This window comes from Paenibacillus sp. CFBP13512 (genome assembly GCF_005233705.1).
Classification (GTDB): Bacteria; Bacillota; Bacilli; order Paenibacillales; family Paenibacillaceae; genus Saccharibacillus; species Saccharibacillus nuruki.
In genome coordinates this window covers 288,357-346,027 of record NZ_QGAD01000003.1, presented here as the reverse complement: position 1 = coordinate 346,027, position 57,671 = coordinate 288,357, and the positions used below count along the sequence as shown (strand labels likewise).

At 39.5% G+C, this 57,671-nt stretch carries 48 protein-coding genes (1 of these 48 only partly in view); 14 read left to right on the top strand and 34 right to left on the bottom strand.

The features are described from left to right. From PaeCFBP13512_RS05970 to PaeCFBP13512_RS05920, 11 genes are all read right to left on the bottom strand, one after another. A protein-coding gene (locus PaeCFBP13512_RS05970; protein WP_137221862.1) for a hypothetical protein crosses the window boundary here: on the bottom strand, positions 1–430 show its beginning. The gene continues 536 nt to the left of window position 1, outside the view; only the first 430 of its 966 coding nucleotides appear in the window; its start codon is at positions 428–430; the stop codon falls past the left edge of the window. A gap of 363 nt (positions 431–793) precedes the next feature. Then, the gene (locus tag PaeCFBP13512_RS05965; RefSeq protein ID WP_137221860.1) at positions 794–2,824 is read right to left on the bottom strand and encodes a Na+/H+ antiporter; all 2,031 of its coding nucleotides are present in this window, start codon (positions 2,822–2,824) and stop codon (positions 794–796) included. Between the two features lie 192 nt (positions 2,825–3,016). Continuing rightward, positions 3,017–3,916 carry an ABC transporter permease gene (locus PaeCFBP13512_RS05960; protein ID WP_137221857.1) on the bottom strand — a complete coding sequence of 300 codons (900 nt, stop codon included), beginning with the start codon at positions 3,914–3,916 and terminating at the stop codon, positions 3,017–3,019. A 14-nt stretch (positions 3,917–3,930) separates the two neighbouring features. Next, complete coding sequence (locus tag PaeCFBP13512_RS05955; RefSeq protein ID WP_069328283.1) at positions 3,931–4,866, bottom strand: ABC transporter permease; 936 nt, start codon at positions 4,864–4,866, stop codon at positions 3,931–3,933. Between the two features lie 10 nt (positions 4,867–4,876). Next, positions 4,877–6,523, bottom strand: coding sequence for an ABC transporter substrate-binding protein (locus tag PaeCFBP13512_RS05950; protein WP_137221855.1), 1,647 nt, complete (start codon positions 6,521–6,523; stop codon positions 4,877–4,879). 12 nt (positions 6,524–6,535) lie between these two features. Further along, positions 6,536–7,867: an LLM class flavin-dependent oxidoreductase gene (locus tag PaeCFBP13512_RS05945; protein ID WP_441343320.1), complete on the bottom strand. Its 1,332-nt coding sequence runs from the start codon at positions 7,865–7,867 to the stop codon at positions 6,536–6,538. A 59-nt stretch (positions 7,868–7,926) separates the two neighbouring features. Continuing rightward, positions 7,927–9,141: a M20 metallopeptidase family protein gene (locus PaeCFBP13512_RS05940; RefSeq protein WP_069328280.1), complete on the bottom strand. Its 1,215-nt coding sequence runs from the start codon at positions 9,139–9,141 to the stop codon at positions 7,927–7,929. Between the two features lie 253 nt (positions 9,142–9,394). After that, positions 9,395–10,942 (bottom strand): sensor domain-containing diguanylate cyclase, encoded by a 1,548-nt coding sequence (locus PaeCFBP13512_RS05935; protein WP_137221853.1) that lies wholly within the window; start codon positions 10,940–10,942, stop codon positions 9,395–9,397. A 205-nt stretch (positions 10,943–11,147) separates the two neighbouring features. Next, positions 11,148–12,095 carry an NAD(P)/FAD-dependent oxidoreductase gene (locus PaeCFBP13512_RS05930; protein ID WP_137221851.1) on the bottom strand — a complete coding sequence of 316 codons (948 nt, stop codon included), beginning with the start codon at positions 12,093–12,095 and terminating at the stop codon, positions 11,148–11,150. Between the two features lie 247 nt (positions 12,096–12,342). After that, positions 12,343–14,409 carry an ArnT family glycosyltransferase gene (locus PaeCFBP13512_RS05925; RefSeq protein ID WP_137221849.1) on the bottom strand — a complete coding sequence of 689 codons (2,067 nt, stop codon included), beginning with the start codon at positions 14,407–14,409 and terminating at the stop codon, positions 12,343–12,345. Positions 14,410–14,700: 291 nt separating this feature from the next. After that, a complete protein-coding gene (locus PaeCFBP13512_RS05920; protein ID WP_069328277.1) occupies positions 14,701–15,381 on the bottom strand; it encodes a pectate lyase in 681 nt (226 codons plus the stop codon). A gap of 420 nt (positions 15,382–15,801) precedes the next feature. Here PaeCFBP13512_RS05920 and PaeCFBP13512_RS05915 point away from each other — a divergent pair, with 420 nt between their 5' ends. Then, complete coding sequence (locus PaeCFBP13512_RS05915) at positions 15,802–16,275, top strand: hypothetical protein (RefSeq protein ID WP_137221847.1); 474 nt, start codon at positions 15,802–15,804, stop codon at positions 16,273–16,275. 105 nt (positions 16,276–16,380) lie between these two features. Here PaeCFBP13512_RS05915 and PaeCFBP13512_RS05910 read toward each other — a convergent pair whose 3' ends face one another. The 5 genes from PaeCFBP13512_RS05910 to PaeCFBP13512_RS05890 form a co-directional block, all read right to left on the bottom strand. After that, positions 16,381–16,878 carry a metallophosphoesterase family protein gene (locus tag PaeCFBP13512_RS05910; RefSeq protein WP_069328716.1) on the bottom strand — a complete coding sequence of 166 codons (498 nt, stop codon included), beginning with the start codon at positions 16,876–16,878 and terminating at the stop codon, positions 16,381–16,383. Next, on the bottom strand, positions 16,879–17,688 hold the full coding sequence (locus PaeCFBP13512_RS05905; RefSeq protein ID WP_083243579.1) for a (2Fe-2S)-binding protein: 810 nt from the start codon (positions 17,686–17,688) through the stop codon (positions 16,879–16,881). 145 nt (positions 17,689–17,833) lie between these two features. After that, the gene (gene glpX, locus PaeCFBP13512_RS05900; protein WP_137221845.1) at positions 17,834–18,904 is read right to left on the bottom strand and encodes a class II fructose-bisphosphatase; all 1,071 of its coding nucleotides are present in this window, start codon (positions 18,902–18,904) and stop codon (positions 17,834–17,836) included. 320 nt (positions 18,905–19,224) lie between these two features. Further along, complete coding sequence (locus PaeCFBP13512_RS05895; RefSeq protein ID WP_069329789.1) at positions 19,225–20,823, bottom strand: M4 family metallopeptidase; 1,599 nt, start codon at positions 20,821–20,823, stop codon at positions 19,225–19,227. A gap of 523 nt (positions 20,824–21,346) precedes the next feature. After that, positions 21,347–22,768, bottom strand: a complete 1,422-nt coding sequence (locus tag PaeCFBP13512_RS05890; RefSeq protein ID WP_137221842.1) for an aldehyde dehydrogenase family protein — start codon at positions 22,766–22,768, stop codon at positions 21,347–21,349. 443 nt (positions 22,769–23,211) lie between these two features. On the opposite strand from PaeCFBP13512_RS05890, the gene PaeCFBP13512_RS05885 reads away from it, so the two are divergent. Both PaeCFBP13512_RS05885 and PaeCFBP13512_RS05880 read left to right on the top strand, forming a co-directional pair. Continuing rightward, positions 23,212–24,915 (top strand): methyl-accepting chemotaxis protein, encoded by a 1,704-nt coding sequence (locus PaeCFBP13512_RS05885; RefSeq protein ID WP_161594222.1) that lies wholly within the window; start codon positions 23,212–23,214, stop codon positions 24,913–24,915. Between the two features lie 38 nt (positions 24,916–24,953). Continuing rightward, positions 24,954–26,654, top strand: coding sequence for a methyl-accepting chemotaxis protein (locus PaeCFBP13512_RS05880; RefSeq protein ID WP_137221839.1), 1,701 nt, complete (start codon positions 24,954–24,956; stop codon positions 26,652–26,654). Between the two features lie 114 nt (positions 26,655–26,768). Here PaeCFBP13512_RS05880 and PaeCFBP13512_RS05875 read toward each other — a convergent pair whose 3' ends face one another. Next, positions 26,769–27,449, bottom strand: a complete 681-nt coding sequence (locus tag PaeCFBP13512_RS05875) for a serine/threonine protein kinase (protein WP_069328818.1) — start codon at positions 27,447–27,449, stop codon at positions 26,769–26,771. Positions 27,450–27,685: 236 nt separating this feature from the next. Here PaeCFBP13512_RS05875 and PaeCFBP13512_RS05870 point away from each other — a divergent pair, with 236 nt between their 5' ends. Then, entirely contained in the window at positions 27,686–28,918 is a 1,233-nt protein-coding gene (locus PaeCFBP13512_RS05870; protein WP_137221837.1) for an aminopeptidase, read from the top strand. Positions 28,919–29,080: 162 nt separating this feature from the next. After that, positions 29,081–29,668, top strand: a complete 588-nt coding sequence (locus tag PaeCFBP13512_RS05865) for an imm11 family protein (protein ID WP_137221835.1) — start codon at positions 29,081–29,083, stop codon at positions 29,666–29,668. Positions 29,669–29,853: 185 nt separating this feature from the next. Here PaeCFBP13512_RS05865 and PaeCFBP13512_RS05860 read toward each other — a convergent pair whose 3' ends face one another. Beyond that, on the bottom strand, positions 29,854–30,996 hold the full coding sequence (locus PaeCFBP13512_RS05860; protein ID WP_069328815.1) for a zinc-dependent alcohol dehydrogenase: 1,143 nt from the start codon (positions 30,994–30,996) through the stop codon (positions 29,854–29,856). 179 nt (positions 30,997–31,175) lie between these two features. On the opposite strand from PaeCFBP13512_RS05860, the gene PaeCFBP13512_RS05855 reads away from it, so the two are divergent. Then, complete coding sequence (locus tag PaeCFBP13512_RS05855) at positions 31,176–31,955, top strand: conjugal transfer protein TraR (protein ID WP_137221833.1); 780 nt, start codon at positions 31,176–31,178, stop codon at positions 31,953–31,955. A gap of 148 nt (positions 31,956–32,103) precedes the next feature. Here the strand turns inward: PaeCFBP13512_RS05855 and PaeCFBP13512_RS05850 are convergent, their stop codons facing one another. After that, entirely contained in the window at positions 32,104–33,456 is a 1,353-nt protein-coding gene (locus tag PaeCFBP13512_RS05850) for an MATE family efflux transporter (RefSeq protein ID WP_137221831.1), read from the bottom strand. A 293-nt stretch (positions 33,457–33,749) separates the two neighbouring features. Continuing rightward, on the bottom strand, positions 33,750–35,075 hold the full coding sequence (locus PaeCFBP13512_RS05845; RefSeq protein WP_069328823.1) for a hemolysin family protein: 1,326 nt from the start codon (positions 35,073–35,075) through the stop codon (positions 33,750–33,752). Positions 35,076–35,416: 341 nt separating this feature from the next. On the opposite strand from PaeCFBP13512_RS05845, the gene PaeCFBP13512_RS05840 reads away from it, so the two are divergent. The 3 genes from PaeCFBP13512_RS05840 to PaeCFBP13512_RS05830 are packed head-to-tail and all read left to right on the top strand — an operon-like array spanning position 35,417 to position 38,607. Then, positions 35,417–36,343 (top strand): carbohydrate ABC transporter permease, encoded by a 927-nt coding sequence (locus tag PaeCFBP13512_RS05840; protein WP_137221829.1) that lies wholly within the window; start codon positions 35,417–35,419, stop codon positions 36,341–36,343. Further along, positions 36,340–37,164: a carbohydrate ABC transporter permease gene (locus PaeCFBP13512_RS05835; RefSeq protein WP_069328813.1), complete on the top strand. Its 825-nt coding sequence runs from the start codon at positions 36,340–36,342 to the stop codon at positions 37,162–37,164. The genes PaeCFBP13512_RS05840 and PaeCFBP13512_RS05835 overlap by 4 nt, the downstream gene beginning before the upstream one ends. A gap of 54 nt (positions 37,165–37,218) precedes the next feature. Further along, on the top strand, positions 37,219–38,607 hold the full coding sequence (locus PaeCFBP13512_RS05830) for an ABC transporter substrate-binding protein (protein ID WP_137221827.1): 1,389 nt from the start codon (positions 37,219–37,221) through the stop codon (positions 38,605–38,607). 109 nt (positions 38,608–38,716) lie between these two features. Here the strand turns inward: PaeCFBP13512_RS05830 and PaeCFBP13512_RS05825 are convergent, their stop codons facing one another. From PaeCFBP13512_RS05825 to PaeCFBP13512_RS05815, 3 genes are all read right to left on the bottom strand, one after another. Beyond that, complete coding sequence (locus tag PaeCFBP13512_RS05825) at positions 38,717–39,127, bottom strand: spore coat protein GerQ (protein ID WP_137221825.1); 411 nt, start codon at positions 39,125–39,127, stop codon at positions 38,717–38,719. A gap of 180 nt (positions 39,128–39,307) precedes the next feature. After that, positions 39,308–40,279: an SDR family NAD(P)-dependent oxidoreductase gene (locus PaeCFBP13512_RS05820; RefSeq protein WP_206665601.1), complete on the bottom strand. Its 972-nt coding sequence runs from the start codon at positions 40,277–40,279 to the stop codon at positions 39,308–39,310. Positions 40,280–40,346: 67 nt separating this feature from the next. Further along, a complete protein-coding gene (locus tag PaeCFBP13512_RS05815; protein ID WP_083243590.1) occupies positions 40,347–40,847 on the bottom strand; it encodes a MerR family transcriptional regulator in 501 nt (166 codons plus the stop codon). Between the two features lie 261 nt (positions 40,848–41,108). On the opposite strand from PaeCFBP13512_RS05815, the gene PaeCFBP13512_RS05810 reads away from it, so the two are divergent. Continuing rightward, complete coding sequence (locus PaeCFBP13512_RS05810; RefSeq protein WP_137221823.1) at positions 41,109–42,302, top strand: LLM class flavin-dependent oxidoreductase; 1,194 nt, start codon at positions 41,109–41,111, stop codon at positions 42,300–42,302. A gap of 118 nt (positions 42,303–42,420) precedes the next feature. Here the strand turns inward: PaeCFBP13512_RS05810 and PaeCFBP13512_RS05805 are convergent, their stop codons facing one another. The 3 genes from PaeCFBP13512_RS05805 to PaeCFBP13512_RS05800 all read right to left on the bottom strand — a co-directional run bounded on the left by PaeCFBP13512_RS05805 (position 42,421) and on the right by PaeCFBP13512_RS05800 (position 45,132). Beyond that, positions 42,421–43,167 (bottom strand): SDR family NAD(P)-dependent oxidoreductase, encoded by a 747-nt coding sequence (locus tag PaeCFBP13512_RS05805; RefSeq protein WP_137221821.1) that lies wholly within the window; start codon positions 43,165–43,167, stop codon positions 42,421–42,423. Positions 43,168–43,428: 261 nt separating this feature from the next. Then, positions 43,429–43,605: a hypothetical protein gene (locus PaeCFBP13512_RS23360; RefSeq protein ID WP_175425211.1), complete on the bottom strand. Its 177-nt coding sequence runs from the start codon at positions 43,603–43,605 to the stop codon at positions 43,429–43,431. A gap of 213 nt (positions 43,606–43,818) precedes the next feature. Next, positions 43,819–45,132, bottom strand: coding sequence for a WD40/YVTN/BNR-like repeat-containing protein (locus PaeCFBP13512_RS05800; RefSeq protein WP_137221819.1), 1,314 nt, complete (start codon positions 45,130–45,132; stop codon positions 43,819–43,821). A 250-nt stretch (positions 45,133–45,382) separates the two neighbouring features. Here PaeCFBP13512_RS05800 and PaeCFBP13512_RS05795 point away from each other — a divergent pair, with 250 nt between their 5' ends. Further along, positions 45,383–46,318 carry an L-lactate dehydrogenase gene (locus tag PaeCFBP13512_RS05795; protein WP_069328807.1) on the top strand — a complete coding sequence of 312 codons (936 nt, stop codon included), beginning with the start codon at positions 45,383–45,385 and terminating at the stop codon, positions 46,316–46,318. 197 nt (positions 46,319–46,515) lie between these two features. On the opposite strand, the gene PaeCFBP13512_RS05790 is transcribed toward PaeCFBP13512_RS05795, so the two are convergent. From PaeCFBP13512_RS05790 to PaeCFBP13512_RS05775, 4 genes are all read right to left on the bottom strand, one after another. Next, entirely contained in the window at positions 46,516–47,616 is a 1,101-nt protein-coding gene (locus tag PaeCFBP13512_RS05790) for a DUF3900 domain-containing protein (protein WP_137221817.1), read from the bottom strand. A gap of 85 nt (positions 47,617–47,701) precedes the next feature. Then, entirely contained in the window at positions 47,702–48,682 is a 981-nt protein-coding gene (locus tag PaeCFBP13512_RS05785) for a DMT family transporter (protein WP_137221815.1), read from the bottom strand. Next, on the bottom strand, positions 48,679–49,368 hold the full coding sequence (locus PaeCFBP13512_RS05780) for a GntR family transcriptional regulator (RefSeq protein WP_137221813.1): 690 nt from the start codon (positions 49,366–49,368) through the stop codon (positions 48,679–48,681). The genes PaeCFBP13512_RS05785 and PaeCFBP13512_RS05780 overlap by 4 nt, the downstream gene beginning before the upstream one ends. 136 nt (positions 49,369–49,504) lie before the next feature. Beyond that, the gene (locus PaeCFBP13512_RS05775; RefSeq protein ID WP_137221811.1) at positions 49,505–50,923 is read right to left on the bottom strand and encodes an amino acid permease; all 1,419 of its coding nucleotides are present in this window, start codon (positions 50,921–50,923) and stop codon (positions 49,505–49,507) included. A gap of 285 nt (positions 50,924–51,208) precedes the next feature. On the opposite strand from PaeCFBP13512_RS05775, the gene PaeCFBP13512_RS05770 reads away from it, so the two are divergent. Beyond that, positions 51,209–52,183, top strand: coding sequence for an arsenic resistance protein (locus tag PaeCFBP13512_RS05770; protein WP_137221809.1), 975 nt, complete (start codon positions 51,209–51,211; stop codon positions 52,181–52,183). 86 nt (positions 52,184–52,269) lie between these two features. Here PaeCFBP13512_RS05770 and PaeCFBP13512_RS05765 read toward each other — a convergent pair whose 3' ends face one another. Further along, on the bottom strand, positions 52,270–53,214 hold the full coding sequence (locus PaeCFBP13512_RS05765) for a tyrosine-type recombinase/integrase (RefSeq protein WP_137221807.1): 945 nt from the start codon (positions 53,212–53,214) through the stop codon (positions 52,270–52,272). Between the two features lie 247 nt (positions 53,215–53,461). Here PaeCFBP13512_RS05765 and PaeCFBP13512_RS05760 point away from each other — a divergent pair, with 247 nt between their 5' ends. Next, positions 53,462–54,415, top strand: a complete 954-nt coding sequence (locus tag PaeCFBP13512_RS05760; RefSeq protein WP_069328801.1) for an alpha/beta hydrolase — start codon at positions 53,462–53,464, stop codon at positions 54,413–54,415. Positions 54,416–54,840: 425 nt separating this feature from the next. Here the strand turns inward: PaeCFBP13512_RS05760 and PaeCFBP13512_RS05755 are convergent, their stop codons facing one another. Beyond that, the gene (locus tag PaeCFBP13512_RS05755) at positions 54,841–55,446 is read right to left on the bottom strand and encodes a TetR/AcrR family transcriptional regulator (RefSeq protein ID WP_137221805.1); all 606 of its coding nucleotides are present in this window, start codon (positions 55,444–55,446) and stop codon (positions 54,841–54,843) included. A 236-nt stretch (positions 55,447–55,682) separates the two neighbouring features. On the opposite strand from PaeCFBP13512_RS05755, the gene aiiA reads away from it, so the two are divergent. Next, on the top strand, positions 55,683–56,438 hold the full coding sequence (aiiA, locus tag PaeCFBP13512_RS05750) for a quorum-quenching N-acyl homoserine lactonase AiiA (protein WP_137221803.1): 756 nt from the start codon (positions 55,683–55,685) through the stop codon (positions 56,436–56,438). A gap of 110 nt (positions 56,439–56,548) precedes the next feature. On the opposite strand, the gene PaeCFBP13512_RS05745 is transcribed toward aiiA, so the two are convergent. Beyond that, entirely contained in the window at positions 56,549–56,908 is a 360-nt protein-coding gene (locus PaeCFBP13512_RS05745; RefSeq protein ID WP_137221801.1) for a hypothetical protein, read from the bottom strand. Between the two features lie 295 nt (positions 56,909–57,203). Continuing rightward, positions 57,204–57,422: a hypothetical protein gene (locus tag PaeCFBP13512_RS05740; RefSeq protein ID WP_137221799.1), complete on the bottom strand. Its 219-nt coding sequence runs from the start codon at positions 57,420–57,422 to the stop codon at positions 57,204–57,206. Positions 57,423–57,671: the final 249 nt, after the last annotated feature.

Below are 57,671 nucleotides of genomic sequence, written 5' to 3'. Positions count from 1 at the left end.
GGCTTTGACGAGAGCTAGAGCTACTACTATTACTGCGTCTGTTCTCGTTGTCTTTATAGATTTGGACAGGGAAGTTACCTGCATTCTCATAACCTGGTGTCCAGTTCCAACCGTAAGAGATTGCTGGAGAAGATTGTGTACCTGTCATGTCTGCTGCATATGCCCAGTTATAACCGAAAGATGAATTGGTATCATAAAAGATCGACTGCGCAGAATCTTGATTTTCACCAGTCATTGTACTATTTGAATTATTCATGCCCGACCAACCTGTATTCGCTAGATAACCATTCGTACCGAGACTATAACTGCCATTTACATTATTTGAAGTCTCAGCTGCTGCTGAAGCTGCACCGGGTAGAAGTAAAGAAGCACTGATTGCAAACGTAGCTAATGCAAAAATAGGTTTTTTGAATGTCGTTGATTTTTTCATGATGTTACCTCCAGTAGAATTATAGTTAGTGAGTATCAGGAAAAAATGCTATCGATATAGATCAAGAAAGAACGATCTATTTTTAACTGTGCACAAAAAAAGCACAGTATAGACCACAGAAGAATATGTATCATTCTTGTTCTCTCTATTTCAAATGAAGAGATCGTTTATCCCAAGCATAATACGATATGTACTACCATCATGCTTCGAGATAAACGCTTCATTTGGATAAATCTTCTTTAACGTAGAAGATAATATATCGACTACTTCCTATTTATAACTTACCCAACACCGGTTCAACATAACCGAATTTGATAACCATTTTTTGTAAAAATATCATTTCGTCTTAAATTTGACATACTTTTAATTTTCCATCAGTATCCACTTTTCTAAATCTTGAACAAAATGTCTCATTTTACGAGCGTGTTGACGGTCAATTTCTCCACTTTCATACAGTTCTTGTACTTTATCACGTTGATTTTGGATCGCTGTCGTAATTAGATCTAGTTTTCCTTTATCTAGTGTAATATCAGGTAGTGATTGCCCTGTCTGGTACTGAATGGCATGAATCACTTTTTCATAACGAGCTATAATTTTGGTCGAAGCTGTTCTGTTATCTGGAGTCATCTGCTGCTGAATCGCTTCAATAGCCGCAATCGATGTATGCAGTTTTAACTTTTTCAGCATATGTGTTCGTGCTGCTTCATCATTCGGCTCTAACGTTTCATGCTGTTCTGCATTGTTCAGTGGAATCATCCCTTTCCACTTGTCCAGACATTCGGCTATACCCGTATCTGATCGATCTCGAAGAACTGTTTCCAGACGATCTAGTCGATATTCGAAAGTCATCGCAATCTCTGCGGTGATCTCCCCGCGATTACGTAACCGTCTGACTTCTGTACGTTCAGCTTGAATACCGTGCAGGTAAATCTCCATTTCCTGTGATCCCATACCGTTAATCTCCATGATCCGCTTTTGGAACACATCGCTTTTGGACATATAGCCTTTCACTTCAGCGATAAGATTACGAGCGGCATCACGATTGGAATCGTTCATATTAGAATGAACCGATTGTACAGCCGCTTCTAGAATTTTAAGTCGAATATCTTTTTCTGATTTTTTCTTTTTATCAGCAAGCGTCACTACAGGTTCTGGATCAGAAGATAATAATGGCAAGAAAATACTCGCTAAGATCAGACTCAGTAGAATAACTCCCGCTGCAATAAATAAGATCAATTCCCGTTCTGGAAATGCACTTCCATCATTTAATACATATGGAATAGAAAACGCAGCTGCTAAGGTTAAGGCACCACGAACTCCAGATAAAGAAGTTAATAATATCCCTCTAAGGCTAGGTCGATTGGATTCGGAAGGCGCTTGTAACAAATAGCGTACACTCCAAAATGCATAAATCCAGATAAAACGTAGCACATACAGAAGTAATGTAATAAGTACGACATAACCCAGTACTCTTCCGTTGTCGAAATTGACATTTTGGAATATAGTTCCCATGACTTCTGGAATCTGTACACCAAGAATCATAAATACCAGACCATTTAGTACAAATACAAGCACAGACCATGTACTGGTAGACACTAATTGCATTTTAAGTTGTACGGATTCAGCACGATCACGCTCCATCGCATGAACAATACCCCCGGCAACAACAGCTAAAATACCGGATACGCCAATTTCTTCGGCGAGTAAGTAGATTACAAATGGAGTGAGAATTTGCCACAATACATGCACCGTAATATCTTCCATTCCCCAACGTCGTAACCACACCTGACAACGAATAAGGATAAAAGACATCAATGCGCCAAGAGCCAATCCGCCCAAAGCCACAAGCACAAAGCTAAAAGAAGCTTCCCACCATGAAAAAGCACCGGTGACTGTAGCTGCTACAGCAAATTTAAAAGCTACCAGACCGGAAGCATCATTGAGCAAAGATTCTCCTTCGAGTAACCGATGAATAGATTGTGGTAAATGGACACGCTTTGCGAGCGAACCTACAGCGACTGCATCGGTAGGCGATAGTATAGCCGCTAGAGCAAACGCTGCGGGTAACGGAATACTTGGAATTAGACTATGAATGGCATAACCTGCAATCAATACCGTAGCAAATACAAGCCCAAAGGCTAGCGCTATAATAGGGACTCGCAGATTCCATAACTCATCTCTAGGTGTACGCCGTCCATCGTTATACAATAATGGCGCAATAAATAGCACAAGGAATAATTCAGGATCAAGGGGTAACTCTACGCCTACGATCGAGACAATGATCCCGAGTGCAATTTGGAATAAAGGTACTGGCACCAAAGGAACCAGTCGATTCAAAATATTAGAAATACCAATCATTAAAAGTAAGACAAGTACAGCGATAAAGTACTCCATAGCCTTCCCCCTCTTTATATTCTAGTCGATATGGAATAAATCTTGTCATTATTCCCCTATACAGTCAAGAAAGAAACAATCTTTTTTCACGCCAAAGAACGTATACATCACAACCTCATCCTATGACGGACTTTGTTGTAGCGTATACGCTCTACTTTTTTTCACATGGTATAGACTCAAAATTATCCATGATTATAGATAAGAACTTTGGGGATCTAACCGATCTCTGAGATCATCTCCTATAATATTGATCGCAAGTACAAATACAGTAATAGCTAGTCCGGGGAAAGTACAAATCCACCATGCTACAGTTAGATAGCCTCTACCTTGAGATAACAGTGCTCCCCAATCGGGAATCTCATGGATCACACCCAAGCCTAGAAAGCTAAGCCCTGCGCCTGCGAGAATCGCTGTACCTAGACCTAGCGTTCCCATCACTAGAATCGGTGAGACTGCATTAGGAAGAATATGCTTCCAGACGATACGCAGTCCAGAAGCTCCTAGAGAGCGAGAAGCTTCTACATACCCTCGACTACGCAAACTCACCATCTGACCACGCATCACACGCGCATAACCGGGAATCGCCGAGACAGAGATCGCAATAATAATATTCAGCAATCCCGGACCCAGTGCAGCCGCAATCGCTAAGGCTAACAAAACACCAGGAATAGTCATTAAAATATCTATAAAGCGCATTACGATCGTATCCAGTATGCCCCCAATATAGCCTGCCACTGTGCCTAACAATACGCCTACAAGTATACCTATAACGACCGAGCTAAATCCGATTAACAACGAATCCCGAGCGCCATAGACTACCAGACTGAATATATCTCTTCCAAAATAATCGGTACCTAGCCAATTGATAGCATTAGGTGCTTGTAAAATGCGATCGGCTACCATGTCTACAGGTGAATATGGAGCAATCCACTGGGGCACAAGCGCACAGAGTACAATAAATGCAATAAGAGCTAATGCGATATACCACATATAACGGGTCGTTGTTGCTTGCCATGATAACTTTTTCGATCGTACCGTGGAAGACGATTCATTTTGCCAGTCTGTTGTTAATGTTGGTGTTGCCTGCTTCATAGATACCCTCCCTTTTATCTCGAAGTACTCGAACGACGGATACGAGGATCAATATACGTATATGAGATATCTACCAGTAGATTAATAACTACGTATAGAATAGCTGTAAAAAAGACAACTCCTTGTACCACTGGAATATCACGTGCCATAATCGCATCTGCTAGAATCCGTCCAATACCTTGTCTGGAAAAGACCGTCTCGATCACTACCGTTCCGGCTAGCATTTCTCCAATCTGCATACCGACGACTGTTACCACAGGAATCAGTGCATTACGCAAAGCATGCTTATACATAATCACATGACGTGATATTCCTTTTGCCCGTAAAGTCGTGATAAAAGGTTCACTCAGCACTTCCAACATACTATTACGCACCATTCGAATCACAAAGCCTGCTCCAACAATCCCGAGCGTAATCGCAGGCAGTACCAGTGTCGATATCCCTTCCGAACCCATTGCCGGGAACCAGCCCAATTGAATAGAAAAGATCAAAATCAGCAAAATGCCTGACCAGAATGTAGGCATCGAAATTCCGAATAAGCCGACGGTTCGTGCTACAATATCAATCCAACCGTTACGATGAACAGCCGATAATATACCAAGCACTACACCAATGATGACAGCTATACATGTACTGGATAAAGTCAAAATCAATGTAGACGGAAAATTCGCTAAGATTTTGGGTAATACAGGATCAGAATTCACCATCGATACGCCAAAATCACCACGTAACATATCTGCGAGATAATGACCAAATTGAATATAAAATGGCTGATCTAATCCTAACTGTACCCGTAGGTTTTCGATCATTTCAGGTGTAGCATATGTGGGATCAATCATTGATAGTACAGGATCACCGGGTAGCAAGTAAAAGATCGCAAATACCAATGTTAATGATCCTACAATAACCAGTAACGATGAGATCGTGCGTGTTATGATCGTCTGTACCATAGATCCCTCCTTATCCTCCGATACGTACATCGTTAAATATCGGATAACCTAGATAATCAAATGTAATGCCTTGTACAGTCTTCGATGCTGCTATCGTATACGGGAAAATGTAAACAGGAATAATCACAGACAGTTCGCTAATACGTTGTTGTACCTTGCGATAGATTTCAGCACGTTTGTCTTTATCTTTTTCAATAGCTCCTTGTTCTAGCCATTGATCGACTTGCGGATCAGATAACCCGGGTAATGTCGGACGGGCTGACGGATCAGCAGTATGATAGAACGCCGACAATGCATTAGGATCAGAATTCACCTGACTATTACCGTACAGATCGTACTCTCCATTTTGATAGACTACTGTCGCAATATCTTTAGTAATATTGACTTGCACATCGATACCGACAGGCTTTAATTGCTGTTGGATCATCGCCGCAATATCATTGCGCTTTTCTCGGTTAGGAGAACCGTCTACATATTTGAGCGTGAGACGCTTGCCGTCTTTGACACGGATACCATCTTGCCCTTTCACCCATCCCAGTTCATCTAGCAGAAGGTTAGCACGAGCTAGATCAGGTTGGATTTTATTTTCCAATGACTCATCGTAACCTAGAATGCCTGGAGTCAATGAAGACCATGCGCGTTCATACGTACCTAGATATAACGTTTTGACGATCGCATTCACATCAATCGCAGATTGTAGAGCTTGTCTTGCTTTGACATCATCCCACGGAGCATGACGTTCATTGATAAATAAGGTATATGGTAAGCCGAGTGTGTTGGCTTGCAATAACTGAAGATCCGGGCTGTTTTTGAGTGCCAATATATTTTGTGGAGGTACTGTCTCAGCAGCAAGTACCTGCTTACTTTGTACACTACCGATCCGTGTCGCTTCTTCAGGAATAATTGAGAATGTAATGCCATTGATATAAGGTGTGCCTGTATTTTTCACGGTTTCAGGAGCCCATTTGTAATCCGGATTTTGGTTTACTTGAATGAAAGTATTGTCTTTCCAATCAACATATTGATAAGGACCTGAACCGACAGGATGCTTACCAAATTGTTCGCCTTCTTTTTTCGCTGCTGTTGGAGACATGATCCCTAGCATGGCTTGACTAATATTACCTAGAAAAGCTTCGGAAGGTGTCGATAGATTCACTTGCACGGTATATTCATTGATCACTTTAGACGATTCATAAGGACGAATAAGTGCTAGTGCATTGGCTGCTTTGGTCGCTGGATCGATCACACGATCAAAGTTGAATTTGACTGCTTCTGCATTAAAAGGAGTGCCGTCGTGAAACTTCACATCTTTGCGTAATTTGAATGTATAGCTTTTGCCATCTTTGGAAGTTGTCCAAGACTCTGCAAGCCAAGGCTTAATCGAACCATCGGCGGTCTGCAACACAAGACTATCGTACAATGCACGCATCACCCTCACCGATACCGCTAGACCACTACGATGAGGATCAAGTGTATCGGGTGAAGTGGCTAGCGCATATGTTAAATTTCCTCCATTAGCTGTAGCATGGCCTTGAGCACTACTTTTCTCTGCTGCTACGCCTCCGCAACCGGATAATACCAATGATAGAGCTATCAATAGAATACTTGCAGTCCATCCTAACGATGCAGGTAAATACTGTTTTTTAGTATGTGCCATAAGTGATTCCTTTCACCGTGTAACCGGAGAGGTATGTGGAGTATAACGATTAGCTGGAATATTCAGCCCTAGATTACCTCGCAGCGTATCTGCTTCATATTCGGTACGATAAAGACCTCGGGCTTGCAAAATAGGAACAACTTGATCAATAAATTCAGCTAATCCTTGCGGGGTACCTCCGCCGACAATAAATCCGTCTGCCGCTCCTGCTTCAAACCACTGTTGCAACTGATCTGCCACATGCTCTGGAGTTCCGATAAAGGTAGGTCTAGGTGTTGCCGCTTGTAATGCAACTTCTCGTAGTGTTAGCTGATGTTGACGAGCATTATGCTTGATGCTGTCTGTTGTACTACGGAAACTATTTTCACCCAATTCACCTAACTCGGGAAAAAGTTCATCTAAAGCATATTGACTGAAATCATGATGTTCAAAATAACGACCCAGATAATCTATCGCATTTTCAATCGTGACTAATTTCGCCACCTGCCAGTATTTGCGTTCTGCTTCTTCATCTGACTGACCCAGAATGACACTAATTCCCGGTAAAATGAGTAATTCATCTGCTGTACGCCCATATTGTGCGAGCCGCCCTTTGAGATCACGATAGAAACCAACTGTTTTTTCCAGACTATCATGACGAGTAAATACCGCATCAGCTTCTTTAGCCGCCAAATTTTTACCATCTTCAGAAGAACCTGCTTGGAAAATAACAGGCTGTCCTTGACGGGATCGTCCAATATTGAGTGGCCCTTGTACTGAGAAATGTTCACCCTGATGATGAAGGGTATGCAGTTTATCAGGATCAAAAAATACTCCTGATTCTTTATCCCGTACAAAAGCATCCTCTTCCCATGAATCCCATAACCCTTTGGTTACTTGTAAATACTCATCGGCGATCTTATACCGTTCAGGATGAGAAGGATGTTCAGGCTTACTATAATTGCGCGCTGAACCTTCAAGTGGCGAAGTAACTACATTCCAGCCTGCTCGCCCACCACTGATATGATCGATGCTTGAGAACTGTCTAGCTACTGTAAAAGGTTCACTATATGATGTGGATAGTGTACCGACTAAACCAATACGTGAAGTAATCGCTGCTAGAGCAGATAATAAGGTGATCGGTTCAAAGCGATTCAGAAAATGAGGGATTGATTTTTCATTGATATACAGACCGTCTGCGATAAATAAAAAGTCAAACTTGCCCGATTCTGCTTTTAACGCTTGTTGACGATAATAATCGAAGTTAATACTCGCATCAGCAATCGCTTCTGGATGTCTCCAAGCTGACATGTTACCGCCTACACCTTGAATAATAGCTCCTAATTTCAATGTCTTTTGAGTCATGATCATCCACCCTTTATCTTTAATAGAATTGATCTATAGCTTGTAAGTCATTGTTGTGATCAAGTCAGTGCATCTAAAGCAAACTGAATATGCATTTTGGTTCCTAAAAGAAGAACCTGTTCATCGATATCGAACTTGGGATGATGTAAAGGATACGCTGTTGTCGCTTCTGGTGAACGGCAACCGATAAAAGCAAATACCCCCGGACGATGCTGAGTGTATAGGGCAAAGTCTTCACCGGCAAGAAAAGGTTGCTCTAACGTCAGTACATGCTCTTTGCCAAAAATAGGTTCTGCCGCTTTCCTAGCTGTTTGTACGGCTGAAGATTCATTATTCAGTACCGTACCGGTGCGCTGAGTTATAGTTGCTTTTCCTCCATGCAGGCAAGCAATACTATGGGCATAATCAACAATTGCCCGTGTGATCCGCTCTACTGTTTCTGTTCGAAAAGCACGAAACGTTCCCGTAACTTCACTTTCGCCTGCAATCACATTTTTGACAGTGCCTGCATGTAGTGTTCCAAAAGATAGCACTTTGGCTTCGCTAGGATTAATACCTGTTGTCATAAAAATCTGCATATCATTTACAAACCGTGCCGCCATAATAATAGCGTCTGACGATAAATGAGGAGCACTATGATGACCTGAAGTCCCTTGAAAATGAACTGAAAAGTGACAAGATGCCGCCATTGCCGTCTCTTCATGAATCCCAATACTCCCTACAGGAAGATCAGGCCAGACATGCATTGCGAAAGATTGCGACACTCCTTGCAAAATACCATCTTCGATCATATCTCGTCCGCCACTAATCCATCGTCCATCAATAGGTGAAAGCAGTGCCCCTTCTTCAGCTGGTTGAAAAACAAACTTGATCGTTCCACGAATCTGTTCTCGATGTTGACTTAATACTTTAGCCGCACCAAGCAACATCGCTGTATGAGCATCATGACCACAAGCATGCATATACCCTTCACGTTGAGATCGGTACGGATACTGATGTTCTTCTTGAATCGGTAAAGCATCGATGTCTGCACGTAATAGAATAGTCTCGCCCGGTTCTGCGCCATGCAGGATACCTACTATTCCTTTGCCAAAATGCTTACCCACACCATGTTGTACGTCCAATCCCCATTTGCGTAATAGTCCGACAATCAGTGTAGTTGTATGATCAACATCGAAAAGAACTTCAGGATAAGCATGCAATTCGCGGCGAATACGAATCACGTCCGATTCAAGCGTATCCGGCAAAGATAATGCTATAGCAAGTTCACTCATCCTCTAGATCCTCCCTCTTTTTTTCTAATGTTGTTAATTCCTATCTACTTAATTGGTATTGTCACATAAATGTAGACCTAATCTGGGATAAGGTCAATGAATTCGCTTATAGATAAGATTAATACAGATATAGAACATATCAATCGGATCGTTTAATGTCTCTAAAATGAAGGCTCATACTTATCGTTCAAATGAAAGAAAAGCATACATAACAAAAAAAGCCTGTTCACGATCTCACGTGAACAAGCTTTGGTTATATATTGATTTCTTCAGGAGTCGGTTCTTTTTCTACTTCTTCAGCAACTTCTATCGGTTGGTTGTAATAAATCGTTGTTCGATTTCTACCTTCACGCTTAGACGTATACATTGCTTCATCCGCATGACTAATCAGATCATCTGGAGTTCGGCCATGTTCAGGGAAAGCTACCACTCCACTAGACACCGTAATTATTTCACCTGAAGGACTCACCGTTCCTTGAAGCAATTCACGCAATCGTTCTGCTACAATATAAGCACGAGTCACATTACATCCACGTAGTAAAATACCGAATTCTTCCCCACCGTATCGAAAACAAACGTCTCCTTCACGTGACACGTTACGCATAATGACCGCTAAAAATTGCATCACTCGATCTCCGGTAAGATGACCATACGTATCATTCACTCGCTTGAAACGGTCAATATCTAACATGACCATGGCAAAAGGTTCATCCCCAATACACCATGCTTCAAGTGTCGAATCAAAGTTACGACGGTTTGCAAGCCCTGTTAGACCATCCAGAGCCGTTTCATTTTTTAGTTTCATAATGTACTTCTGTAATTGACGTGTAGTAAATCGAATACTTTGATACAGGACTTTCACTTCATACGTTCCCGATTTCATCGGCGGTAAAGCTTCACTACGCCAATCATTGACCATCCGGTTCGAATATTCAGCCAATACGTGCAACGGTCGAACAGCCAAATACGTAATAATCCAACCTGCCGCTAACGTAATCAGCAATAAAGGCAAAGATAACAGAATACTCTTCTGCAATAATTCACGGAGAGGAACATCAATCACCGATGCAGGCGTTTGGACAATCACACCCCAGCTAGTTTTCATATTATAAGCATAGCCAGTATAGAAGGTCTGATCTTGTTGATCGGTAAATTCAATTTTGCCTGCTAGACCTGCCATGACTTTCCACACTGCTTCATCCGAAGCTTTGCTTACTCCGACTAAGTTGATATCCGGATGGAAAATAATATTCCCTTTAGGCCCGACGGCATAGATATACGAACCATCCGAAGAATAATCATGTTCTAAAATACCTTGTAATACATTTGATTTTTGCAAATAAATCGTTCCGGCAATATACCCATAATAACGTTCTTGCTTATCAAATAAAGGGCTGGTTACTAATACAATCCATCTACCATCTTTACTTCGAAAAGGCTCAGTGATATGAGGAATACGTATCTCTAACAACATATTGTTGATAGGTCCACTTAATTGTTGCCCTGCTGTGACACCTGATGTAGCAGGTACCGTATTATCTACAACTAACTTCTTATTTACAATGACAATCGAATTAAAGTAATTTTTGTTATTAGAATACAAATCTTCTAACAAATCTTGATCGATTTTACTTCCACGTTGCCATATTGTAGCGAGTCCATCGACACTTTCTTGCATTGTATCTAACACATTACCCGCAGCATTAGCCAGTTCACTAGCATGCTGGTAATTGCTTTCCAGATAATTATCAACAAGCGCTTGTTTACTAACCAGATAAGCGGAGTAAACAGAAATAATCATCGTGAGTAGGATTGAGAAAACGATGATAGTGCTTACAATGGTGACAAGCTTGAATCCCTTTTTAGGATATAAACGCAATATGACACCCCACCTGACCAATTAAATAGTAATCCATCTCAATTTTAACACAACCGTTTTCACAAAAGAAAGCAAAAGCGCACTTAAAGTGTCTTTTGCTTTCTAGAATATTATAGAAATATAGTTATTAATTTACTGTTTGCTTTTGTGGAGTACTTTTCATTTTTAATAATGTTTTATTAATCCATATCGCCGCTTGTGCTCCTTCGCCCATAGCAATATTCGCTTGTTCTGAATGTGCCCCTAGATCACCAGCAATCCATACATTTTCAATATTGCTCATTTTAGAGCGTGGATCGGTCTCTATATGATGATTATGAATCGTTTCTACACCTAATTGCTCGGCAAGCTCTGAATTGACATGATTTCCGCCAAAAGCAATAAATCCACGTTCCACTTCAATGGTCTGTCCATCTTCTAGCTCTACACTATGGATAATACCACCTTCATGATAATCCACTTTAGCTACAGCCGATTCGATATACGATATTTGTTTGTGTTGTAAATGCTCCATCGTTTCTGGACGGAATGGCTTGGATTCATGATTGATATAGATTAAGTCTGAAGTACGCTCTGACAGAATAAGAGCCATTTGTGCTCCTGCTTCTCCTGCACCGATCACGACTGTACGACGATCTTCAATCTCATAACCATCACAATCCGGGCATACATATACACTATAACCCAATGTTTCAACTAATCCCGGTAATCGTGGGAAACGGTCAATTAAGCCTGTAGCTAACAATAGCGTTTTGGCTTTATAACTTTCTCCTTGTGCACCTTTGAGTAGAAAATGATCTTCTTTTTGTTGAGCTTCCAAAATGCGATCTTCATGAAATTGTACACCTAATGGTTCTGCATGTTCACGTCCAAGCTTACGCAACTCTTCGCCTGAGACACCATTTGGAAATCCAAGAATGTTTCCGTAGTTCTGGCACAAAGTAGAACGTCCATGTCCAGCGTCAATCACCAGTACTTCATGTGCAGAATATCTGCCTAACTGAATAGCCGCCTGTAATCCTGCAATGCCTCCACCTACAATAATGCAATCGTATAATGTGTTATCACTAATCATAAATATTACCCTCCTATATTCCTTTTTTCTTTTTATAATCAACACTGACTTTGGTTTCTCCATATAGATCATTCACGTACAAGTGTACGTTAGTAGATGTTCGATACTTACTTACAATTAAAAAGATCGTATAAGATAATATGTAAACCTCTTATATATTATGAAACGCAATCGAATCAATATTGCAAAAATCCTCTTCTTCTGTAGAGTGAATCTACAAGAAAAAGAGGATAGTATTTATACAATCTTATGAATTAATATCTGCTGGTGTAATTTCATACAATGTGCCACTCATCATCCCACCGAATCCACCGCCATTATGGGTACGATTCATCCCATTTAGAGGGCTGTTCATAGTAGAACTTGTAACTTTAGTATTATTAGCTCCAGAAAGGCTATTTTGTAAAACCGTACTGGTCGTATCTTGCCACTCTTCCGTAGGAACTTCTGTGCCGTGTGCTTTAATCCATGTGATCACTTCACTAGCTTCACCACCACGACCCCCTATACCATTGATCATAAAGTATTTGATTTCTCCTTTGCTGATCAAATCTTGTAAAGAGTCTACGGTGAGAATCGGATCACTGCCTCCGAATCCACCCATTGCCATCACAGGCTTGCCTGTTTGGATAATATAAGGGGCGGCTGTACTTGCATTAGATACAGCGAATAGATATTTTTCCCCTGTATTGTGCTCCATCGCATATTGTAATAATTTCTCATTGGCACTCTGATACATACCGCCACGATTAGGCGTTCTCGCAGGAGGTGTTTCTTCGGGGGCTGTTAAACGTGCAGAAGCACCTCCGAATCCGCCCAATCTTTCTTTCGCTTCAGGGCCACCTGCTGGAATAGCTACGTTGCCAGTAGCATTTACAATAGAGAATGATGACCAATACATTGGAGTTAACATAAGAACTGCCATCGCCATAGAAGCTAGATACCCTTTTCTTTCTTTGAAGATAGAACGACGTTTGCCTAAGATCAAGCCTATCGTCAACCCTAATCCTAAAATGCCAATAATATAAAACCAACTTGAACCGATCGTTTCATTAAATGGATAGATCACATACAGTTGAAAAGCAGTTGTCACTGCCATATTGATAGGCAACAACCATGATAGCCATCCACGCTCTTCACGGTATAATTTCCATTGAGCCATACATCCTGTTGCAGCCAGTACAGCGACAGGTGGTGCCAACATAATCAGATAATATTGATGAAAAAATCCTGCAATACTGAAGAAGCCAGCAACAGGAAGCAACCATATCACCCAGAATATAGTTTCTAGATGATCTGGACGACGCCATTTTCGGCGTAAACCTGCAAATAATGCAATCAATGAGATGATCGCAAATGGTAATAATAGACTTGCTTGACCGGAAAGACTGGATTGAAATAAACGAAGCGGGCCTGCATCGCCAATATTAAACATCGTTCCTGTGTTTCTACCTCCTGCTGGAGAAGCAATCTGACTGCTGTTCAGCTCATTCGCTGGTGCAAGTACAGACGTCTGTCCGGTTAGACGATTCAGTCCATTATAGCCAAAAGCTAATTCCATCACAGAGTTTGTCTGACTACTTCCTTCATAAGGTCGCTCACTAGCCGGTACACTATCGACTACCATTGCCCATGATACCGAAATACCTGCTAACAATACCGTTCCGATCGCTAGAACAGATAGTTTCTTTTTCCAATGAACTTGGTAAGCCAAAAGATAAAATACATATAAGGCAGGTAAGATCATATACGCTTGTAGCATCTTGACGTTAAAAGCAATACCCACCATCGAAAATCCGGCAATAATCCATAGTGCTTTATGTTGCTTCATGCCTTTGAATAACATCCATGTTGCTAGTAGCAAACAGAATACTAATAGACTATCTACATTATTGGAACGTTGTACGGCTATTGCTACAGGGGTGATCGCCATCATTAGTGCTGCTAAACGTGCTGTAGACGTTCCAAAAGTCGGTTTGACAATAAGATAAATTAAACCTACCGATCCGACACCTGCTAATGCCATCGGCAACGTGACGCTCCATCCATGCACTCCAAAAATAGATGCAAATAACGTCTGCACCCAGAACGCTACAGGAGGCTTATCAATCGTTACAAATCCTCCGGGATCAAATGAAGCATAGAAAAAATTATGGAAACTTTGAAGCATACTGGTTACTGCTGCTGTATAGTAAGCATTTGCATTTCCGTTTTCCCAAATCTTCCATATGTTCAGAAAAGCAGAAAGGATTAAAATAAAAATAAGTGGGATATCTATCCTCGATTTGGATACTGCATTTGCTCTTATTTCCATAGGTGTTCCTCCCCCGACTATAAATAGTACATGTATGTCTTTTATGTCATTTCATTGTGGAGGATAAACCTTAAATTCAGATCATGAATTACTTAAAAAAAGATTAAATATGCAATTTCTGCGATACATAAAGCATAATTATGCACAAAAAAAGAACCTCCTAACTCACTACGATGTGAGTTGGAGGTTAACTGTTCTATTTATAGTAGCAAAGGGGGATTTGCTAAGAACAAGGACAAATCAGGGTTAGAGTTGGGAAAACATGTACACCAATAACTGGATCGTTAACTATTAATATTGAGTGTTACCACTTTCCGTAATGTTTTTAACACCAATAAATTTAGTGCCTACATTGTGGTAACGAGTATTTGTCATTTTCACTGTACTTGTTGAACTATCTGTACGGAAAATAGCTTCTTTCATATCAGAGATATCGCAATTGTCGATTGTTACATTCACTTTGAATGTACTTCCGCCCAATTGACGAATAAATTTACCTGCTTTGGAACCTTTAAAGTTACTCACTTTAAACGTAGAAGCAGCATTGATTTGGAACATTTTATCGTCACCATTGGTAGCTGAACCGCCTTTAAGCGTAACTGTTCCGCTCTCTTTGATTGTCATTGCATCTTCACCGATATCTTCCCAGACAATGTTCTCCAGAGTGGCGTTGCCATAAGTATGTACGCCATCAGCCGCTGGATAACCCAGTACTACATTTTTTAATGTACCCCCATTTTCAACACGGAAAATAGGTTTTTGACCTTCTTTTTGACTGCCATCTCCAAGAGCACTTCCTGCGATGAAACGTGCTCCTTTGCCATCATACACTTCCCCTGCTTTCACGATAATGGTAGTGTTTTGTACTCCTGCCGCTTCAACAGTTGTTGTTGGTACAGCAGTTGTCGGCACAATTGTAACTACTGATGCTAACAAAGTAGCCGCTAACGCTGTTGTTAACCATTTTTTCATCAGTGATATCGCTCCTTTTGAAGTATAATATGCAACCTGTTACTTAAAATCATGTTTATCAGGTTTAAGTTAACGATATCATCGAATAATAGTTCTATCTATATGAATATAAGGAAATATTTAAGTTATAACCCTATAATTATATATCTTATGTAAAAATAAAGTCATTTTTCCTTATAGTTATAGACCTATTGCATTGTTGATATCGGTATATTCGTTATGCAGCCTACATTATTTCTAGTTACTTATATTAATATTATGGAAAATATAGTAATATTAGGATGTAAAATGATGACGCTTACTTTTTAGTTGTGATAACAGCTTGTTTGCTACTTGAGTAAGGAGGTGATCATCGAGGTTCCCACTCGCTATTGGATTTGTAGTAGGAATATATCTTTATCTTATCAAGGAGGATATGTTATGAACTATTCAAAATATGCTGCATCAGTAATAGGATTGATCTTAACGATGACGTTCTTTATTTCTCCCACTTCAATGATGGCGATGGAGCACAATGAGATCCCTTCATCTAGCGAAAATACGATCACACCTTCATTATATGCAGAAGATGATTTCCCAGGATCGATGGATCAAAATAATCGTGTGTATTACAGTCCTAGTATTGGCCCGGGTGGCAATGTAGATGCCGAGATTTCTGTTACATTACTGCCAGGAGAGCGTGTATTCATGACCTATGAATTTTACTCATGGTCTACTGAAAAATGGACACCTGTCGTCACAGAGATTATTGACGGCAATCAAGGTGGATTTTTGCATCGTATATTACCTCTTTCTCCTAACGATCCTATACCGGGTCTGTATCGAATTACGTTATCCAGTGATAGTACACGCTCCATCTCAAGTTGGATTCACCTAGAGTATTCCGCATGGTAAACGATCACTTTATCCTGATGTAATACGTAAATAGGCATCACGAAAAGGGTTGATGATTTGAGCGACATACGCTTATCATCAACCCTTTTATATAGGATCTATAGATTATTCTTTATCAAAAAAGAAGTGTTCCGCAGATACTTGATCGCCCTCAATCGTGATCTTACCATAAGAGTATCGAGGTTCACGGCGCTTGTCTGTTGGCGAACCCGGATTGAATAGTAGGATATCTTCTCGCACTTCAGACAATGGTGTATGCGAGTGTCCAAATACAATAATATCTACTGCTTCATTAGGAAACGTATTAAAAGCACGATCCGGTGTCGTCCCTTTCCATCCATCTCCATGCACCAATCCGATTCGCTTACCGCCCGCTTCAATAATCTTTTGTAGTCCTAATCGCTCCACAATCTCTGATCCATCATTATTACCTGCGACTGCTTCGACAGGCGCTAATTCAGACAACTTCTCATAGACCCACCAATCACAGAAATCTCCTGCATGCAAAATTAAATCTACCCCTTGTAAACCTTCTAATACATGATTAGGCAAATGACGATTGCGACTGGATAGATGGGTATCCGATATAATTCCAATAATCAATTAAATCCCCTCCTTTTGTTGATAAGCATGACGACGCTCATCTCTATCGGTTTCACTAAGCTTCGGACAAGAGAAACAATAATCCCCGTCATCCATCCGATGATATAGACAACAAGCACTTTTTAGTGGAATCTGTTGATCTCCTTGAATACTGGTCGTATAACGAGTCCGCATATTTAATGGATTCACCGTTAATCCAAAAGGTTCAGCACTCATTTCAGAAGTCACATACCGATGATCATCTTTAATATGCTCTACAATCTCTGGTGAAGATGCTTCTTGTTGCCATGTCTGCACAAAATAATTGAACTGACTTGGAAATTGACGCCAGAAGACACGCGCATGAGCTCCTGTGACCGCAGAGATCGCTTCAACTATAGGACGAAGCGTTTGTTGGTACAACTGTTCTAAATGAGTCTGACGGAATAAGGCTCGTTCCTCAGGTGTATCCGGCCCTTGCTCTTCACCCCATTGCTGAAGTCGAAAAGCAAACTGACAATATCCATTACTCTCAACCATATCCATAATTAAATTATCCGGCTCAAGTGCAATACTCTTATTATAGAAGGAAAGATAATATTGCCCTGCTAATGCGATTCGACCTAACCACGAACAAAAAAATGTGCCCGCAGGTTCGGTATCTGGTGCTTTTAACAAAGGAGCATAGAACTGTAAAAACTTCTCCATCCCGTCCACTGTACTCAACTCTGCAAAAGAAGCACTATATATCGCATCAGGATGTGGTTCCATGATGATATAAAATTTAGCTTTTAACATGTCATGATCTAAGCTAAGTTCCATGCTGTCCATACCCTTCCTCTAGTAAGATTCATTATCATTTATCCTATACCAATCTCTGTGATTCTTCAAATCCATACAAAAAAAGACAGCCCTTCTATCAAGGACTGTCTTTTTATAAAGAATAATACTGAAATCAAAAATGCAATATAAGCGATTAAGATGTTGGCTTCGCTTCGACCGGTTGCTTTTTGCTACTGACTACCGATTCAACAGCTGCTACACGGCGATCTTCAGGTTGCCCTGTTGCTTGAATCTTTCTTACTTTGTGAAGCACTTCTTTGTTCGGTAGGTAATGAAGTGATTTGATATAACGAATCGTTTTGGTTTTGGCACGCATAACAATTGAATGTGTCTCTGCACGATCATCCGCCAGATAACGTACACCACCCAGGATCTCACCAGGCGTTACACCTGTTGCGGCAAAAATAACATCGTCGGTGCCGATCATATCCTGCATCGTTAGAATCTGGTACGGATTTTCGATACCCATTGTCTGACAGCGTTCAAATTCAGCTGCATTGGCTGGCATCAGTCTGCCTTGAAGTTCTCCACCAAGGCAAGATAGCGCCGCTGCCGCCAGTACACCTTCTGGTGCACCGCCTGAACCTAGATACAGATCAATCCCTGCTTCGGGGAAAGCAGGAGCCATCGCGCCAGCTACATCGCCATCGCTGATAAATTTGATCCGTACCCCTACTTTACGTAATGTTTTGATAATACTTTCATGACGATCACGATCCAGTATCATTACGGTGATATCCGCCATATTTTTACCGAGTGCTTTGGATGCTTTATGCAAAGTCACATCGACAGGATCTTCAATACTGAGTTTTCCCACTAATGCAGGGCCTACAGCTAACTTTTCCATATACATATCGGGTGCATGCAGAAGATTACCTTTATCTGCTACAGCAATAACCGAAAGTGCGTTATTCAACCCCTTCGCTACAATAGCTGTTCCTTCTAGCGGGTCTACAGCCACATCAACTTCTGGCGAATCTGTATTTCCCACTTTTTCTCCAATATACAACATTGGAGCTTCATCCATTTCACCTTCACCAATAACTACTGTACCGTTGATCGATACCGAGTCAAACATTGCACGCATAGCTAATGTTGCTGCTTCATCTGCGCTGTTTTTGTCACCGCGTCCCATCCAGGGAGCCGAAGCCAATGCCGCGACTTCTGTTACTCTTACAATTTCCAATGCCATTTCGCGTTCCATGTCTTCCACTCCTTTATTTGGGATTTTAAAAATAAATGTTGTTTACTAGAGCATATAATATCATCAATCCAAACAAAAATGTTGTTTTTAACGAAAATTTTCTTTTAAAACAAATTTATATGTTTGATAAATAAATATTATAGATGATTTCAGACTCGTTATTCACAAATAACCAACAATTATTTCATAATAAGAAAATAAATCTGTGTTTATTATTTCATTTTATATAAATAACCACATTTTATCAAATGAAAACAAAAAGAAGCAGTAAACAATCTCAAAGAGATCATTTACTGCTTCTTGGATGTAACTATTCGAGATTAGTTAATGCCTACAGCACTCAAAGAGTTTTTAACTGCTGTTGTTTGCGCAGAGCTTGCACCGTACAAGTCTGTAGAAGCTTGGATCATTGCAGAACGGTAAGCTGAGAAGTTAGAGCTAGAAGTTAGGTAGTAGTTCAATGCACGATATACGATTTGGATTGCTTGTGAACGACCGATACCTGTAGTGTTCACTCCACCAAATGTTCCACCTTGCGCTAACAAGTAGTATGCTTTGTTCGGAATACCACTGTTTGTGTGTACGCCGCCATTATCATCACTTGTATTTACATAAGCAGACATTGAAGCTGGTTGTCCACCTTTAGCAGGGTTGTCCATGTAACGAAGTGCATCACCAGTTGTACCTGGCGTATAGATCGCATCACCGATCAACCAATTTTTACCTTCGATTGTGTTACCGAACATATCAGAGATCGCTTCATTCAACGCACCGGATTGACCGTAGTATTCAAGATTAGCTGTATACTCGGTTACACCGTGAGTCAATTCATGACCAACAACGTCTAAGTCGCCAGACAATGGAATGAATGTAGAACCGTCGCCATCTCCATATACCATTTGAGTTCCGTTCCAGAATGCGTTGTTATATCTAGTAGAGTAATGAACTGTTGATTTAAGAGCTAGACCATTACCATCAATACTGTTACGTCCAAAGTTAGATTTGTAGAAATCATATACTCTTTCTGCGTAAGTATGAGCATCTACAGCAGCAGGATCGTTAAACGTACTGCTTGTGCTGGATACTGTTGTTCCTGGCAAGGAAGTACGGTTAGCTGCCGTATATGTTTGTACACCTTTTCCACGAGTGCTATCGATCAATAAGTTGCTAGAACCTGATACTGTTGTTGTGAACGATTTGGTATCGCCCAATACGCCTTTACCTGTTCCTGTAGCATGCTCAATCAAGTCATATTGGAACAAGATTGAACCTGATTTCGCATCGATAAAGTAACGTGTACGAAGTGGTTCAGGAGTAAGTACGTTAACTTCAGTTACATACGCTAAGCTAGCTTTATCTTCTGGAGCATATACATACAATTTAGCACTTGGTGCTTTTTGAGCTTCGCCTAGTGAACCAATTTTAGAAGCAGCATCTTTTTCAGCAATTTTGATTGCTTCAGAAGCGCTAATTTTTGGAGTTACAGCTGCTTTTGCATCTTTAGAATCACTCAATTTACCGTAAACGTCTTCCACAACGCTACCTAGATACAAAGATACATTTCCTGTTTTATCGAAATGTAGTGTTTGTTCTGCGCCGTATACAGGAACGCCTTCGTAAATTTGGTTGATGCGATAATGTTCTGTACCTGTAGAAGAATCTGCTTGACGTTTAGTAATATCAAAAACTTGTTGTGCAGTTGCTTGTTGATCTCCGGCAATTGTACGTTTTTGTCTGTCCAAGAATTTCCATACTTTTGCATCGCCTGTCAATCCGCTAGTCACCAAAGTAGATTGTGTAATCACTTGTGGAGTGTAATCTCCTAGTGGTGTTACTTCATTAGCAGAAGCAGCAAAAGCTGGAGCCTGAGCACCAATCAACAAACTACCGGCAAGTATAAATCCAAACGTCTTTTTCAAAGTATTCTCCCCTGTTCACTTGGTTTTTTTGGTATAGCCTGTCTGCGAATATTCTTCCTTTTCTTCTAAGTACCTACGAGCCTTTGCCAAAATTGAATGATAGCATTCTAGGAATGCCTAAGCGCCAGCTACAAACTGCGGGCAACATCTACAACAACAATCAGTAACCGGTACCCCTCCTTTTGGACGCTCATATTTTACCAAATAAATCATTTTGTGGATTCCTCTTGCGTCTGAAAGGAATCGTATCATGATTCCTAAAAAAAATAAATACCTTTTTAGATAAAAATATGGAAAAAGTTGAAAAACACTGTTTTATCTGACATAGGGTGTATAGTTTAGTATCATTTGGGGAAAAGTACCTCATTTTACGCACGTAAATAAGACTTAATTCTACTTTTCAGCAGTAATTAAGTCTTATTTAAATTCCGATTCACAAAAAGTGAAAAAAGGTTATAAGAATCAGGTCGTGAATGAGTATAATTTTAACAATAAAACTGGAAATTATTACTCGATAGACTGCTTATTTTTTAAAGACAACTAACTTAGTCTCTAACATTTCTTCTAAAGCATATTTGATTCCTTCGCGTCCTATCCCGCTTTGTTTGACTCCACCATATGGCATATGATCTACACGGAATGAAGGAATATCGTTAACAATTACTCCGCCGACTTCTAATTTCTCAGCAGCATGAAATGCCGTTTGCAGTTGTTGCGTATAGATCCCTGCTTGCAATCCATAATCCGAACGATTGACTTCGCGAATGGCTTCTTCCATATCTGCCACAGGGTTGATCATTACGATTGGAGCGAAGACTTCTTTACATGCTACACGTACTTCCGGATGTACTCGTAATAAGACAGTTGGCAACAGAAGATCATTCTCTACTGTACCGCCATAAGCAATCTCTGCTCCTTGGGACACAGCTTCTTCAATCCATTCTATCGCTCTTGTCTGTTCTTTCGGTGCGATCATAGCCGACACATCGGTATCTTCATTCATAGGATCACCTAACTTCAGTGCACGCGTTGCTTCTACAAATTGAGCAACAAACGCTTCAAAGATCTCCTGATGTACATAGATTCGCTGAATTGAAATACACACTTGCCCTTGATTACCAAATGCTCCGGAGACTGCACGCTTAATCATCGCCGGGATATCAGTATCTCGATCAATAATCAAGCCAGAATTCGATCCAAGCTCCAAAGTCACTTTTTTCAGCCCTGCTTTGGAACGAATAGAGATACCTACTCCCGGGCTACCTGTAAATGATAATGCTTTGACACGTTCATCAGTAACAATCGTATCTCCTACCACTTTACCATCACCTGTCACTACATTAAGTGCGCCAGCAGGCAATCCTGCTTCTTGTAATAATTCGGCTAATAAGAAAGAAGACAATGGTGTCTGCTCCGCAGGCTTCAATACAACCGTATTTCCAGCGGCAAGAGCAGGACCCACTTTGTGTGCAACCAGATTCATAGGGAAGTTAAAAGGAGTAATCGCTCCAACTACACCTACAGGCTCTTTAACCGTATACGCTATTCTTCCTTCTCCACTGACCGAAGCATCCAGTGGGATCGTTTCACCATGAATCCGTTTGGCTTCTTCTGCTGCAAATTTATACGTTTCGACAGTACGCCCAATTTCAGTACGAGCGGCTTGAATCGGCTTGGCGCCTTCTAGAGCGATCAATTGAGCTGCTTCTTCAGATCGTTGTTCTAATAGAGAAGCTAATTTTCCCAAAATAGATGCTCGCTGATGAGCTGGCATCGCACGCATAGTCTCTTTAGCTTCATAAGCAGCAGTAATTGCTTGCTTCGTTTCTTCTGCGTTCGCTTCTGCCACTTCTGTAATAAGAGAACGATTGTAGGGAGAATATAAAGGAGTATACGAACTAGCTTTCACCCATTCTCCGTTAATATATAAATGTTTTTGATCCATTGTAATCTTCCTTTCGCTATTCAAAATAAAGCTTCATCGTAAATGAACACTCCTACTCAATACCCTTTTTCATATCAAAGTATGTTGTATTATTTAAATTTGTTAAAAATAAGGTCTTTTTAACTATATTAATTTCGACTATATTCGACATTCGAGTTTTAAAATATTATTTTTTTCGACATCTATACATTATTTTAAAATTTTACCGAAATATAATTTGTTGGAACAATAAAAGGATTGAAAAAGCGACAAAAGATAGATTTAAAAGGACAATAATAGATAACGCCTTAATATTAAAACCTTTTTAAAAATACATTAAAATACAATTAATGAAAAAATATTTAAAAATGTATCGACATATTCGACAAAATGTGATATTTTTACATTACTTAAAAACCAAGACTTATTAACTATAAAAATAGACACGAGATGAGATGGTATCGGTGAAGCATTTAAAAGTACAAACTAAAATTATCAGTTTAACGTTAATCAGTGCATTGTTTATGATTGTTATAGGATTTGCAGGTTACAAAACAACGGATCTGATGTCTACTGAATCGAACGAAATGTATAACCAGAATGTAAGAGCAATCAGTGATGTTAGCCAGATCATTATTGATAACCGTACGATCGAAGCTGCATTGCTTGAATTTATTATCACGACAGACGATGAACGCAATACAGCATTAGATGCTTCTATTAAAGAACGTTTGACTCAAAATCAAACTTTATATACAGATATGAGCACGATCAAGCTCAGTCCAGCAACAACCAAGCTTTATGATACTTACACTCAATCTTTAACGGATTACACTTCCAAAATTGAAGAAGTTCTTCAAAATGCTTCACAAAATAACAACACCGAAGCGTATCGCGTTTTTCAAAATGATGTAGAGCCATTACGAATAGCAATGAATGACACGACCAGACAACTTAATGCTTTGCTCAAGTCAGAAGCTCAAATCAACAATCAAGAAGCTGTTCATCTAGCCTCTGTTGCCAAATTAGTATTAATTATTGTCTTTATCGCAGGTGCTCTCCTTTCTGTATTACTAGGTTTATGGATCAGCCGTACGATCAGTCGCCCACTGAAGCATCTACAAGAATTGATGAGTCGTGCGGGTGAAGGCGATCTTACAGTAGAAGGAACATATACATCTCGTGATGAGATTGGACAGGTTACACAATCCTTCAATGCTATGGTCAATAATGTGAAAGATATTATTCGCAAAGTGGATGAAAGTGCAATGACATTATCAGCTTCTTCTGAAGAATTAACAGCAAGTGCAGATCAGACTGCTCAAGCTGCTGAACATATTGCTGTCGCTACTAATGAAATGTCTACAGGTATTGAATCTCAAGTAGAATCTGTGAACCAAGTGAATCAGTCCATTGGTTCAATGTATGAACGTATGGGACATGTAGCTGCGATTAGTAATGAAGTGAATCAAATGACAGAACAAATGAACAATGACGCTAAAAATGGATTAAGTGAAGTGACTGAGATTACGAATTTAATTCAGGAAATAGCTAAAGATATGCAAGACAATCTAGTGGTCATGACTAATTTGAATGATAAATCCAACCAGATCAGTATTGCTTCTTCTGCCATCCAGCAGATTGCTCAACAAACTAATCTACTTGCTTTGAATGCTTCGATCGAAGCAGCTCGGGCAGGTGATGCAGGTCGAGGATTTGCAGTGGTTGCTGAAGAAATTCGCAAGCTTGCATCCAGTACAGCTGATTCATCCAAATTAATTTCAAATATGGTTCAATCGATCCAACATGATAGTAATATGGCTGTTGAACAAGTTCACAAATCATCCGATAGCATCCAGAGCACTGTTGCAAGCAGTACTCGTGTCAATACAGCATTTCAAGCGATTCAACATTCGGTTAGCAATACAACAGAGAAAATTCTTCGTACCGGTTCATTGATTCAAGAAGTTGCCAAACAATCAGAGACGATTGCTGAAGCCATGGGACATGTGAGTGCGATATCAGAAGAAAGTTCTGCGGGAATTCAACAGACAGGCGCTGCTAGTGAAGAGCAATTGTCTACGATGGAAGAAGTTTCAAGTGCGGCACGCTATTTAGCGGATCTTGCTGAGAATTTACAGACGACTCTTGCCCGCTTCAAAATATAAATACGATTTTAAATCATATTCAGTCAGGAGAACAAAGCATGAAAAACTGGAAAGTTAGAACCAAAATTATCACTCTTATTGTAGTAAACCTACTAATCTTAATTATGTTAAGCGCCACAGGAACATTGATGACTAATAAAATGTCCAAAGTCGCTTCAAATATGTATGAAGTTAATATGCGCTCGCTAACAATTATGGATCAAATTATTATGAACTATGGGGATAGTGCTGCTAATCTTCTTGAATTGATGCAGACGACGGACCCAACAGCTAACAAAGCGCTAGTCAATCTTATTAATGCAACGACTGCAAGTAACAAAGAACAATTTGAATTAATGGGTCAAATGGCTTTAAGCCCGGCAAATCAGAAGCTAGCGGCTGAATTGGTTCCTTTAGCAACAGCCTTTTCCGAACAACGTGACAATATTTCTGCTTTAGCAGCATCTAATGAGAATGAGCAAGCTTTTCAAGCTTATGCGAATCTAAGTAACCAGCGTACTCAGTTAAATGAAGTACTTAACGCTATGCGCACCAATCTTATTGATGAAGGCGGCAATGCGAAAGTCAATTCAGATCAACAGTATGCTCAATCTCAATGGATTACAGGTATTCTTTTTGCGATAGGCTTGATTGTATCGCTATTACTAGGAACTTGGATCGTACGCTTAATTGTACGCCCTTTAAATAATGTACAACTATTAATGACTAACGCATCTGATGGTGATCTTACCGTTCATTCTGACTATGTATCTAAAGATGAGATCGGTCAATTGTCTGCTGGCTTCAACACTATGATATCCAGTATTCGTGAAATCACGAAAAAAGTCGACGAAAGTGCAATGACATTATCGGCTTCTTCTGAACAATTAACAGCGAGTGCCGAACAAACAGCAAAAGCTTCTTCTCATATCGCTACTTCTTCTGGTGAGTTATCAACTGGATTTGAATCTCAAGTCGAGACGGTTAACCAGGTAACTAATGCAACCAATGAAATGACTGACAAAATGCAACAATTGCAAACAAGCAATAAAAATATTCAAGTGCTTACGAATCATATGGAAGAAACCGCAGGAAATGGAATCAATGAAGTTCAAGAAATTACACATTTGATCAATGATTTGGCAAGCAATATTCAAGATAATTTGAATGTGTTAACTAGTTTAAATCAAAAATCAGACGAAATCGGCTTAGCTTCGCAAGCAATTCAACAAATTGCCAAACAAACCAATTTACTTGCTCTCAATGCTTCGATTGAAGCGGCTCGTGCCGGGGAATCTGGACGTGGATTTGCAGTTGTTGCGGATGAGATTCGCAAACTTGCTGAAGGTGCAGCCCAATCATCTACACAAATTACCGCTTTGATCTCAGACGTTCAATCTGAAAGTCAAAAAGCTGTTGAGCAAGTGCATACTTCAGTGAACAATGTACAAGCAGGTGTTCAAAGTAGTAAACGTGTCAATGTCGCTTTTGAAGCGATTCGTCAAGCCGTAGCTGATACGGTAGAACAAATTGGTGGTACACGCTTAATGGTGGGTTCTATCACTGTACAATCTCAACAAATCTCTGAAGCAATGGAACATTTAAGTGCTCTATCCGAACAAGGTTCTGCTGGTATTCAAGAAATGAACGCAGCCAGCGAAGAACAATTATCTACAATGGAAGAAGTGTCTGAATCGGCTCGTTACCTCTCTTCACTTGCAGAAGATCTACAACAATTGTTAGCTGGATTTAAACTTTAAGTTTGAATATGATCTTATGAGTCTTTGATTTTCTTTTTAACTGTCTGCTTTATTTGAAAAGGAAGCTCTCTACGGTATATGTAGAGAACTTCCTTCTTTTTTTTATTACTTATGTTATTTCATATATTTAGAGAACAGTTCGCCTGCTCTTTTCGCAAATTCTTCCAGATCGATATTGGTTTTGCCCAGACGAGAATACCAATTTTTGACCGTATCTAATACCCATGATGGAATACTTTTACCTGATATCCGGCTATAAAATTGATAATAAGCCCATACCAGATGATCCCAACGCTTATCATCGCCTTTTTGAATATACTCGGACACATCGATTACTTTAGCATGTCCATTTTGGACAATGACATTTTTAAGATGAATATCCCGTGGATTCAGACCAATACTGCGTACATACTCTCTAGCCGCTTCTACATCCAAAATCACTTGCTCTGGTACTTCTATTCCTTGTAGTAAGCAATCTTGAAGAGTTGGCCCTTCTTCATAACTCATAACCAGATAGTTCGTTCCTCTACCATAACAAGTCGGAAAATACGGTGAACCTGCTAATCGCTCATATACAAAGACTTCAGATTGAATTTTATCAATCGCTTCAGGTGTAAAAAGCTTAAACGCATACTCTGGAACTTGATCATACGTAAATACAGCCGCATCTGTTCCTATGCCTATACACCTTGCTCCATCCGCATAACCTGATATAACAACAGGATCATTATCATCACTACCACTTACTCCTATACGGCGTAGCGCTTCTTCAGCTACTCTCCAATCGGATACCATCCAGATTGCCCCTCTCTTACCTCACATCAACCAATTACGGATTCATAATAAATATAACAATTTATACAGTATTCTAGACCATTTTTTTAAAGAAACCAAATTTTATTTTTAGATATGGAAATTTATACATTTCGACATTTTGTTTTCATTACGAATAGATTCCTGTAAAATAGATAAGACGGATCATAAAATGATTCTTTGACACATTTTTGTATTTGAAATGGAGGAATTTATCAATGTCAGATTTTCAGATCAAATTAGAACAGTACGCCGAACTTGCGGTACGGGTCGGTGTTAATATACAGCCAGGTCAGCGTTTGGTTATCAATGCTTCGATTGATGCTGTTGAATTTGTACGTATTGTCACCAAAAAAGCATATGAAGCTGGTGCTGTTCTTGTTAAAGTCAATTGGAGTGACGACCAAGTCGCACGTATGCGCTACGATCTGGCTCCAGATGAATCTTTTGAAATTGGTCCAAAATGGTATGCTGCTGAAATGGAAGAACTTGCTGAAGATGGCGGAGCTATTTTGCATGTCATCTCGGATGATCCTGATTTGTTAAAAGGGGTAAAGCCTGAGCGCATTTCTACGTATCAAATGACTGCTAATAAAGCACTTGCGAAATACCGTGAGTATGTACAATCTGAAAAATTAAGCTGGTCTATCGTAGCGGTTCCTTCTGAAGCTTGGGCTGCTAAAGTATTCCCTGATGTAGCAAAAGAAGATCAAATGTCTACTATGTGGGATGCGATTCTCAAAGCTGTACGCGTAGGTAATGGCGATGCGATCGAAGCTTGGGAAAAACACGTTGAATTGTTAAATACCAAGTCCAAATACCTGAACGATAAAGCATACAAACAACTTCATTATGTTGCACCAGGAACAGATTTGACGATTGGTCTTCCTGAAGGTCACTTATGGGCAGCAGCAGAAAGCACAAGTGAGCGTGGATTCTCATTTATGGCGAATATGCCAACAGAAGAAGTATTTACTGCACCTCTTAAGAGCGATGTTAACGGCTATGTAAGTAGCACGAAGCCTTTAAGTTATGGTGGTAACATTATCGACAATTTCAAATTAACATTCAAAGACGGTCGTATTGTTGGTGTAGAAGCTGAACAAGGACAAGATACATTAGAGCGTCTAGTCAATATGGATGAAGGTTCTCATTATCTGGGTGAAGTTGCCCTTGTGCCTCACAAGTCTCCTATCTCTCAATCGAACATTCTATATTACAATACATTGTTTGATGAAAATGCTTCGAATCACCTTGCAATTGGTAGTGCATATGCGTTTAACTTGATCGGTGGTAAAGAATTATCCCGTGATGAGTTGAATGAACGTGGACTTAATAACAGTCTGACACATGTAGACTTTATGATCGGTTCAGGTGAAATGGATATCTATGGTATCACTAAAGACGGCGAAAAAGAACCAGTATTCCGTCAAGGCGAATGGGCATTTTAATTGAATTTCGTTTATCATTTATGAAATAATAAAATAACAACTATAGTACGGATAAAAGACCTGTCATTTTATAAATGGCAGGTCTTTTACAGATATCCTCTTTTGATTTAGACTACATAGAACAGATTATCATTTGTACATCGGAAAGGAATTTATAAAGTCATGGAGTATTATGTTTTGGAATATCAATATCCACGCAAAGGGTTTATTTCAGGAGGAGCTACATTTGTACCTGCGCTGGATGATTATTATGATCCGATCAACACAGAATTACCCCCTCATACTACTGCTGATGTTACTTTAGATTCTAATTTAAGAAAAATGGATGTGGATTTTTTCTATACAGGTACACGAGCTACTGTAATATCTGATGCTTTGAAGCAACTTTTAGAACAATGGAAAGTGGTTGCACAATTTGTGCCGACAAAGGTTCACTATTATAATAATGTACCTGTATCTGGAACGTACTGGATTGCTCATAAGTTACAAACGCTTGATGCTGTTCAGTATGAACAATCTCAATATGCTGGCAAAGCTATGGTTCTACGCTCTATCAATCAACCACCACGCCGAATAGCCAAAGGATTCGAAAAAATCGTATTAGACGAACAGAAAATTGGAGAAGCAGAATTGTTCACACTCGATTATACGTATATTTCTAATCCTATTATTTCAGCAGCACTTTATCAGGATATTAGACAGCATAAGCTGAAAATTCATATGACACCTGTAGGTGAATTTAGACCTTAATTATAATAAAGGAATTGGATATACTTTGGTAAAAGATAATAGACTCTATATCGTAAATAATTACAAAATAAGCTAGCCTACTCTATCCTCCTTATCAAAAAAGTGCTGACTCCTAAAGGAATCAGCACTTTTTTTGATTGTTGATGCAAGCAACTCGTAGTGAGCTTACCTGTTATAATAATCTATTATGGTTTGAGCACAACTTTGATACAGTTCTCGTCTTTATTATCAAATACATTATAACCATGCTCTGCTTCATCTAATGACAGACGGTGAGTAATAATATCAGCAGCACTGAATTTACCTGTTTGAATTTGGTCGAACAACTCAGGCATGTAATGAACGACTGGAGCTTGCCCCATTTTCAGCTGAATATTACGTTCAAATAGATGACCGAATGGGAACTGGTTGTAATTCAAGCCGTATACGCCCGTTACTTGAATCGTACCGAATTTGCGAACAACATTACTCGCCAAATTTAAAGCACCCAAGCCGCCGCCTTGTAGCTTCAATGTAGTTTCGATTTTTTCCATCATTGATTTCTCTGCATCTAGACCTACACAGTCGATCACCACATCTGCTCCACCGCTTGTAAGTTCCAACAGGTATTTGTCTGCGTCGCCGACTTCTTTGAAATTGACAGTTTCTACATTGTTGGTACGTTTGGCATGAGCTAATCGGTATTCAACATGGTCTACAGCAATAACACGTTTTGCTCCTTTTTGCCATGCGAATTTCTGAGTAATCAATCCGATAGGCCCGCAACCCAGTACAATCACCGTATCGCCTTTTTTCACGCCAGCACTTTCTACACTCCAGTACGCAGTAGGAATAACATCGGATAAGAAAAGAACGTCTTCGTCTGCTACTTCCAAGCGATCTGGAATCACGAAAGGCAAGAAATTACCATAAGGTACACGTAAGTATTCGGCTTGTCCTCCGGCAAATCCACCGTATGTGTTGGAATATCCGAACATAGCGCCTGTATCTTTTTCAGGATTTTCATTGGCGTTATCACATTGACTTTCCATTTCGTTTTTACAGAAGAAACATTCACCACAAGATACGTTAAATGGGATAATAACACGATCCCCTTTTTTCACTTTGGTTACTTCAGGCCCTACTTCTTCCACGATTCCCATCGGTTCATGACCGATAACATAATCGCCTTCCATACCTGGAATTTCACCGTTAAAGATATGCAAGTCAGATCCGCAAATCGATGTAGATGTTACACGAATCAGAATATCATCTTGTTTCTGCAACTTAGCATCTGCGACCTCTTTAACTTTTACTTTGCGTTTACCTTGATATGTTAGTGCCTTCACATTAATGTTCCCCTTTCAAAATTATAGTGGTTGAGTCGATATTTTTGTATTAACCAAACTTTTCCTTTTCTTAACAGGCGATTGATTATTAGCATAGTGGGGTAAATGGAGAATAGATCATCGATTTAACAAACATACTACAAATTTACGATAACTCGTCTTGAGAGGGGTAACACATAATGAAACACTTAAAATCTTCACAAATTGAGGAATTAAAAAATAGTTTATTAGAAGATAAAGAAGCATTGGAACGCCATTTCAATATGGAAAATGATACAGCAGATGGTCAAGTAGAATCCGAACTTGATTCTACAGGTGAACTTTCTTCTGTAGATAATCATCCAGCCGATCTAGGTACAGAAACATTTGAACGTGAACGCGATATGGCGATTGATGAAAATATGGATGAGAAGTTAGATCAAGTCAATGCTGCTCTACAACGTATCGAAGATGGTACGTATGGAATCAGTGAAATCAGTGGCGAAGAGATTCCTTTTGAACGTCTACAAGCTCTTCCATACACGACAATGCTAGTAGGTGAAAGTGCTGAAGAAGGGGGCGGTGTAAATGATTACCGTCCTGTAGAAGAAGACTTGATCACTCCTGCGGCTAAAGGTGCTGGAGAGAACCGTCAAAGTCATACAGGTAAATTCGATGACGCTGGCGCATGGCAAGCTGTCGAAGAATACGGTGTAGCTGATTCGCCTGCAATGTCTACGCAACGTGATGTAGAAAGCTATAATGAGCTTGCAGAAGGCGGAGAAAATAAAGACAACGGCACTGTAGAAGATATTGAGAAGTTCGCTGGCAATGATATCGAAGGCGGTCAACGTCATGTACAACGTGGTGAAGACTTGGATCGTTATGTAGCGGATGATGAAGGCGATACTGAGTTACAAGTGACTGAAGATGACGAAGAAATCGATGCTGAGAGCGAAGAAGCAGATCGTCGTCGTTAAGATTATTTTCGGAGATATACATTATTTGAGATACGAATAACAATGTAACAATCCTATAAAGTAAAGACCCCTCTTATCTTTGTGGTAAGAAGGGTTTTTGTTATTCTCTTTCGTATCAAAAGTTATTGCTATAGTGAAAAAATTTCTTTTATACTGCTATACTTTCCAAATCAGGCTGTAGCTTATTACGCAATATATAGAGCATCATCGCCCCTACTAGAAATGCAACCACATCTGAAATCACAAGTGACCAGACTACCCCATGAAACCCATTCATCTGATTAGCAATATACAACACAGGAATTAACGTGATTCCTTGAATAATAGACATAATAAATGCCGCCGTACCTTGAGCTGTTGCTTGAAAAATTCCTGTAAACAAAACGGTAATTCCTGTAATAAATAAAGATAAAAATGTAACATGCAAAATATAGCTACCCATTTCAATCAATTGCATATCGTTGGTAAATAATCCTATTAAATGATCTGAAATAAAATAGACGATAATCCCGAAAGTAGTAGCTAAAACCATAATCGCTTTAAGCGTAAAGGTAATGGTCTGTTTCATTCGTTCTTTATTGGCTACAAAATTAAAAGCAATCATCGGTACAACACCTTCACACAATCCCATTAAGATACATTCAGGAAATTGCAACAAACGTGATGAAATCCCAAACCCAGCTACAGCTTGTTCCCCGTATTCAATCAGAAAACGATTAAAAATCAGCGACATCGCTCCCAGAAACAGACTCATAATAAAAACAGGAACTCCAATTTTGAATACATTACTAGATATTTCTTTCGTGATTTTGAACGCTTTAATTGAAATCGTTAAAAATTGACTTTTGTATCCAATATGAAAGGCATAATACGCACTTGCTACTAGATTTGAAATAACGGTAGCCGAAGCCACTCCAATCACTCCCCAATGAAAAACGAAAATGACCAATACATCAAGAATAATATTAACAATAACACTCAGAATCATACCGATCATCGACGTATTCGCTGCACCTTCGGAACGCACGATATTTTCTAACATAAAAAATAATAAAATAAACGGTGATCCCGCCAGCATAATCATCACATAGTCTTTGGTGAACGCAAACGATTCTGCATTAGCTCCCAAAAATCGAACGATTGGATCTAAAAAAGGAAGTCCAACAGCTACAACGATCAAGCCAAGTATCAGACTCACGTAAAAAGCAAATGAAGATACATGATTCACATCGCTATACCTTTTTTCTCCTAGCAATCGAGAGATAAATGCTCCACTCCCTATCCCTATCAAATTACCTAATGCCATAATCACTGCAAATAAGGGCAATGTTAATGCAAGTGCAGTTAGCATCGCTGTATTATGAAGCGTCCCAATAAAATACGCATTTAAAATCGAATATACAACACTCATCGACATCCCTAACATCATCGGTACAGCAAAATGAGTAACCGATTTTACAATTGGAGCTTCTTCAAAATAATAAAGATTTTTGGCATCCATATGAATCACTACTTTCTCTTCTTATTTATGTGCTAACGAACAAAGCTACACTTTTAAATTTATCGTCTAACATCGTTAGATAAGCCTTACAGTGTTAGATATTATCATTGATATCGGTATCTGTAAACAAAAACTTACACTGTTAGATTAAAATCAAAAAAAGGAATGTCAAACGAAAAAAATCGCTTCACATCCCTTAGATCTTCTATGTCACAGAAATTGTATATGTACACAGCAAAAAAGCAAACCACTTCTATAACAGAAGTCATTTGCTTTTTTACTTATAATGATGTTCAGGCTCCTGCCTGATTATGAGTTGTTGCGAATTGCGTGATCACTAATTTCACCCTTGAAATACGTTTCTGTTCCGTTTCTTCAATCACTAACAGATGTCCTTCATGTGCCACGCTTTGCCCGATTTGTGGAGGTAAAGATTCCACCCGGGAATACAGCCAACCACCAATGGTATCGTATTCTGTCGAATCCAAATCCAGTGAAAACCTTGTATTGATCTCATCAATTAACATCATTCCATCAATGGAGTACGTCATTTCATCAATAGGTTCTACAGCTGGACGCTCATGGTCAAATTCATCCTGAATTTCGCCGACGATTTCTTCCATAATGTCTTCAAGAGTTACTAGACCAGCTGTACCACCATATTCATCAATAAGGATAGCTATCTGTGTTTTGCCACGTTGCATCAGCTTCATCAGTTCACTAATCTTAATCGATTCAGGTACAGCTATAATGGGACGGATCAATTTGGCTGAATCTACACTTTGATAACGCATCAAATCTTTAATATGCACAAAACCGACAATATGATCTTTGTCGCCATCGCATACCGGATAACGAGTACGCATTCCTTCAAATGCCAGTTCCAAATTCTCCTCTTTGGAACCGTGTAGACTCAGACAGATCATTTCTGTACGTGGGATCATGATCTCATGGGCGGTTGTATCAGCAAATTCGAATATATTATCAACCAGCGCCAGTTCGGTATTATCGATCAGTCCGCTCTTGTTGCTTTCCTTCATAAGTATACGTATTTCTTCTTCTGTGTGAGCCGAATCTTCTTCAGACACCGGAGCAATACCGAACATTTTGAGTAAAGCGTTCGCCATGCCATTCAACACCCAGATAAAAGGATACATCATTTTATGGAATAAGAGCATCGGTGCTGCTGTCCATAAGCTCACGACTTCCGCTTTGCGGATCGCTAGAGACTTCGGAGCAAGCTCTCCAAGTACAATATGCAATACCGTAATCACAACAAAAGCAATAACGATAGAGACAGTGTGTACAGCTACATCATTATTCCAGCCGAATGCCGTAAATATAGGTCTGATCAGGTCAGCAATCGCCGGTTCACCAATCCACCCCAATCCAAGTGATGCGAGTGTAATCCCTAACTGACAAGCAGAAAGGTAAGCATCCAGATTGTTTACGATCGTTTGCGCAAAGCGCGCTCTTTTACTACCGCCATCGACTAATGTTTCTAATCGACTACTGCGAATTTTAACCATTGCGAATTCAGCCGATACAAAAAATCCATTGAGCATTACCAGAAATGCCACCAAAACTAAATTAAGTAAACTGGGTAAGGGGTCAGTCAAGTGTATATCCCGTACTGTCAAATTGATAGACAGTTACGGGTTCACCTCCTTCGTATATTTGTTTTTTGAATTTGCAGCCACATCACGTGCACCGTCATTTTCCCAAGTGTCCTCACTCCCTTCGTTTAGTTATGTATGATTATACATGTTCCTTACTTTATTATATCGTCTCAAACCCTCCCGTCAAATGCTCTATTCATCCGATTACAAATCTTTTACATAGATAATCATTTCTCTTAACATCCTGTATTTATACTGAACCACGTAGCAAGAAGAACAACATGTAAGCAAAAGATGAAAGTGAGGTAAGTGTTAACTTGGATAAAACGCCTGTAGTTTCAATGAAACGTTCTGTTCGAAAAACTCGTTCTATCGTGCGCTATCCCCGTCAGACTCGCCGTTGGAATGAATATATACTTGCAGCTATGTTTTTAGCTCCTTCCATATTGCTGTTCGGTATATTCCTTTTTTATCCGCTGATCAAGTCCGTATATCTGAGTCTACACTCCACTACACCTCGCGGAGATGTTGCCAAATTTGTAGGGTTCAAAAACTTCACAAATTTATTTACATCAGATACTTTTCTCAGCAGTCTGTGGGTAACTACTCAATTTATGTTGTTTACTGTACCGACAACATTGATCCTAGCATTGATCTTAGCTGCATTTTGTCGAAGCCGTATACGCGGTAGCCGTATCTTCCGCTTTATTTTCGCTTTACCTTTAGCGATATCGGTGAGTACGGGTTCTGTCATTTGGATGGTTCTATTTCATCCGACACTGGGAACATTAAATTATTTCCTTAGTATAGCTGGCTTACCAACTATCAATTGGCTTACTGATCCGAACTGGGCTTTGATCTCGATCTCGATTATGACCATCTGGATGAATCTAGGATTCTTATTCATTCTATTATTAGGTGGTATGGAAGGCGTGCCTGAAGATATCTATGAAAGTGCACGTATGGATGGAGCTAGTCCAACGCGTACTTTTGTACAGCTCACTTTACCATTGATCTCGCCTACCATTTTCTTTGCCAGTGTCACCTCAATGATTGGTTCTTTTCAAGCATTTGGACAGATCAATATCCTGACCAAAGGTGGCCCAATGAACAGTACGAATGTCATTGTTTATAACTTATATCAAGATGCGTTTATGAATTTCCGCTTTGGGACAGGAAGTGCGCAAGCATTGGTCTTATTCGCCATGATCTTAATCCTAACGCTTATTCAATTCAAATTTGGTGAAAAGAAGGTGCATTACCAATGAAACAAGGTCTAGTGCGCACAGGAACAGCCTACTTCTTTATGATTGTGGCTGCGGCACTTATACTTTTGCCTTTCTGGATCGCCGTTTCTAATTCATTTATGACTGAATCGGAATCAGCTACATATCCTCCACGATTTTTACCGTCAGGTATTCATATCGATAATTTTATAACAGTCATGAATAATATTCCGATTATTCGTTTTATTGTGAACAGCTTTTTGACCAGTAGTATTATTACGGTCGGTAATCTGATTACTTCTTGTATGGCTGCTTACGCGTTTGCTTTTCTACGGTTTCCCGGTCGTAAAATCTTATTCGGTCTATTTATGGCTACGATGATGATTCCGTGGGAAGTTACGGTGATTCCGAACTATCTAACCGTTCGTAGTTGGGGCTGGCTTGATTCGTATCAAGGATTGACTGTTCCTTTTCTAGCGACAGCTTTTGGAACATTTCTAATGCGCCAATTCTTCTTGCAACTGCCCAAAGAATTAATGGAAGCTGCTCGAATAGATGGTTGCGGACATATTCGCATTTTCGCTTCACTGGCTGTGCCGTTATCGATGCCAGGGCTTGCAACACTGGGTATCTATTCTTTCCTTAATCACTGGAATATGTATCTATGGCCCCTATTGATTACGAATAGTGAAAGTATGCGTACGGTTCAGATTGGTATTAGTATGTTGCAATTTGCAGATGTAACCGCATGGAACGTTGTTATGGCTGGTATTGTGTTGGTGATGCTCCCTTCTCTTGTTCTTCTTGCTGTAGGTCTAGGTCGTCTTGTAGGCGGTCTAACAGCAGGTGCACTGAAGGGCTAACTCATAGATTATCTTTTCAAAATTTGTTCAACCAAAAGGAGAATACGAAAAGAAATGAAAATCAATCGTTCGCGTCAAACATGGAGTTTGCTTAGTTTATGCCTATTTTTATTCTTAGCAGCTTGTGGTGGAGGTCAAAGTACAACTGGCTCTACAGCAGCTACAGGTGCAACAGCTGATGCAGCAAGTGAGACTTCTACAGGTCCTGTAAAAATAGTCTGGTGGCATTCGATGAGTGGCGATTTGAATAAAGTAGTTGATGAATTAGTTAAAAAGTTTAACGATTCTCAAAAAGATGTTCAAGTTGAAGCTATTTTCCAGGGCGATTATGATGCTAGTATTAACAAATTCAAAACATCTATGGGATCAGGAAGCGGCCCTACCATGCTTCAGACTTATGATGTAGGTACACGTTATATGATCGATTCTCAAGCGATCACACCGATGCAACAATTTATTGATGCCGATAAATTTGATACCTCACAGTTCGAACCGAACATTTTGAAATACTATACTTTTGATAATCAACTATATTCTATGCCTTTTAATACATCTAATCCGATTTTCTACTATAACAAAGATGCTTTCAAAAAAGCAGGTCTTGATCCAGAAAATCCTCCTAAAACATTGGATGAATGGGAAGCAGCAGCTAAAGCGTTGACTAAAGATGGACAAACAGGAATGTCATTGCCAATCTACGGATGGTTGATGGAGCAAATGTTTGCAAGCCAAGATGCAACATTGTTGAATAACGATAATGGACGTACAGCACTTGCAACTGAATCTCAATTAGGTTCTGAGCCGGGTGTGAAATTCTTGACATGGTGGAAAAAATTGATCGATGAGAAATACATGCTTAATCTAGGTCGTAAAACAGATGATACGAAAAAAGCATTTGCTGCTGGTCAAGTAGCGGTAACAATGGATAGTACAGCTTCACTTCGCGGATTGATCAGCTCCACAGAAGGTAAGTTTGAAGTAGGAACGGCTCCACTGCCTAAAGTGGCTTCTAGCGATATTGGTAAAGGTGGCGTCGTTATCGGTGGTGCAAGTCTTTGGATTATGAATGACAAATCCGCAGCAGAACAACAAGCAGCATGGAAATTTATCAAATTCTTAGCAGAGCCTGAACAACAAGCGTACTGGCATGTAAACACAGGCTACTTCCCAATTACCAAAGCAGCTTATAACGAAGATTTAGTAAAAGAAAACATGAAGAAATATCCGCAATTCGAGACTGCTGTAGATCAATTGCACAATACCAAAATTGATACAGCTACTCAAGGTGCAGTAATGGGTATCTTTACTGAAGCTCGTCAGTTAACAGAAACAGCAATCGAAGAAGCACTTAACGGTTCCAAATCACCACAAGCAGCGCTAGACGATGCAGCTGCACAGATCACACAGAAATTAAAAGATTATAATGATACAGTTAGCCCATAAGCAATTGCATAACCAATAAAAGTAAGCACAAAAAAAGAAGCGTTAGTTCAATGGTTGCTCTTAACCACTGGATTAGCGCTTCTTTTATTTACTCTAATATTAATCTATTTTACATCCGTGATGATGGTGCATGAATAGAAGGCGTTTGCCCTGAAATATGTGTGTATGCACCTGTAGGTTCGATAAACACAGCATAATCTAATGAAGTTAATGGTAGCACATGACGTAGCCCGGTATTGAGATCACGAATAACAATATGATCTTCTCCTGTCGCTTCTAATAAGCCACGATAGTCGCTATGCATCACTTCACGACCAGGTATCATATAGAACATACCGTTTTTCCCTAGATTGTTCTGTAGCTTTTGATGTAATGACAGATCAGTAGTCCTTGTATTTGAAAGATTCGCTGGACGAATAGTCGATGAAATGTAGTTATTGATTTGAGTCGGAATATGTTCCATGCCAGCATAGCCGTGCTCAGTTCGATAAGCGACCGGACGATAAGGTTGAGTCAACATGATTGCATTCCTCCCAATATTTTGAAATAGATAGATACTCTAACTCTTAATATTACCCTTTTCTCTGTAGCTCCAATCGTATCTTTGAGGAGAGCGTCAAATAAAAAAAGGCACATCGCTGGTATTTCTACCGGGATGTGCCTTTTGAGATTGATTTATTTTATAGTCATCCTGCTTGATTTAAGAAAGAGATGCTCCGGTCAAAGTAACCGATAGATCCCATAGACGCTTAGCTTGATCCGAATCCACAGCATACTCTTTCACGCCAACAGAAGGTACACCTTCGACAGCAGGTTCTGCAATATCGCAATCTTCACAGTATACGCCACCTTTACCTTCTAACTGTGGAGAAGTAGCTGCCCAGAGTTGAGTTGCCGCTCCCTGTTCAGGTGTTTTGAAAGCAGAGTTTACTCCATTACCATCTTCATCGATCCATTTCAAAGCTACCATTTCTTCTTTAGGCAAATGGCGTTGAAGTGGTGTCAAAATGCCACCCGGATGAACAGAGAAAGCATGTACCCCTTGTTCACTTCCACGGCGATCCAGTTCTACTGCGAATAAAGCATTAGCTGTTTTGGCTTGACCATATGCTTCAAACTTCTGATAATTGCCTTCAAAATTAATATTGTCCCAACGAATAGGTGAAATGTGATGCCCTGCGGAAGAAGTAGCTACTACTCTTGCGCCTTCTCCTGCGGTAAGTGCAGACCAGATCAAGTTGATCAACGTAAAGTGACCTAGATGATTGGTTGCAAATTGTAATTCCCAGCCTAGACCTACACGAGTCTCAGGGCAAGCCATCACGCCAGCATTTAGAATCGCTATGTCAATACTACGTCCACTCTCTAACAATCGACCTGCAAAAGCACGTACACTATCTAGATCGGATAGATCCAGTTCATCCACTTCGACATGTTCTAATCCTTGAAGTGCTTCATTAGCTACATCCGGGCGACGAGCAGGCACGATAACAAAAGCTCCTGCTTGTACGAGAGCACGTGTTGTTTCAAGTCCAAGACCGGAGTATCCGCCTGTAACTAAAGCGGTTTTACCTGTAAGATCAATACCTTGCAATACTTCACTTGCTGTACTGTCATGTCCAAATCCTGAGTTGATGTTGTGTTGAGCTGTTTTCACATAAGAATGTTCCATATTATTTCTCTCCTCTTCATCGTTGATACTCTTACTGTACAAGCTAGAGTTCACTCTAGGTCAAGTCTCATTTATCACAAATATTGATTTGTGTGTGAGATGACTTGCTGTGAGGATGATCTGTCGATGCTTCTGAAGCAGTGAGGTGTTGATTTTCCCACGTTTGTTCAGGCTCATTACGATTGAGGTGTTTCTCATAGACATTGGTCTTGAGTGTGATGACTTCCAGACAATCGTTCAAATGCTCCATCTGACTGACCACTCGTTGTTGATGTTCTTTCAAAATATCTAACCGTTCATGTTCATTACCCGGACCCATACGTACCAGTTCAGCAAAACGACGAATCTGAGCAATCGGCATACCTGAAGCACGTAGACGTGTACAAATGTAAAGCCATTCTACATCGACTTCACTATACCGCCGTCGTCCTCCCTCATCTCTAGCAATACGTGTAGATAACAGTAAACCTTCCCGCTCATAAAAACGGAGTGAATGTACGCTAAGACCTGAACGTTCTGCAACTTCCCCTATACTGAGCTGATTCTTCTGCTCTAAGTCAGTACTCATAATAACATTCTCCTTTATCAATCCTAGTCGATGTGATGTATAAATGATCACCAATACTTTGATTTCTATCTTAACTCAAGCGTTCGCCTTTCACCACTAATGCGACAGATAGAATGAATTTGAAACAATTGACACACCTGAGCGAAAATGCTAGTATCATTTATACCAAGTATGCTTGTCGGATTAGTCTATTAAATAATGAAATTAAGCGATACACCCTATATAAATCTATCTATACTATCTGTTAAAGGAGATATTACGATGTCAACATCTGATCATATTCAGCGGGATGAAGTAGAATTTGGCTGGTTTTTACCTACAATGGGAGACGGAACACGTTTTGGACAAGATTCTGAACGTCCTCCAACCCTTGAATATTTAACTAATGTTGCCCAGACTGCTGAAAAAGCAGGTTTTGAATTTGCTTTGATCCCTACAGGCGGTGCATGTCTGGACTCTTGGGTGGTAGGATCAGCTATTATCGGTGCAACTACAACCTTAAAACCTCTTGTCGCTCTTCGCCCGGGATTGATTACTCCTGTGTTAGCAGCACGTATGGCAGCTGCTTTGGATAATCTATCCGGTGGACGAGCACGTATTAATATTGTGACAGGAAGCTCTCCTGACGATCTTGAAGAACTGGGTGATCCACTTGCGCGCGCTCATGACGAGAAGTATGCGCGTACTCGTGAATATGTGCATATTATGAAAAGTGTATGGGAACAAGCTGCTGGTCTTTCTTCAACAGAATTCGGCAATACAGGTCATTCAACAGTTACCAATCACAAAGTGGATTTTCAAGGCGAATACTATGAATTAAAAGGGGGTACAAGTCGCCCTGCTACGGTACAAAAGCCTACTCTTCCTATTTACTTCGGCGGTAGTTCGGCAAAGGCCAAATCGGTTGGTGCAGAGTATTCAGATGTATTTCTAATGTGGGGCGAGCCTCTTGATATGATCCGCGAACAAGTACAAGAACTTGAACAAGCTCAAGCCGCATATGCCCGGGAACATGGTAGTGTTCGTCCACTTCGGATCGGAATGCGTGCTCAAGTCTTAGTGCGTGATACTGAAGAAGAAGCTTGGGAAGCCGCACGTAATCTAATTAAAGATATCGATCCTGCTACGATCGAACGTGCCAAAGCGTCATTCAGCCAAACCGGAGCAACCGGACAAAATCGTCAAAATCAGATTCGTGATGCAGCTGCACAAAATGACTTTGTTGTCGGCCCTAACCTCTGGGCGGGATTATCTAATCTTCGTTCAGGTGGAGCTTTGATGTTTGTCGGTACTCCTGATCAAGTATCTGACCGTTTGATGGAATATGCGGAGATTGGGATTACATCCTTTATCTTATCGAGCTATCCTCATTTGGAAGAAGCACAGATTTTTGGTGAAAGTACATTGCCTTTATTTAAAGAAAAATGGAGCAATCGCTTAGTCGCTTCGAATTAAGGACGATAAAGTCTGTTAGCTAATCATAAACTACGAATTTTATGTCTTGATATAACAAAAACAGGTGCGATCTATTCGCACCTGTTTTTGTCATGCTTATAAGTATGCTCTAGCTCATCTATTCAACATAGATCATTTTACGTGTCATTCCACCATCTACAATCAATTCAGCACCAGTAATAAATGAATTTTCTGGATCGGTTAAAAATAAACAGGTTCTCGCTACATCTTCAGGTGTGCCTACACGTCCTGCTGGATGTTGTGCATGGTCTTCTTTCGTCAGAGCATTATAGTCGCCTGTCTCAATCCAGCCCGGGCTAATCGCATTCACGGTAATATGATCAGGCCCTAACGATACAGATAGAGCATGGGTGATCGCTGTAATACCACCTTTTGAAGCCGCATATGCTTCAGAATGAGGCTCAGACATATGAGCACGTGTTGAAGAAATATTAACAATAGAACCTCCTGTATGATCACGCATCACTTTAGCGGCTTCGCGGGATACTAAGAAACAGGATCTCACATTCGTATTCATTACATCGTCCCACTCGTCCAAAGTTAGTTCGTAAGGCGATTTCCAGCGAGACACCCCTGCGTTATTAATAACAATATCAATCTGTCCGGTTGTATTCACAATCTCCTGTATAGTGGCTATAACGTCTTCTTCTCGACGTACATCACAAGGTAAAAAGTGCGCTTGTCCTCCGCTCTCACGGATAGCTGCTGCGGCTGAAGCACCTTCAGGTTCTAACGTATCGGTCAAAAATACAGTAGCGCCTTCTGCGGCATACCGTTCTGCTACAGCTTTACCGATTCCTTTAGCTGCACCTGTGACAATAACCGTTTTCGAAGCATATTTCATAAGATATCTCCCTTTGAGTTCGTATATGAGTATGATGAATCTATACTGCTTATTCAACGATTGAGAGAATTAAGAAACATGACCTCTTATACGACCGGTACTATTCTATGTAAATACAAAGGTATGACTTATGTCCAAAAGGAGCAGAAATGATAAAGGAACACACTTCTTATTGATCAGCGAAGTGTGTTCCTTTATGAAGTGCCTATAGATAATCCGTCTGCATGTCTGGCTTGGATAATAGATAATCTTATAAACCGATTATGCATAATACGCTTGTAAAAGCTCCTGAGTATCATCTTTAGCGGCATCCAATACCCCTTGATCTGCCCAACATGCACGACAAGCTTCTTCTTCTCGACATTCATTAGCATCCAAGCAAGTGTAGCAAAGGTTCATGTAAAAGTTAGTAAGGTTTTCATTAGTATTGTTTCTCATCTCAATCATCTCCTTGTTTTTTCTACATCCCAAGCATAACCGATTCAAAAGCATATTAATGTGATTTATTTCACAATAAATAAAGAATTTTAAATTATTTTTTGATTTTATAAAAAGAAAGTATTCTAACGAGAAAAAAGGATCACCTTTGCTACCTTTAGACGGGTTCGCAAAGCAGATCCTTTGTATATTATTCTTATTTATGATTGTATTTTATAAAACATGCCATGTTTTGCCACCATCGGTAGTCTGCATCAGTAGTGAACGTCGTTCTTCATTTTTGGCAACTAATAACCAACCTACATTTGCAGAAAAGAATTGCAATTTGGCTAACTCTGGATAATTATTCAATGTTCTTTGTAACGTATTATTGACAGGTAATGCTGTCCATGTCTTGCCTTGATTGGTTGTACGATAGACTACCCCGTCAACTACAGACCATCCTATTTTGTTATTCAAAAAAGTAGGACCCATCGACTGATTAACACCAGTTTGAGCTTTTAACGCAAATGGAGCAAAGTTCCATGTTTTGCCTGCATCATTGGTAAAATAGCCATTGTAGCTTGTCTGGTTATCGGTTACACAACCAATATTCATCCAACCGGCTGTTTTGCTGTCACCAAAAAATTGAGGTTTCCCTGTGGTCAAAGCATGACAATTCGACATTTTGGTATTTTTCTCAAAGTCAGGCCCTGATTTCCACGTTTTGCCGGAATCACTTGTCATATAGAGATGAGGCTTACCTTGTTGTTCTAACGTCACAAATCCATGATCACGATCTCTAAAAGACATGCCTACAAGCTTCCCGAATTTAGGAATAGCTTGCGTTGCTAACCCTTTAGCTTCATAGATACCTGTGTTTTGCATCACTTTTTCCCATGTATTACCGCCATCTTTGGTAATATAGAGTACTTTTTCCTGCTGATCTTCTGCACTATTGGCTGAATCTGAAGAAGCCAGTGCCCAACCCATTTTACTATCCATAAAATAAATACCTAATACATTTACTTCATCATCCAATGTAGCGAAATTCCAGTTCTGTCCGCCATCGGTTGTATGCAGAATTAAGGTTTCGCCTACACCTGATGCATTGCGAACCACCCAACCATTATTTTGATTTAAGAAAAAGATATCTTTGCCATACGTAGGCGGTTCTGAAAATGTAACGGTCTGAGCGGGTGATACATTATCCCATGTGCCTCCACTATCTTGCGTCACATAGATACGCAGTTCATTACGGGTAACCCCCCATGCTAGACCTGCACTTGCACTTAATAATTGAAAGTCTGTTAATCGGGTCTGAATTTTATAACCTTTTTTAGCAGGAACCCCCTGCTTCGTATCTGATGTGGCTGTATGGTTAAGGGTTATGGTCTGCCCTTGATCTTCAGTTTGAATTTTTTTGAGTTCTTGAGATGACGCTTTGTCTGCTGCTGGATCATAGTCACTTGTAGATGATTGACAAGCAGTAAGGACAAAAATAAGCGTAATCCATATAAAGAGCGCTTTGCGCATCGATCGTTTCATTCTTTCTCTCCTTTCACGCTTACATTAAGCAATTTGTGATTCCGATGTTTGATAACCCTTATAAGAGTAAACCATAATGAACAGAGGTTGTTTACAGAAAAGTTACAAGCCATTACAGATTTTGCGATTTTTGCAATGCTCCATACCATTTTTTGGACTTTCTTTTCTGTGATCCTTTTTACATTGGTCGCGCTTTCCGTTACAATAGTAGCGAATCTGTAATATAGATTAAAGAAGGAGATGATAAAAAATGACAGTATCTGAATCTGTATCCAAGCCCCATCGTGTCGTTGTTATTGGCACAGGAGCCGTAGGCTCCACAACCGCTTATACCCTTTTACTCCACAAGAGAATGTCTGAACTCGTCTTTATTGATGCGAATCACAACAAAGCTCTTGGCGAAGCACTCGATATGAACCATGGACTCCCATTCGTTGGCGGCGTCAAACTATGGGCAGGTGATTATTCGGATTGCAAAGACGCAGATATTATCATTATTGCTGCCGGTTCCAATCAGCGTCCAGGGGAAACCCGGATCGACTTATTGAATCGGAACTCAGCCATCTTCGAAGACATTATTTCGAATATTACGAAATATAATAATAGCGGTATTCTACTTATTGCTACCAATCCAGTAGATATACTCAGTTATGTATCATGGAAAAAGAGCGGTTGGCCATCTAACCGTGTTATTGGCTCCGGTACATTACTTGATAGCGCACGCTTCCGTTATTTAATTGGTAAAGAAAAAGGCATTGATCCTCGCAGTATTCATGCTCATATTATTGGGGAGCATGGTGATTCCGAGTTGCCTGTATGGAGTCTGTCTAATATTGCAGGAGCTCCACTGAACTTTGAAGAAGACAAGCAAAAAGAAATCTTTGAAAACACCAAAAATGCAGCTTACGAAATCATCAATGCTAAAGGATCTACTTCGTATGCGATTGCACTAGCACTTGACCGCATTGTAGCGGCCATTTTGCAAAATGAACACGCTGTATTGAACGTCTCTTCTTTGCTTGAAGATTATCATGGCATCTCTGACGTATATCTCGGTGTACCTGCGATTGTCGGTAGAGATGGTATCCAAGCCAAATTGCCTATTCCTATGAATGAGCATGAAGAAGAATTACTACGTGCTTCTGCTACAAAGTTAAAAGATCAGATTGCCCAGTTAGATATTTAAGTTGAATCAGAGATAGATCCTGAAGTGATATATAATTAACTATAGACTATCTTGTATTCATATGACAAATCTCTAACGAATATCGATGTACAGATAAACTGAATAATTCAAAATAATATAAAAAAGTGGATTTAGGGATAAGACCCTGAATCCACTTTTTTTATGTGTAAAATGATGATTATCTAGTGATCACTTAATCAATAAGGAATATCATCGTCACGTTCAGGTATTTCATTCGCCCGATCCACTAAGCGTCTTGCCACCACTTCAAAAGGCTCCGGCTGTAACAATTCTACAGGTGAAAATCCTTTATCAAACGTAAACGCATCGCCTTCAATCACCATAGCATAATGATCACCTAACTTGGCAATATGCAGTCGATATCCATAATCAGCAAGCAATCCACGAATACTCGTATCTCCTAGCTTCATTTTGATCTCGATCTCTGGCTTAATCTCCACAATACGCTCTGCGGCTTCGATCACATGTTGCGGTTCCCATTTTTCTTGAATATCCCGCTTTTCACTGGCTGCCCATAGTTCTAGATCATGCTCTTCTTGCTGACGTTCTAGATTGGTGGCATCTGGCCACTTTTCTTCGACATATGTCTGTACATAATCCATCACTCGTTCATTGACAATCTCAGGAATCGATTGCTCATACGTGATAAATTTCAAAAAGTCTTCAAAATAACGGGCATGAGAAGATTGATGAATTTTAAGCTCCCATTCTTCGATCATACCTTCTTCTGGCATATGCGGGTATTGGATTGATTTCATATTGCGAGCGCTAATCGCCATCTCGACTTCGCTAATCAGACTACGTTCATCCGAGATACGTGCGATACGCTGTTCAAAATCACATTTCATCACAAAAATAAACGGATCATCAAAATGCGTATCTAGCTTGGCTTGTGTAATAATCAAAGCTCCACCACGAACTGAACTTGTTTCCAGATAGCTACGTACCAGATCATCACATGCATTTTTGAAATCTTCTTTATTATCAACTGCTCTTAGACGAGTAAATAAATTGTAATTGGGATTGCTGGTCAGCTCATGTCCCGGCTCCACTAAAAACGTACCAATCTTAGTCGGTGGCTGTTCTGTACCCGGATTTTTTTCGACTTTCCGTTTGGCTGTACGACCAAACTCAGCATGTAGAAATTTTTTGATCTCACTTTCTTCATACTCATCTTCATCGAGTGTTTGATAATGTTTGTAGTTTTTGTTGGTTTGTCCTTCTTTACCTTCAACTTGTAATACAAAAAAAGATAAAAATTGAATATCAAATCGCATAATAAACTCCTTTAATCTCGCTCAATTAGTCTATATCATTGTGAATTGAATATTGAAGCATGAATAGTATATGTTATTTCCGGAATCAAGTGACAGGATGATTAGACTTATGCTTACGGGAAATACCTGGCTCTCGAACCGACAATATAGCATTAACCGCCATACCCCCGATAACCAATACCAATCCTACCCACATGCCGACTGAAGACAACATAACACCTAGAAGTAGCCACTCACCTAATAAAGTAAAGACTACTTCTAACGCTTGCGTCGCTTCTACAGTCGCTAGACGTGCAGGATGATGCCGAACTTGATCGGTAGCACCAAAGAACAATACGGTTGCTACAACCCCGGAAAATAGAGCGACTAGAAATGTCTGCCCTGTCTGAGCACCTGAAGGTAATCCAGATTGGATAGCACCGATACACGCTAGAATAATCCATACTGGAAGACTGGCTATACTCATTCCCAGTGTCCGCTGAAAAGCATCCAATCGCCCATCGCATACTTCCATCATTTTACGATTACCTAGCGGATAAGCAAAAGCCGCAATAGCAATCAATACAATACCTTGCCAGCTAGCACCTTCTGTATGTTGTCTGACCTGTTCCCACTGCATTAACCCAATCCCTGTCAAAATAATTAGCGCCGCTAACATGCCTGCTCTTGGGATCTTTCCTCGTTCTTGAATCGGTCCTTGAGGCGTATAACGGACAAAGAAGAACAGTGGTGACATAATCATACCTGCAACAATCGTCATTTCAAAAGCCGCCGCAGTCAGCCAACCAGGTGAATAGATCGCCGCCGCACACATCGGTGCATAAAATAATCCAAATCCGATGGTACTCCATATCAACCACTGCACAGGTGACTTTTTCATTTCCACCCATAATCCAGTAAGATTACGGCGCAGAATAACCAGTATCGCTAATAACGGAATCATAAAAAAGTAACGCAGTGATGCGCTCCATAACCAACTGCCTCCACCCACTTCCATCGATCGATTCAGCACAAATGTAAACGCAAAAAAGAATGCCGCCGCTACGCCGATCAGTACAGCTTTCATGATGAACCTTGATCTGTGGAAGATGGAGAGTGATTACCAGAAGAAGCCAACCAACTCCCCAGACTCATCCAGTTCTGCTCCATCCGTGTAGCGGTTAATAATAAGTCCCCTGCTTCACTTGCTTCTATAATCAGTCGATGGTCTTCAGGTGAATGCGTATGATCAATACTGCTGAATTTAGCGTATTCTAATCGTCTGATCTTAGGCATCACACGGCTTAGTGCAGCTATAATCTCGGGATTATTCGCTTGTTGTATAAATACATCGTGAAATTGATCATCAGCTTGAATAGCCGCAGAAGCATCCTGTTGTTGAAGTGCCGTAATCAATTCTTGATTGAACTGTTTTAGCATATCATAATGTGGGGTCTGCAAGTAAGGAATAGATAAGCGTGCTGCCAATCCATGTAATACCGCTGCTACTGTAAAAGCATGTGCCGCCGCTTCTTCTAAAGGAGCAACCCGTGTAACGGCTCCAGGAAAAGATTCGATTAATCCTTCATCCTCCAATCGCTTCAAAGCTTCACGCACTGGAGTACGGCTTACTCCGAATTGCGCGGCTAATTCATTATCATTGAGCTTCTGCTCAGGCAATAATTCTAAGGTCACAATACCTTGTTTGAGCGTATCATATACTTGATCACGCAACGTCGGACGACTTATTTTCTGGATTGATAGTTTTTTCATAAAACCAATATATTGCATATTACTTATAATCTCAATCTTTTTATCATTATTATGGTTAATTCTGTTGCATAAAAAAACCTCTGAACTGTGGAATAGACCACCATTCAGAGGTTTTGTATTTAGATCGATTGGAATATTATTGGTTAGTATCACGATTTTTGCGATTTGGGTTTAATAGACTATGATTACGTCCATAAGCGAAGTAAATCAATAATCCAACAAACAACCAGATAAAGAATACAATCCAAGTTAATGGTGCAAGGCGAGTCATCAAGTATACACAGCCTAGTGCACTAATGATTGGAATCCAAGGCACCAATGGAACACGGAATCCTTTTTTCAAGTTAGGGTGATTACGACGAAGTACAATAATCCCTAGACTAACTACAGCAAAAGCAAACAATGTACCGATATTGGTCAATTCAGCTAGATCCCCTAATGGGATAAAACCAGCGAAGATTGCGATAATGATACTTGCAATCCAAGTTCCTTTAGCTGGCGTCTGACCTTTACCACTGATTTTAGAAAAGACTGGAGACAATAGTCCATCACGTGACATCGAGTATAATAGACGACTTTGTCCGTACATCATCACAAGCAATACGGTAGTAATCCCTGTAATAGCTCCCAATGATACGATCCAAGCTAGACCATTCAAATTAACAAATTCAAAAGCAAATGCTACTGGATCGCTAACGTTTAACATTTGATAAGGGACAATCCCTGTCAAAATCAATGAAACAATAATATACAATACCGTACAGATTGCTAATGAAGCAATAATACCGATTGGCAAGTCGCGTTGTGGACGTTTGACTTCTTCAGCGGCTGTAGACACTGCATCAAATCCGATATAAGCAAAGAATACCGTCGCTGCACCTGTCGTTACACCTGCCATACCGAACGGTAGGAATGGATGCCAGTTCTCAGGTTGTACATAGAATACACCTACACCGATAAAGATTAAGACAACGATCAATTTCACAGCAACCATAATTCCATTGGCACGTGCTGCTTCTTTGACTCCACGTGTGAGCAAGAATGCAATAATCAATGTAATCGCAGAAGCAATCACATCAAAGTATGTTCCTTTTTCTGGACTAAATGCACTGGTTAAGGCATGTGGGAGTTCTAATCCAAACCCTGATAATAGACTCTGGAAGTATCCAGACCATCCACTAGCTACTGCCGCACTAGCGAATCCATATTCCAGTATCAAGTCCCATCCTAGAATCCATGCAATAACTTCGCCGAAAGCTGTATAACTATATGTATACGCACTTCCTGAAGCGGGTACTGTTGAAGCAAATTCCGAATAACATAATGCGGCAAACGCACAGATAATACCTGCTAAAAGGAAAGAAAGTACTAATCCAGGACCTGCATATTTAGCAGCAGCTACCCCTGTTAATACAAAAATCCCTGTTCCGATAATAGCCCCCACACCTAGCGTGGTTAGATCAAGAGCTCCTAATACTCTTTTCAGCCCTTTGTCTTCCGCTTCTGCTATAGGTTTACGTCTGAATAAGGAAGTCTGTTCTTTATTACTATTCATACACAAAATCCTTTCACTGTGAGGTATTATGACATTTTTTTATAATATTAAAGGACACCTATAAAAAACTACATAATACTACACTGTGATGCGTTGAATTAATAAATTTATTTATGAAAAATCGTTAAATTATGAGATAAAAGCTTTCATTGGCTTCATTTTGGGAAAAAGTTGATTCTTTTTTTGCGATAAAAGGAGATAAGCAATCTTTGCTATGATACAAATAACATCATTAGGATATGGCGATAAGAAATAATATGCTTATTAAAGGAGTAGGTTATACATATGATCACCCGTGAACAATTAGAACAGCAACAGATTTGGATCTACATTATTGTATTAATCATAGCTGCTGGATTGGGATTATTCGTTCCTGATCTAATCTCGATATTGGATCATCCGATATTGATATCTATAGTGATCGCTATATTGATGTTTGGGATGTTTACTCAGATTCCTTTTCTAACTATACGAAAGTCTTTGGGTGATCGCCGTTTTATATTGGCTTTACTGACTGCTAATTATATAGCTGTACCGATCGTCGTCTGGGGATTATCTCAATTTCTTCCTCAGCAAGCCCCCTTATTATTAGGCGTATATCTGGTACTACTTACTCCATGTATTGATTATGTCATTGTGTTTACACATCTAGGAGGTGGCAATGAAAAAGCGATTCTACTGGCAACGCCTATTCTTTTTGTCACCCAAATGGTTTTGTTACCGGTATACTTGTGGTTATTTATAGGAGAGAAAGCATCTGAAGTGGTCAATCCTGCACCTTTTATCGAATCTTTTCTTATTATTATTGTTCTCCCTCTGATTTTAGCAATTGGTCTGCAAGTTATGGCTAGTAAATCCAGACCGCGTGGATCATTACTGTTAGAAGGTTCAGCATGGATTCCTGTTCCATTGATGGCGTTGACTTTATTTATTATTGTAGCGTCACAGATCGGCAAGTTATCTATGTATGGAGACGTGATTATTCAGGTTATTCCTATCTATATTGCTTTTCTATGTATTATGCCTTGGATTACGAGATGGATTGTACAATGGTTCAAATTAGACATAAGTTCAGGACGAGCTGTCATTTTCAGTGCTGGTACACGGAACTCTCTGGTTGTGCTTCCACTTGCCTTATCTTTGCCAGACAATTGGAGTACTTTAGTCGCTGCGATTATTGTAACGCAGACGATTGTGGAGCTTGTCGGCGAACTCATCTATATTCGTGTAATTCCTCATTTTATTCTGCGTGACAAATAGAATCCAATATACAAAATAAGGATAGATCGTCGTGACACTAAACGATCTATCCTTATTTGCATGTTCAATAGTAGATATACATATTATTATTTGATTTCAAAAGGAAGCTGTACGTCCAATTTGGAAATCGCTTCTTCTTTTTCTCGATTGCTTACATGCGTATAAATGGTTGTCGTCTGAATTGAGGAGTGACCTAACAACTCTTGTACTGTCCGTAGATCTGTACCTTGACGTAATAACATCGTTGCAAACGAATGTCGTAATTTGTGACTGGAATACGGAAGCCGTTGCTCGGGTTCGATATGACTTTGAAAACGATCAAATGTATCTGTGGCAATCTGCTGAATATTTCGAATCGACAAACGTGTACCTTTTTGTGAAATAAATAGCGCACTTTCCCCATCTCTCCATGGAGATAATCGCTCTTCTATCGCTTGTTGTAAAATCGTCGCTACAGCATTCGGTACAGGTAGAGTACGCCATTTACGTCCTTTACCCAGTACTTGTAACGTGCCCCGTTCAGCATTGTAGTCGTTGAGATTGAGTCCATGAACTTCTCCAACCCGTAGCCCCATATACGCCATAAATAGAAAAATGGTCAAATTGCGAGTGCGATATTTGCCTTCTACCGATTGCATAAATTCAGTGATTTTGATTTCATCTAAGTAAACAGGTGCTTTATTATGTTCTGTTTTAGCTTTTTTTATCCCAAAAGCAGGATTATGTTCCGCCATTTCAAGTTCGATCAAAGCTTTGAAAAAGCAACTTACTGCTGCATGCTTACGATTTCTAGTGGAATCACTAACACCACGTGTACGTGCGCTACTAAGAAAAGACAGCACATGACGCTTTTTCATTTCATCCAGTGGTTTGTTACGAATAGCATGGGAATTGAGAAACTCATATACATCGCTTAAATAAGACTTCTGTGTATAACGCGTATAACCCGCATCTTTCATCCAATCTGTAAAAGCTTCAATTTCTTCACTATATATAAAATCCTCTTCTTCGGACGTATACTTTGTATTCATCAGAGATCATTCATCCTTTCCTATAACCCACATCCTTCTTCTATTATACATCAACCTGTCGATATCGTTGAGACGCTACTGTTGAAATTAAAATGGGAAAAAGAGTGCATTCAGCGTTCTAACGTTTCAAACAGGGTAAAAATGAGTATAACTTATATAGAAACAAAACAGCGTCAAATTTTATTTTGTCAAATTAATTTATGGATATACACTAAACTACACTTCATGATGAAGAGGAGATTCTACGATGACCGAATTCAAAAAAGTTTATCTTGAACCTGCTGCTCAACAATTCGCAGACGACAATTCTAAGCCTCCATTTCTACCTGATCTAGGTCCAGAAAAAGGGCGCGAAACAGTAGATGAAGTACAGTCTGGTGAAGTATACAAACCAGAAGTTGATATCGAAGAACTTAATATTGCAGGTGGCCCGTCTGGTGAAGTATCAGTTCGTATTTTACGTCCGAAAAATGCTCCTGAGACGTTGCCTGTGTTGGTATATATTCATGGTGCAGGCTGGGTATTCGGTAATGCACATACTCATGATCGCTTAAGCCGTGAACTAGCAACAGGTGCTGAAGTGGCTGTAGTATTCGTTAATTATAGCCTTTCACCTGAGCATAAATATCCTACAGCAATTGAAGAAATCTATGCTGTGGTAGAATGGATTGCTAAAGAAGGTTCTACCAAAGGTCTGGATGCTTCCCGTCTATATGTAGGTGGCGACAGTGTTGGTGGTAACATGACAGCTGCAATCACTCTAATGGCGAAAGAACGTAGCGGCCCTACTATCCAAAAACAATTGTTGTTCTATCCAGTAACTGATGCTTCTTTTGATACTGAATCGTATCAACAATTTGCAGAAGGATATTTCTTGCAACGTGATGGTATGAAATGGTTCTGGGATCAATATACAACCGATCCTAACGAACGTGCTCAAATTACAGCATCCCCTCTTCGTGCAACAACAGAGCAACTGAGTGGTCTACCAGAAGCATTGGTTATCACAGGTGAAGCTGATGTATTGCGTGATGAAGGTGAAGCTTATGCCAACAAATTGCGCGAAGCAGGCGTACCTGTTACAGCTGTGCGTTTCCAAGGTATTATTCATGACTTTGTGATGTTAAATGTACTAGCTGATACTAACGCTAAAAAAGGTGCGATCAAGCTAGCTACTACCTTCTTACGCGAAGGATTTTAATACAATTCAATCCAATTGCTGATACTAGTTATAAACGATACATGTTTGAATCGATTCAATAGATGTATTAGATCAGTAAATAATAAAAAAAAGGATGTTCTTGAGTCTATCTTAGGCTTAAAGAACATCCTTTTTTTGTTATAAATCACGGATTGTTAATAATAGCTACAGTTAGCTAATAAAAAAGACAACCCAGACACAAAATGGGATCTGTTATTTAAGCATATGCTATTTGGTTACATATTATTTATTATGTAAACTAATAATGCGAATTCATTAATGACTTTAAAAAGTTATTTTCATTGCAACTATAACATCGAAATAAAAATACATCCTTTTTTATATGTCTAAAAATAATCTATTTAATGTAGCACCCTATCTTTGGAAAAATCATTCACTAGAGAATATTCTTTTACACCTCTTCTTCACTTTACTTTCAGCCCATCAATATAAAGTCTTCGTATCCCTTGCAAAATGCGTTGCTTTTCAAATCCCTGATCGATCATATGAATATCTAGATTATGCAGAGTAGACATCAATGCTTCTACGGTATAGGCAATATCAATCTCTTCGATTTCATTGTTCTTTTGGGCTTGCTCTAACAGTCTTTGACAGCAATTACGCATCCACACATATAACGGCGATTGCATCGGACGATGTCCTGTTAAAGAACGACTAACATGGCATAACCATGGCGATTTCATTTCTAAAAAATCCGCAAATTGCTCAACAACACTATATAGTTGTTCTAAAGGTTGAGCTTCTACATGTGCCTTCAACCATTGATCCATCTGATCGAATAATGGCTGACATTCCTCTTTTACTACATCTATAGAAAGGTCATTAATCTCAGAATACCTTCTATATAGGCTTGCTTGCCCTACCCCTGCTGTTTTGGCAATCTGATGCATATTCACATCTTGTATGCCTCCATGTTCTATAAATAATGTACGTGCAGCTTGTATAATTTTACGTCGATTGACTTCTTCCCGGCTTAATTTGAGGCTAGCCGATTGAGTTGTTTCTTTCATATGTATCAGTCTCCTTATTATCATCTAAATAAATCTATACTGATTTAATTGACAGACGGACAAATTGTCCGTTATAATTCTTTTATGGACAGTTTGTCCGTTTATTATAAAGAATTATTCTTTAAGAAGCAATAAATTGATATTTTAAACGGAATGGATAATCTTAATTACGTCATTTTAAGTTTTTTGTTATAAAATGGCTTAGAATTTCAAATATAGAAATGGAGTGTTGAAGTATGATTCAAAAACTTTATTTTTTACAGATGGGTTATTGTGGATTAGATCAATCTGCTTTAAATGGTAATCTACCTACGGGTAAGATTATGTATGTGCCTGTATGGTCTTTTCTGCTCGAAACATCCGACGGGCCTATTTTAATAGATACAGGAATGCCAGATTCATTTGTAAATCAGCCCAATTATTATGCTGGAACACATCGAGAAGGTAAATTAATACCTGATATGCAACCACAACATACTATGCCAGAAACGTTAAAACGTTTAGGTTATTCGATCAAAGACATTCAAGCTGTTATCAGTTCGCATCTCCATCTAGACCATGCAGGCGGTAATCACCACTTTCAAGATGTACCTATTTATGTACAGCGTGCCGAATATCATGAAGCGATCCATAATGAAGATTACTCGCCAATAGAATGTCGAGAACCCAATTTGAATTATCATTTGTTGGATGGAGATTATGAAGTCGCACCAGGTATTCAATTATTATCTACTCCCGGTCATTCTGCGGGGCATCAATCTGTTCTACTGAATACTGAAAAATCCGGTTCTATTTTACTTACTGTTGATGTATCCTATACACGTGATAATTTTGAACGAGGTATCCCCTTTGCTGTTAAAGATGCGCAACAAAATCAACAAGCGATCCAGCGTCTTCAACAAGTTATTCAAGATAAACAACCACAAATCGTTTTCTTTGGACATGATATAGAGCAAGCTAAACATCAACAAGTATATCCTTCATTTTTCTAAATGAATTATTATTAACATAATAATAGTTATGTAAACTAAATAAAGAGAATGTAAAGAATAACACTCTCTCTGCCTCTAATATAAAGAAATGATACACTAAAAGAAATCCTTTACTTTCCACCAGCTTGACGAGAATTATAGAATTCAACTGCTTTTTGAATCAACTGTTGCATGGAACCGAAAGAAGTACTCTCTTTGACTTGACTATCCAACTGACCTTGAGGCACTTCTTTCACTTTATCTGCTGAATCTGTAGGAGATCCTACCCCTGCTTTTTGTAATAACTCTCCAATTGATTGAAATGGAGTATGCTTTTGCATAAACTCTGGTGTTAGTAATTTTTCTAAAGGTAGTTTTTGTACAATCTGATCCAACGGTAAATTTTTAGCTATTTCCATCAAACCACCCGGTGTTTTTGCTTTTTCAATCATTCCTTTAAGATCGCCCATTCCACCTAAATTAAATCCCATATTGATAAACCTCCTCTAAAAGTATCGTTCTATTCAGTGAATAAAACTACATAATGATATAGTTATAAGAGGTACCCCTATAAAGTACGTCTTCATGTCTATTACCCTAATCTGTAGTTAGTGATTGACTATCATTTTTAATTACTATGTATGGATATATAAAACTCTATATTATTTTACATATTATTTATTATGTAAACTAATAATAAAACAGCGAGATTATAACCACAGCTAAATAAATAACGTTTATGTTTCTTGCATCAAGTTAATCTTGTTATTTATTTAGTTGTGATGATTATATAATTTCTAACATACGCTCCCATGAGTTCAGATACTCCAGTTCTTCTTCGACTCTTTGTGTTTCTTCTAGATCCGTATCTTCTTGATTCCATAATTCTTCTGTATCGGCAAATGCATTATTCATTAAAGGTGTAAACAACCATATCATTTTATCTGACATTCCCGCTTGTTGATACTCGTTAGATTGATTTGCTACATTATGAACATGACTCATTTTCAATCCATCTCCTTTTACACACTTTATATTTATGTCGACATGAAGTAAGCTTCCAATAAGATCATCTGACAAAATATTTATTTTCTTTTTTATATCATAATACAATCTACTCTTTTTCAAATCCGCTTAGAGGATGAATTATAAACTACAAAATATCATCCTCTAGATGGAGTTTATTTTTACAAAGTGTTGTATAGATTTAATACTACAATTACGAAAAGTGTAGGTAGATGAAAGAAGTATTCG

Coding starts and splice junctions, on each gene's coding strand:
- PaeCFBP13512_RS05965 (WP_137221860.1), bottom strand. CDS start 2,824: ATGGAGTACTTTATCGCTGTACTTGTCTTACTTTTAATGATTGGTATT.
- PaeCFBP13512_RS05960 (WP_137221857.1), bottom strand. CDS start 3,916: ATGAAGCAGGCAACACCAACATTAACAACAGACTGGCAAAATGAATCG.
- PaeCFBP13512_RS05955 (WP_069328283.1), bottom strand. CDS start 4,866: ATGGTACAGACGATCATAACACGCACGATCTCATCGTTACTGGTTATT.
- PaeCFBP13512_RS05950 (WP_137221855.1), bottom strand. CDS start 6,523: ATGGCACATACTAAAAAACAGTATTTACCTGCATCGTTAGGATGGACT.
- PaeCFBP13512_RS05945 (WP_441343320.1), bottom strand. CDS start 7,867: ATGACTCAAAAGACATTGAAATTAGGAGCTATTATTCAAGGTGTAGGC.
- PaeCFBP13512_RS05940 (WP_069328280.1), bottom strand. CDS start 9,141: ATGAGTGAACTTGCTATAGCATTATCTTTGCCGGATACGCTTGAATCG.
- PaeCFBP13512_RS05935 (WP_137221853.1), bottom strand. CDS start 10,942: ATGATTATTTCTGTTTACTCCGCTTATCTGGTTAGTAAACAAGCGCTT.
- PaeCFBP13512_RS05930 (WP_137221851.1), bottom strand. CDS start 12,095: ATGATTAGTGATAACACATTATACGATTGCATTATTGTAGGTGGAGGC.
- PaeCFBP13512_RS05925 (WP_137221849.1), bottom strand. CDS start 14,409: ATGGAAATAAGAGCAAATGCAGTATCCAAATCGAGGATAGATATCCCA.
- PaeCFBP13512_RS05920 (WP_069328277.1), bottom strand. CDS start 15,381: ATGAAAAAATGGTTAACAACAGCGTTAGCGGCTACTTTGTTAGCATCA.
- PaeCFBP13512_RS05915 (WP_137221847.1), top strand. CDS start 15,802: ATGAACTATTCAAAATATGCTGCATCAGTAATAGGATTGATCTTAACG.
- PaeCFBP13512_RS05905 (WP_083243579.1), bottom strand. CDS start 17,688: ATGGACAGCATGGAACTTAGCTTAGATCATGACATGTTAAAAGCTAAA.
- glpX (WP_137221845.1), bottom strand. CDS start 18,904: ATGGAACGCGAAATGGCATTGGAAATTGTAAGAGTAACAGAAGTCGCG.
- PaeCFBP13512_RS05890 (WP_137221842.1), bottom strand. CDS start 22,768: ATGGATCAAAAACATTTATATATTAACGGAGAATGGGTGAAAGCTAGT.
- PaeCFBP13512_RS05880 (WP_137221839.1), top strand. CDS start 24,954: ATGAAAAACTGGAAAGTTAGAACCAAAATTATCACTCTTATTGTAGTA.
- PaeCFBP13512_RS05875 (WP_069328818.1), bottom strand. CDS start 27,449: ATGGTATCCGATTGGAGAGTAGCTGAAGAAGCGCTACGCCGTATAGGA.
- PaeCFBP13512_RS05870 (WP_137221837.1), top strand. CDS start 27,686: ATGTCAGATTTTCAGATCAAATTAGAACAGTACGCCGAACTTGCGGTA.
- PaeCFBP13512_RS05865 (WP_137221835.1), top strand. CDS start 29,081: ATGGAGTATTATGTTTTGGAATATCAATATCCACGCAAAGGGTTTATT.
- PaeCFBP13512_RS05855 (WP_137221833.1), top strand. CDS start 31,176: ATGAAACACTTAAAATCTTCACAAATTGAGGAATTAAAAAATAGTTTA.
- PaeCFBP13512_RS05850 (WP_137221831.1), bottom strand. CDS start 33,456: ATGGATGCCAAAAATCTTTATTATTTTGAAGAAGCTCCAATTGTAAAA.
- PaeCFBP13512_RS05840 (WP_137221829.1), top strand. CDS start 35,417: ATGAAACGTTCTGTTCGAAAAACTCGTTCTATCGTGCGCTATCCCCGT.
- PaeCFBP13512_RS05835 (WP_069328813.1), top strand. CDS start 36,340: ATGAAACAAGGTCTAGTGCGCACAGGAACAGCCTACTTCTTTATGATT.
- PaeCFBP13512_RS05830 (WP_137221827.1), top strand. CDS start 37,219: ATGAAAATCAATCGTTCGCGTCAAACATGGAGTTTGCTTAGTTTATGC.
- PaeCFBP13512_RS05825 (WP_137221825.1), bottom strand. CDS start 39,127: ATGTTGACTCAACCTTATCGTCCGGTCGCTTATCGAACTGAGCACGGC.
- PaeCFBP13512_RS05820 (WP_206665601.1), bottom strand. CDS start 40,279: ATGGAACATTCTTATGTGAAAACAGCTCAACACAACATCAACTCAGGA.
- PaeCFBP13512_RS05815 (WP_083243590.1), bottom strand. CDS start 40,847: ATGAGTACTGACTTAGAGCAGAAGAATCAGCTCAGTATAGGGGAAGTT.
- PaeCFBP13512_RS05810 (WP_137221823.1), top strand. CDS start 41,109: ATGTCAACATCTGATCATATTCAGCGGGATGAAGTAGAATTTGGCTGG.
- PaeCFBP13512_RS05805 (WP_137221821.1), bottom strand. CDS start 43,167: ATGAAATATGCTTCGAAAACGGTTATTGTCACAGGTGCAGCTAAAGGA.
- PaeCFBP13512_RS23360 (WP_175425211.1), bottom strand. CDS start 43,605: ATGAGAAACAATACTAATGAAAACCTTACTAACTTTTACATGAACCTT.
- PaeCFBP13512_RS05800 (WP_137221819.1), bottom strand. CDS start 45,132: ATGAAACGATCGATGCGCAAAGCGCTCTTTATATGGATTACGCTTATT.
- PaeCFBP13512_RS05795 (WP_069328807.1), top strand. CDS start 45,383: ATGACAGTATCTGAATCTGTATCCAAGCCCCATCGTGTCGTTGTTATT.
- PaeCFBP13512_RS05790 (WP_137221817.1), bottom strand. CDS start 47,616: ATGCGATTTGATATTCAATTTTTATCTTTTTTTGTATTACAAGTTGAA.
- PaeCFBP13512_RS05785 (WP_137221815.1), bottom strand. CDS start 48,682: ATGAAAGCTGTACTGATCGGCGTAGCGGCGGCATTCTTTTTTGCGTTT.
- PaeCFBP13512_RS05780 (WP_137221813.1), bottom strand. CDS start 49,368: ATGAAAAAACTATCAATCCAGAAAATAAGTCGTCCGACGTTGCGTGAT.
- PaeCFBP13512_RS05775 (WP_137221811.1), bottom strand. CDS start 50,923: ATGAATAGTAATAAAGAACAGACTTCCTTATTCAGACGTAAACCTATA.
- PaeCFBP13512_RS05770 (WP_137221809.1), top strand. CDS start 51,209: ATGATCACCCGTGAACAATTAGAACAGCAACAGATTTGGATCTACATT.
- PaeCFBP13512_RS05765 (WP_137221807.1), bottom strand. CDS start 53,214: ATGAATACAAAGTATACGTCCGAAGAAGAGGATTTTATATATAGTGAA.
- PaeCFBP13512_RS05760 (WP_069328801.1), top strand. CDS start 53,462: ATGACCGAATTCAAAAAAGTTTATCTTGAACCTGCTGCTCAACAATTC.
- PaeCFBP13512_RS05755 (WP_137221805.1), bottom strand. CDS start 55,446: ATGAAAGAAACAACTCAATCGGCTAGCCTCAAATTAAGCCGGGAAGAA.
- aiiA (WP_137221803.1), top strand. CDS start 55,683: ATGATTCAAAAACTTTATTTTTTACAGATGGGTTATTGTGGATTAGAT.
- PaeCFBP13512_RS05745 (WP_137221801.1), bottom strand. CDS start 56,908: ATGGGATTTAATTTAGGTGGAATGGGCGATCTTAAAGGAATGATTGAA.
- PaeCFBP13512_RS05740 (WP_137221799.1), bottom strand. CDS start 57,422: ATGAGTCATGTTCATAATGTAGCAAATCAATCTAACGAGTATCAACAA.